This is a genomic window from Desulfosporosinus youngiae DSM 17734 (assembly GCF_000244895.1).
Classification (GTDB): Bacteria; Bacillota; Desulfitobacteriia; order Desulfitobacteriales; family Desulfitobacteriaceae; genus Desulfosporosinus; species Desulfosporosinus youngiae.
Genome location: NZ_CM001441.1, coordinates 5149629 through 5207299, shown reverse-complemented (window position 1 = coordinate 5207299; position 57671 = coordinate 5149629). Strand labels below are relative to the sequence as shown.

Here is a 57671-nt window from a genome sequence, read left to right as displayed (position 1 = left end):
GGTTGAAGGAATACGAGGAGAGGTTGAGAGAGGACTGCCCACGGTGTTCGATTTTTCGCTGGGGTTTTACAAAGAAAATCAAGGGTTAAGCCAAAATTCCAGGTTAATCCAAACCCTTCTCGCTATTATGCAGCATTGCGAGGATTCAACTATTCTGCATCGGCATTCCTTTGAGACATTAAAGGAAGTTCAGGATAAGGCCGGCTATATTCTTTCCATCGGGGGCGTAAAGACTCTTCAAGGGCTGAAAGGGATCGAAGCTATGAACGAGGATTTCTGCAAACGTAATATCAGTCCCGGAGGCAGTGCGGATTTATTAGGGGTAACGGTTTTTCTGTATTTATTAGAAGAATATATGGAAAGTAAGAATGTTTCCAAGATATAGAATTTCGAATGCCTTGTTCTGAGGTTGGCAGTGGAGTAAAATGAGAACAACCTGTAAGAATATTCGGAATACCTGCTCCGTGCAGAGTAAGGAGTTCAAAGGAATTAGAAAACAAACTTGGATAGGAGGCAGCCAATGAAAGAAATAATGGCGGAAGAAATTAGTTCAGCCGTTGAAAAGCTCTGTATTGACGCCAATTATAACTTGGGTTCGGATATCATGACAGGGTTTCACCAAGCTTTGAAGGATGAGCCTTCACCCTTAGGCCGGGAGGTGCTGGAACGGCTGATTGAGAATGCTGAAATAGCCCGGACGGAACAGGTTCCAATGTGTCAGGACACTGGAATGGCGGTCCTTTTTGTAAGTATCGGTCAGGACCTGCATGTCGTCGGCGGGAGTCTCACTGAGGCAATTAATGAGGGAGTACGCCGTGGTTATGATAAAGGATATTTGCGCAAATCCGTTGTGAAAGATCCCTTTGAGCGGGTCAATACGGGGGATAATACACCGGCGGTGATTCATTATGATATTGTCCCCGGAGACGCTCTGCATTTGGTTGTGGCACCCAAAGGTTTTGGCAGTGAGAATATGGGAGGCCTTAAAATGTGCAAACCATCTGAGGGCCTTGAGGGTGCCATGCAATTTGTCGTGGACACGGTTGACCGGGCGGGTGGAAACCCATGTCCTCCCATTATTGTCGGCGTTGGTATAGGCGGAACCATGGAAAAAGCGACGTTCTTGGCTAAAAAGGCCTTATTGCGGGAAGTGGGAAACCATAATCCTGAGGAGCGGCTGGCTAAAATTGAGGAAGAGTTATTAGACCGCATTAATCGGTTAGGAATTGGTCCTCAAGGTTTTGGAGGACTTACAACTGCCCTGGCGGTCAATTTGGAGGTATATCCCACCCATATTGCCGGAATGCCGGTTGCGGTGAACATTAATTGTCATGCAACACGTCACAAGGAAATCACGCTGCAAGGGAGGGAAGGCAAATGAGTGAGGTTATCCGCATAGAAACCCCGCTTACCCAAGAGAAGCTTAAAGCTCTGAAAGTCGGGGACAATGTTCTGATTAACGGCGTAATTTATACCGGGCGGGATGCTGCTCATAAGAAAATGCTTGAGGCTCTTGAGCGGGGGGAAGACCTTCCTTTTGAAATGAATGAACAAATCATCTATTTTGTCGGGCCGACACCAGCCAAGGAAGGGCAGGTGATCGGTTCAGCCGGGCCAACAACCAGCGGGCGAATGGATGCCTATTCCCCAAAGCTGATTGCCAAAGGATTAACAGGCATGATCGGCAAAGGACTTCGTGCTCCGGAGGTGATTGACGCCATGAAGACATACGGGGCCGTCTACTTTGGGGCAATCGGCGGAGCAGGCGCCCTCATTGCCAAACGGATTGTTTCAGCCGAAGTTATTGCTTATCCGGAGCTGGGACCGGAAGCGGTACGACGTTTGGTCGTCAAAGATTTCCCGGTGATGGTGATCATTGATCATGAAGGAAATAATCTTTATGAAATTGGTAAAGCCCAATACAGAAGAGCTTAGAAAAACATAGGAAAGGGTCTGCACCAAACTTATTTACAAGTTTGGTGCAGACCCTTTTGTTCTATTATCAGACTCCCATGCCGCTGTGCGGCACCACTGATGAATGAATATCCTCTAACTAAATAAGATCCTGTAATTCTTCAAGAATTTTTACGACTTCCTGGGATGCTTCAGACATCTCAGCCAAAAGACTGCTGGCCTGATGGATATTGCCTTGATTATAAGCAAAGGCGGCTTGGCGCGCGAGTTCGTGAACGCGTTCGTGAGGAGAGGCAAGTTTTGAGAAGGTTGGATTTTGATGCAGTGCTTTAGTTTCCGGTCCATCTGCCCATTTTCCTAAACGGCAGTCGTGGTGAGTTCCTACGCTGTTTGGATCAATATGTTCATATCCTAAGAGCATATTATAGATTCGCCAGGTCCAGAGGAGGTGGTCAGTCTTGGAAAGCTCTAAGGCCTGGTGAGTATTAATGGCTGGGACGCTCGAAATTTGTTTGGTCCGAAGTTCTCCCAGTTGTTGGCTGATCGCATAAATTCCTTCACCGGTTTGATGGGCGACGCGTTCGGTTTTATTGGCGGACTCGCTGATAGAACTGATAATTTGCGCGAACTCTTCGACAACGGCGCTCTGTTCCTGACTCCCGGAGGCAATACGCTGGATATCTTGTGAAATCGTAACTACATGTTGGAGGATTTGCTCAACTTCTTGCCCGGCTCCTTGCATGACCGACTTTCCCTGGCTCATCATATGGGAGAGAGAGAGAATATCTTCCGCCGTGCGCTTTGAATTATGGCTGAGATCGTCGATCTTTTGCCTGATATCTGTTACGGAAGTCTTGGTGTGCTCTGCTAACTTGCGTACCTCATCTGCAACAACTGAAAACCCTCTTCCTTGCTCCCCGGCCCGAGCGGCCTCGATGGCTGCATTTAAGGCTAAAAGGTTTGTCTGATCCGCAACTCCGGCAATAACACCGACAATTTGTTCAATTTCGCCCATAGAATCCAAAACATCCTGCACTTGTTTGCTTACTTGCTCAAATTGGGTAAAGGAGTTTTCCACAAAACCAACGGCTTGTTGAATCTTATCCGCCCCGGAGGTTGCCATACTTAAAGATTGTTCGACAAAGGATGCGGCATTGGAAGCGGAGGAGGCTGTTTCATTGGCGGCTGCGCCCATTTCTTCAGCCTGTGCAGACATATTGGCAATCTGAGGTGTCTGTTCCTGAATTCTTTGCAGCATTTCCCGGATGGAGGTCATACCTGTCATTTTCCCAACCGCTCCATTAATATCGAGCATAGTACGGGCGGCTGCATCTTGTCGAGCTTCGATGATTTCGTTAATAACCTTAACGACACCGGAAAGGGAGCTGGAGGGAGAAAGCCCTAGCTCAAATGGTTTGCTGAGATCACAGTTTTTCAGACATTCTGTTAATTTGTTTAGCTCGTCCAGATCAAGAGAAGTCTGAGTAGAGTTATTCTCAGAATTCCGTTTAAATGTAAACACTGATTCGCCGCCTTTCTTTTTATAAAAAATAATTAAAGTCAGAATAGTGTAAGGGTTTTGAAAAAAAGGATATACATTATACAATTTTCTTTTAAAAATCTTTAAATCCTGCCTATATCTGCCTTTAAGAAAAAATATTTTTTATTATTCATCAAGAATGGACAGGATTCTACTCGGCCTGAATGTCTGGAAAGTAATAAATATTAAGTGTAAATAGACACAAAAGCTTCACAATTTCTTAAGGAAAAACAACTGGATTGTGAGGTATAATAAGGATATCCTAAATATCCTTGATAGGAGTTGCTGTAAGATGAACTGCCCGCTGTGTGAAGCGCGTGATATTGGCCGCATTGGCCGTGAACGTTATTATTGCAGAGAGTGCTGCCATGAATGGACGAAAGGGGATGGGGTTGTAAAGATTTACGAGGTATTGTCGGATGGGACCGTGGTGCGATTAGAAACGAAATCCGAGTCTTTTCAACTTCCCTTATCCCGTCAAGTTACCAGACGTCGTGCAGGCTAGAGATCCATAGTAACTAGAGCGCATAAAAAGAGAGCCGCCGGCTCTCTTTTTATGCGCTCCAGTAATGGCCGGGACTCACGCATCATCTTACTAAAGCGGCAACAGAATGGTAAAGTTTTAATAATTTGTGCAGGATTTCATTGGCACATTATAGAACTATAGTATCGAACTATAGATTAAGAATTATTTCAAATAGGGCTGTATCTGTGATCATTGTGCCAAGGATGAGCATGACTTTTATTGTACGGTAAATGTGGTGCTTGCTGCCTTAGGAATTTTATCCGGAAGGAAAAGAGCGGGTTACAGATAACGACAGGGAAATTGGGTGTAGTGTGATAGGCAATGATGCTAATAAGAGAGGATGAAGGTTATTGATTCAACTGCATCAGTTTAGCTTAGATGAGGCTGTTAAATTACTGAGGATGGATGAGGGGCAGTTGGCCCTGCTTAAAGAGGTTCGACCAGTCATTGAGCGGGATGCTGAGGAAATCATCCGGAATTTTTATGCGCATGTAACTGCTTTTCCAGATCTTAAGGCAATCATTGATCGCTTTTCCTCAGTGGAAAAGCTGAAAGTTACTATGAAAAAGTACTTATTTTCACTCTTCCCGGATAAAATTGATGAAGAGTTTATCCAGTGGCGTGTTAAGATCGGGGAGGTTCATAAGAGGATTGACTTGCCGCCATTTTATTATCTGAGTGCTAACCAGTTCTTTTGCGATGAAATTATACCCAGGATTTTCAAACACTATCGCAGAAAGCCAGACCAGGCTGTTCGTGCCGGTTTGGCAGTTCAGAGGCTTTTAAGCCTGGACCAGCAAGTCGTCATGGCTAGTTATATTCAATCCTATATGACGGAAATCGATAAAAAAGCTGAATTAGAGAGGGCCTTAACTGAGATTGACAGCTTGCAGCGCAGGGTTAGTGAAGCCAGTCAGGCACTGGCTGCAACATCAGAAGAAACGGCAGCCTCTGCGGCAGAGATGAATGAGGCGACTGCTCAAATATCGGGCAATGCTTCTGAGGCCGCTGAATTCTCCCGGCAAGTAGATGCTTTAGCTCAAGAGGGTGCACGAAGGATTCAAATGATCTCAGAGACGATGCTGAACTTAGCCGGTATGACCTCGGAGATGCAAGGAAAAATGGCGGAGCTTGATAGAAGCTCCGGGCGTATAGCTTCGGTCACGGATGTGATCAAAGAAATTGCCGCCCAAACCAATCTCCTGGCCCTAAATGCGGCCATCGAAGCTGCCCGTGCCGGAGACAGCGGAAGAGGTTTCGGAGTGGTGGCAGAAGAAGTGAAGAAGCTGGCCAGCCATTCCGGGCAGTCGGTTAAAGAAATCAGCGAACTGATTACGATTACGAAGCAAAATACAGTTGCGGTGAACTACTCGATTGCCCAAACAACTGAGGCTATGCAGGGTGCGGCAGCGGAAGCCCGGGAAGTGGTGAACCGCTTTGGAGAGATTATGGCCGCAATAGATGCCAGTATCCAACAAGTTCGAGGAATTGCCCAACAGATTGATGCCTTATCCTTGACGGCCGGCCAAATAGGGTCAGCATCTGAGGATGTAGCCAATTCGGCTACATCTCTGGCCCAAATGGGATTGCGGGAGTAGGGGAGGAATAAACCTTGGCTGGAGATGCTTTTTATATTCGGCAGATGTGGAGTTTTTCCCGAGCCCTGGATTTGGGTTTAATTGATGAGGAAGTTGAAAGAGGTTTGCAGATTTCATTGGGAGAGCGGCATGGAGAACGTGTTGCTTATATTGCCATGCGTCTGGGACGGGCTCTCGGTCTGAGCAAGGAAACCCTGGTTCATGTCACGGTTGCCGGATTGCTGCATGACATTGGCGCGCTGGGTAATTTTACTGATTATAAAGGAGCTCCGCGTATTCTTGAAAAACATTGCACTACGGGAGCAACCATAGTCAAGCGTTTCCCTGATGGAGCAATTCTTGCCCCCGCAATTCAATATCACCATGAAACTCCTGATCCCAGCCGGAGTGCCTTGGGTGCCCCTGCCGAAGAAGTCCCATTAATAGCTCGTATTCTGTCCTTAGCCGATCAAATCGATCTTCGCTTGAAGCGGAGATTATCCAGCCGCCGGGAGAGGGAGGAGATTCTGGAATGGGTCACCATGGAAACCGGAACGCTGTTTTATCCGGAAGTTGCAGCAGCCTTTAAAGAAGCAGCTCAAAAAGAGGCGTTTTGGCTGGATATTGAACAGCCCGATTTGCTTCAGATTGCTTTAGGGCTTCTGTGCGGACAGTGGCAGCTCCCATCGGCGCGGGAGTTAGAAAGCGGATTTACCGACGATCTGGCGGCAACCTTCGCTGATTTAATTGACCAGAAAAGTAAATTTACGGCCCGTCACTCCCGGTCTGTGGCTGAAACCGTTGAACATCTGGCCCGGGGGCTTGGCTGGGAAGATGACCGGCTGCACGAAATTTATGTGGCAGGTTTGCTTCATGACTTGGGTAAACTCTCTGTGCCCAGGAAAATTCTGGATAAACCGGGACCCCTTAATTCTGCCGAGGTTGAAATAATCCGAACGCATACATACTACACACACCGCCTGTTGACAGAGGCCGGCTTTCCTACGCGCATGGTAGAATGGGCCGCTCATCATCATGAACGTCTTGACGGCAGAGGGTATCCTTTTGCCTTAGGAGATAAAGACCTTGATGAGGGCGCCCGATTGATGGCCATAGCCGATATTTTTGCTGCCTTAACCGAGGACCGTCCATATCGGGGAGCGATGAGTACCGGTGAGGCCCTGGCCCTAATCCAACGCGGGGCAGGAACCATGTTAGACCCGGGTTTAATTGATCTGGCAAAACGGACGCTGGTATAGGGGAATGGACAGGTTCCCTGTTCTAAAAGAAGTATATTTATTCAATTAACGGCAACAGGAACGGGAATCGTCCCTGCTGCCGTTTTTCCACACCTGCGAAGGCACTATATTCTCAGCAAAGGTTATAGATTTCATTGAAGTTGGAGGAATGGAAATTGTTTGAAGACGCTTTCTACATCCGGCAGATGTGGAGCTTTTCCCGTGCGCTCGATCTTGGTTTGGTTGACGAGGAAATCGAAAGAGGCTTGCAGTATTCATTAGGAGAGCGGCATGGAGAACGTGTCGCTTATATTGCCATGCGTGTGGGACGTTTACTGGGATTCAGAAAAGGAGCTTTAGTTCATATGACGGTTGCAGGGCTGCTGCATGATATCGGAGCGCTCGGCTGTTTCTGTGAATATCATGGTGATTCGCGTATCCGGGAGAAGCATTGTTATACGGGAGCCTCAATCGTCGAGCGATTTCCGGCCGGGGAAATTCTCGCCCCTGCGATTAAATATCACCATGAAACGCCTGATCCCCGGTACGCTGTCTTGGGTGCCCCTGCCGATGAAGTTCCGTTAATGGCCCGGATTTTGTCCCTAGCGGATCGAATTGATCTTAGGTTGAAGCGGAGGCTGTGCAGCCGGCGGGAGAGAGACGAGATTTTGGAGTGGGTCACGGCGGAAACCGGGAGATTATTTTACCCGGAAGTTGCTGCGGCGTTCAAACGAGTCGCTCAAAAAGAGGCATTTTGGCTGGATATTGAACAAAAGGATTTGCTTCAGATTGCTTTGGGGCTTTTGTTCGGACAATGGCAGCTCCCTGCGGCCCGTGAACTGGAAAAGGGATTTACGGATAATTTGGCGGCGACATTTGCCGATCTAATTGACCAAAAAAGTGAGTTTACGGCGCGTCATTCTCGTTTAGTGGCCGAGATCGCAGAAGGATTGGCCCGGGAGCTTGGCTGGGAAGATGACCGGCTACACGAAATCTATGTGGCAGGTTTGCTGCATGATTTAGGCAAGCTGGCTATACCGAAAAATATCTTAGACAAACAAAGCCCGCTCGAACCCGATGAAATCGAAATAATTCGAACCCATACCTACTATACTCACCGCTTACTGATAGAGGCTGGCTTTCCGACACGTTTGGTGGAATGGGCCGCTCATCATCATGAATTCTTAAATGGCGGAGGATATCCCTTTGCCTTGGCGGGGAAAGATCTGAATGAGGGCTCTCGTTTGATGGCGATCGCCGATGTTTATGCGGCCTTGATTGAAGACCGCCCCTATCGCCGGGCGATGAGTTCAGAGGCAGCATTGGCTCTAATTGAGAAAAGGGCCGGGACCGTGTTTGACCCGGGTTTGGTTGCCCTGGCCAAAGGGCTGCTTGCCTGAGATTTTATTGGCCTTGCCGTGTCCTGTGCCCTATTGTTTAGCATTCTAAAACTATTTGTGATAAAGTTAAAGGAAAACCAAACTATTGGGAATCAACTGGAAAGAAAGGGAGATTGACCTTGTTTTACCCCTTTGAAATGGAGCGCTATCTGGAAAGCTTATTGGGTGAACGGGATCCGCTGCTCAGTGAAATGGAAGAACAAGCTCTTAAAGAAACGATCCCAGTCGTGACGCCTATGGTTGGGAACTTTCTTAACTTGCTTGTCCAGACATCTAATGCGCAGGCTGTTCTGGAAATCGGGACGGCCATTGGATATTCGACGATCTGGCTGGCGCGTGCAGCGCAAGAGACCGGCGGGCACGTTACCACCATTGATATGAACAAAGATCGTTTGGCTCGGGCCCGGGAATATATAGAACGCGCTCAGTTAAGTGATCAAGTCACGGCGCTGGAAGGGGATGCCCGTAAAATCCTGACCACACTTGATTCATCCTTTGACTTTGTCTTTATCGACGCCGCAAAAGGAGAATACCTGGAGTATCTAAGTCTGATTTATCCCTTAATTGCACCGGGGGGCCTGTTGGTTGTAGATAATGTGCTCTTCCGCGGCTGGGTGGTTCCGGGAAGCACTTTTGCTCCTAAATATGACCGCATGGTGGGTGGTTTGCGCCAATTCCTTGAGGACCTTGCCCGGAATTCAAGCTTTTCTACGACGGTTTTGCCCTTCGGGGACGGAGTGTCGATTAGCCGGCGGATCGGCCTATGAGATCTGAAGGGCGTTACGGAGAAATTGATGTACTGAGGGCTATAGCGATTGTGCTGATGGTGCTTTTCCATCTGGTCTATGATTTAAGAGAATTTGCCGGAATCAATATCAACTATCAGGATCCTTTTTGGTTTGTGATAGGAAAGACTTCAGCTCTGCTCTTTATCTTCATTTCCGGGCTCGCCGGCGGCTTCAGCAGATCCCCGGTGAAACGGGGGGTAAAGGTATTGTCTTATGGAATGGTAATCACAGCAGTAACCTACCTAGCCATGAAAGACATGTATGTTCGTTTTGGAATTTTGCATTTCCTTGGTGTAACTATGATCTTATCGGCCTTCATATCCTCTTTATCTTCGCGAATGCTGTGGGCCCTTGCAGGCGCTTCCGCCTTGCTGGGGTTTTGGTTTAAAGGATTTGTGCTTGAAACAAGTTTATTGCTGCCCTTTGGCCTAATGTATAAAGAGTTTGGCTCCATGGATTATTATCCCCTTTTTCCGTACATAAGCGTGACCTTCCTGGGGATTCTGGCATATCGGTATTTTTACGCTCAGAGGTCGGAACCTTTGTTGGCATTTCGGCTGAACTTTAAGCCTGTCCTCTGGTTGAGCAGGAATTCGTTAGCGATTTATCTGGTTCATCAGCCCATCATACTTCTCATTATCTTTGGTATAAGATTTTCCTGACTTTTTCCGGCAGAAATATCATCTGGGTATTATTGTAAGGGTAAATGTGAGATAATACAGAGAGGTGGCTATAGCTTTGGCTATGTTTGTTCATGAACATTTAATGCAAGCGGTTTACTTTGCTCCCCGTGGGAAGAAGCGTCTTCTTTTTTTAGGAACCAATATTTCTCAGCGTTATTTGAGCCCGGAGGATAAGCTGATCGGGTTTGTGGGAGATGCGGGGGCCGGGAAGTCCTTGCTGATCCGGGGTATGTTTCCGGGGCTGGAACTCACCAATGATGATGATGGAATCAATATCCGGCCCTTGCCTTTAATGGAGGATGCAGACCGCGGGCATTTCCGCTATCATACTTATCATTTGGATGTCCGCTTCGAATCCGCTTTTACTCAACCGTGGAAAATCGCTGAAGCTATTAATAAAGCGATCAGCAAAGGACACCGGGTTGTTGTCGAGCACTTTGACCTGGTCTATCCTCAGCTTGGGGTCAATGCCGAAGTTTTGATCGGGGTAGGGGAAGAAGTGATTGTAACCCGGCCGACTGTATTCGGCCCGGAACCACAGAGTATTGCAGATATTGTTTTCGATTCAATAAAGTATCGGCGCATGGCCCACAGTGCCGAGGACATTACCTCCATGATTCTGGAGGAAATGGGTTTGGCAAGGCCTGAGGTGCATAGCGATATTAAGCATGGTTTCGTCTTGGAGTTTCCGGAAAAACCGGACATCGACTTGGATTTAGTGGAGCAGCGGGTTCTGGATTTAATCAGAGCGGATTTACCCATCTGTTTTGCCAGTGATGATCACATACGAGTGGGAGAAATCCTTTATCCATGCACAGGTCCTCGTATTCACATCCGGCGTTCAAGTGAGATTAAAGGGTTTCACTTGCTGAAGGAATTCCGCTTTGATCCTATCGCCCAGCTCTATACGATCGCCGGAATTGTCGGGGAGGAAATGACGCCGGCTCGTTCACTTGATTTATTCGGTGGGCGGAATGCTAATATTTAGCGGGTCATTGCCAGTCATTGGTGTTTCACTGTCGATTCTGGTAAACTAAATTTTGAAAAAGATGGTTATAAAAGAAAGGTAAGGTTATCAAGATGGAACGTTCAAATGGCCGGGCAACTAATGAATTACGTCCTGTAAAAATTTCACGGCAGTTTACAAACATACCGGAGGGCTCAGTTCTCATAGAGATCGGACAAACCAGGGTTTTGTGTACAGCCAGTGTGGAAGAAAAAGTACCTCCATTTCAGAAAGGGTCAGGCAAGGGATGGGTGACCGCCGAGTATGCTATGATTCCGCGGGCAACTCAAACCCGGACTCAGCGTGAGGCAAGTAAAGGCAAGCTTACTGGACGGACAATGGAAATTCAGCGTTTGATTGGCCGGGCCTTACGTTCAGTCGTTGATTTAAAAAAGCTTGGTGAGCGTACCATCTGGCTGGACTGCGATGTCCTCCAGGCGGACGGAGGAACCCGTACGGCAGCGATTACAGGTGCTTATGTAGCTATGATTGATGCAATTCAGTTCCTGATGGAGAAGAAACTTGTTCGAACAAACCCGGTTCAAGATACCCTGGCCGCAGTTTCTGTAGGCAAGGTCCGGGGAAATGTGGTTCTGGATTTAGAATATGAAGAAGACTCTCAAGCAGAAGTCGATATGAACGTTGTCATGACAGGTGCGGGTAAGTTTGTGGAAATTCAAGGAACGGCCGAAGATATTCCTTTCGATCGTACAGATTTAGATCGCTTCCTGGAACTTGCTGAGCAGGGAATTCGCTCCTTAATGGAAGTGCAGAAATCTTCCTTGGAGAGGACATCATGAAAATAATCCTTGCGACCCAAAACCAAGGGAAACTTCGGGAACTTCAGGACCTCCTGGCGGATGAAACTATTGAAGTTTTATCCCTGAATGATATCGAGGACTGGGAAGACGTCGAGGAGAATGGTGAAACCTTCGCGGAGAATGCTGCCCTTAAAGCTAGGGAAGCGGTTAAGAAAACAGGGTTAATTGCCCTGGCGGATGATTCCGGGTTAGAAGTTGATGCCTTAAATGGTGCGCCGGGGGTTTATTCTGCTCGTTTTGCAGGTGAGCCGAAAAATGATGAACGAAATAATGACAAGCTGCTGCAATTATTGGAAATCGTCCCGGAGGACAAAAGGCAGGCTCGTTTTCGTTGTGCCTTAGTTGTGGCAACCCCTGCGGGAGAAGAATATCTCACCGAGGGGACTGTCGAAGGACAAATCTTAACAGAACGGCGTGGATCGGCTGGATTCGGTTATGACCCGCTCTTTTTTGTGCCGGAGTATGCACGGACAATGGCCGAACTAACTCTGGCTGAGAAGAATAAGCTCAGTCATCGCGCGCAAGCCTTTCGCCAGGCGATTCCGATTCTTCAAGGCCTTAAACGTCAAAGCTAAGATACCTTAGAAGTAACCACATAAATGTGGTGAATTTTCCACTTAATTTTTTCTTTGCTTTCCCTTGACGAATAGGAAAAGATGAGCTATACTAATCAAGTCACCAAACGGACGGGGTATAGCGCAGCTTGGTAGCGCGCCTGCCTTGGGAGCAGGAGGCCGGGGGTTCGAATCCCTCTGCCCCGACCATTTAGATCCCAGCTTTCCTTGTAGTTGGTAACCTGGGTGAAAAAATCGTATCCTTGAAACTGCGCCTGTAGCTCAGTTGGATAGAGCATCTGCCTTCTAAGCAGGTTGTCGGGGGTTCGAGTCTCTCCAGGCGCACCAATATTACAAACCGTATGGTGGGTGTGGCGAAGTGGTTAACGCACCGGGTTGTGGTTCCGGCATTCGTGGGTTCAAACCCCATCACCCACCCCATAACGCAAACGATACACCGGGAATTTATTCCCGGTGTTTTTGTTTTACTATTTTAGAAAGTATAAACTTGCGTTATATACTGCATGAAGGTTTAACCCGTGCGAAGACAGTGTCTTGGGGTGCCAGCCAAGTTTTCTTTATATGAAACGAAATTATTTTGAATTGAATTGCTCAACTATTGGGATTTAATGAATCAGAGCTATAGATTCAGGATTAAACCATGTCTGAAGGGAGCGTGAAACCAGTGCCTTATGTCCTAGGCATTGATACCGGAGGTACATACACAGATGGAGTGCTCTTAGATTTCGAGGGCAGGACTGTCGTCAAAAAAGCGAAAGCTTTCACAACCCGGCAAGATCTGACGATTGGGATTCGGGAATGCATTGATAACTTAGGAATGAAGATGGGGCCATCGTCGCCGGCTGGAAAACTCATATTGATACTGCGGGGATCAGTACCTTTGGCCTTGGTGGAGATAGTTACATAACTATTCCGGCGAAAGGACAGCTGAAAATTGGCCCAACGCGTGTCATTCCCTTAAGTGTGGTTGGAACAACCTATCCGAAGTTAGTTGAGGAAATCAGCCAGATTCGGAGATCTGAAACACTCAGCACGGAGAGAATCTTTAAAAGTCAAACCTTAGATTGCTGGAAGATCATTAAGCCACCTCAGACGTTGGAGAGCTTAAGCCGTGATGAACAGTTAGTCCTCGAAGCCCTGGCAGACGGACCCCATAATGTTCTGATTATTAAACAACGACTTGGGAAATATGTAAGTCCTTTTGCCCTGAAATCTCTTGAGCAGGCGGGGATTATTGGACGAATATCCTTTACTCCAACCGATGCTCTTCATTGTCTTGGACGTCTGAAAAAATGGAATAGAGAAGCTGCCCGGGAAGGAGCCAGGGTCCTCGCCAATACGTATGGCTGCCCTCAGGAGACCTTTCTCACACTTTGCCTGGAGAATATGACTCAATCCTTGGCGCTGTCCATCTTACAAAGTGTCTCTGCCAAACAAGGCTATTTCCTCGATGTAAACGATCCCAACCTGAAGTTTTTCCTGGAGCCCTTTTTCAAACGGTCTAACCAAGATTCAGATATCCAGGTGCCAATCCGTTTAAATTACCCTATTGTGGCCATCGGCGCTCCTGTTGAAGGCTATTTGCCGGCAGTGGGCGACCTGCTGGGGACTCAGGTGATCATCCCTGAACACAGTGAAGTCGCTTGTGCTATCGGGGCTGCGATGGGAAAAGTGAGTGAAAAGGTCACGGCCCTGATCAAACCCGGCTTTACAGTTCATGCCCCTTGGGGATATGAAAAATTTATGGATTATGAAGAAGCTCTTAAAAAAGTCCTGGTAAAGGGAAAAGAAATCGTCTTGGAAAATGCCAGGCAAGCGGGTATCATGGCCCCTGAGGTCACGGTAAACCAAGATAAAGTGAAGAGCGAAACCGATTTCGGCACGGTATTCATTGAAGAGTTTATCGAAATAATTGCCTCGGGCTACTGTCAAGGCAACTGAGCTGAAAGGTCTCTTTGATGTGTTTCACCCAAATTTTGCATCGGGAATTTATTCCCGGTGTTTTTTGTTTTTTAGAATCACCTTTAATTTGTTTAACCCCTTTAATCTATAATTTAGCGAAATAACGAACCGGAATTATAAATGGCTTTAGTTTAATGTTCAACAATAGATCTATTAGTTTCTTTAGACCCCCCTCAAAAATTGTTTTGGGTTCGTAATGATACTGTGTAGGGCGTGTGGAGCCGGGCAAAGCGGGGAAAAAGACTGTCTAAGTTAAATCTAATTATTACTAAGCCAAACCTGTACTTAAGAAAGAGGGGTATTAATGACAAAAACATTAAAAAAGATTAAGAAACTATTAGCAGTTGCGGTAACAGCTGCACTATTAGCACTTCCGCTTGGAACAACACTGGCTCTTGCAGATACAAATGCACCGGTTGAAGTTACAACTGCTGCAAGCCCAGAAACTACGAGCTCTGACAACACAGGCACGGATACCGCGGGTACGGATACTGCCAGCAGTACGGATACCACAAGCATTGATACTGCTAACCCAGATACGACAAACACAGCGAATGAAGACGCAGACAATGAAAATACGGTTGTTGATGCTGATGGCAATAAAGTTGATCCGGGAACTTGGTTATCTGATTTAATCGTTAAACTCAAACTAGCCTTGTCCTTTGATCCGGTCCGAAAAAGTGAATTAAGTGAACAACTGGCCCTCGCCAAGTTAGCAAAAGCTCATAAACTGATGACCGAAGGAAAAACTGAAAAATGCCAGCTTGCTTTTAACGAATACTCCAATAAGATCACTAAGGCACAAGAATTTCTTGAGAAAGTTGAAGATGCTGAATCCGAAAAAGCTCAAAAGCTCACGGTTGCCCTCACAAATGTTAACCAGAATAACATTGAAGTTTTAGGCAATTTGTTGGATAAACTTCCGCCGCAGGCTGCCCAGAAATTAGCGGTTAATGTCGTTCGCTCCATGGAAAAGGCTGTCACTAAACTAGAAAAACAAGAAGCTAAGCTTGCTGAAGCAACGGTGCCGGAAACGACGACGCCTGTAAGTGACTCGAAAACAACTCCTGCAGATGAGAAAAAGGTTTTGAAGAAGCAAGCTAGAGAAGCTTTGAAAGAATTTAAAAACTCACTTAACCAAAAAGGGAAAATTCATCTGGACGGGGATGATAAAAAGGATCGCGACCAAGATAGAGATAGAGATAAAAAGAATGATGCGGTAGTTAAACAGAATCCAGCTATGACCATTGGTCAGCCAACGTCTGTTACTGTTGCTCCGGCAAAAGTTCAGTCTGAATTAAAGAAAACTCAAACCTATGAACAGGAGAAGAAAGCTTGGAATCAAAAGAATGAAAAAAGCGGAGATAGGTATAAAGATAAAAAACAGGATAACAAGTGGGATTCTAAATATGACCATCGTTAGAATGATTCACAGTGAACTTGCCCACTCCTCCTTAACATAAATGAGAGGGGGCTGTCTCAAAAATTGAGGCAGCCTCCTCTAATATTTTAGACTCATGCCGCTGTCACAGCGTCAGCAAAGGATGAAAACGGGAGTACTCCCGGGTCGGGCAGCTTCTCCCACATCCGTTAACTCAGCACTCCGAGGCTCGCCCACCCGCCGGTGCGGGACTACGCCAAACCTCCGGGTAGTACCTTGTGAACCTGTGGCTCCGTGTCCCCGCACCGGCTTGTGGGCTTTTATTGCCTCTCCATGCGATGAGTTTACTCCTGTGGGAGAAGCTGCCCTGCTTGCGGGTCTTTTTTCAGCGCAGCAAGTAAAAGGGTACCCTCTGGTGCCCTTTTACTTGCTGATCCAAGCAGGGAGGGTTTTGCTCCGGCAACTCGGATTTCCAATGCTGGCGGGATACCAACAATATCTTTCTTGGCTTTGCCAAGATTCCAGCGCGTAAAACACAAAAAAGGCAGTTCGCCCTCTTAGAGGTCGACTGCCTTTAACTTGCATAATTGGTGCGAGAGAAGGGACTCGAACCCCCACGGTTTCCCGCTGGAACCTAAATCCAGTGCGTCTGCCAGTTCCGCCACTCTCGCAAAAATTGCTGCTGCAACAGAGAGAATTCTATCATAATTTTCAAGATATGACAAGTACTATTGTTTTTGCAATTTTTACTAGGTAGATGTCAATGAATTAAGAGTGAAGTAACCTATAATATATTCTTTAGGTTGAATTTTTCTTTATCAAAAATGTTCTCAAATAAAAGTTTTAAGGCTGAAACTTCACTGAGAGAAAGCGTAACATCTTGGTTCTCGATGAGTCTTTCTAACCGCTTCATGCTGATATTAATCGTGTCTATTTCTTGGTGATCCAGGAGAATGCTCCACCAGGTATTGTTTTGATCCCAATTCTCTCGAACGGTGTTCAGCTCCTTTTGAGCTCCCTCCCATTTTTGGTTTGATATGGATTGTTGGACGATCTCCAGATGCTCCCCTGTAGTATGAGTCGTGGTTTCAATATACCGGTAGGAAGCAAAAGAACCTCCCATTAATAGGAAGACAATAATAATAATGGTTGAAAGGGCGCGCAACAGGATTCACCTCCTTGTTTTGGGCTGGACGTAAAGATTTCCAGAGGAATCAAGGCTTGCTAAGAGAACATCTTCAATTCGATCAATATCATATTTTTTCAGTTCACTTTTTAACCAGTTCAGATCTTTCTCACGTTGCTTCAAATAGTCCGTTTTAAGCTTGCCATCCATGATAATCGGGAGCGGCAGTCCTTCGTATGGGGGTGATATATTAAAATCCTCCGGGATAGCCGGCCGTTTATTTGATTTCGGAAAGACGCTGATTTGTCCGTTATTTTCCAGTATAGCAAATTCAACGTCGGCGATATTGGGAATGTTATTGAGACGAAGTTCTTCTAATAGATCGCTGATGTTATAGCAATTTTTCCTGAGTTCCTTTTCCAAAATCTTTCCCCGATCGATGAGGATACTTGGCCTGCCACAAATAATATCCCGGGCCTTTTCACTTTTTAAGGAAGCATAGGCAAAGGTCAGACTTGCGGCTAGGAGAACCAGAATGGGTATAATGCCACTGAGGAGCGGAACCCCGACGTTTTCACTTGGAACGGCCGCGAGTTCAGAAATCATGAGAATAACCACCAGCTCAAAAGGCTGCAATTGGCCGATTTCCCGTTTTCCCATGAGACGCAGGGCGATAATGACTACGACGTATAGAATGAGGGTTCTGACGACAACAACAAGCATGCTTAATCCCCTTTCTTATAAATACAGATTCTCCTTCGTAAACGCTAGTTTGCCCTTAAAGATAAGAGTTATCCGTGGCTTACTCCGAAGGGCTTCAGCTATTTGATTACGAGAAGTAAGTCTGTTATAATTGATTAGTAAATTTTTTGTACTTTAGAAAGCATAAGGGCAACTAAGGCCGCCGCCGCACCTGCGGTTTGGCGCCGGTCAAGTTTTCTTTAGATGTATTTGGCTTAAGCGGGGGTTTGTAGTCTTAAAAAAACGGTAAGACTAACGAAGTATCCAAGCTGCCTTGCACATATACTAACAAGTGTTTAAGGGGGAGAACATATGTCAGTCTCAGTAGAAAAATTAGAAAAAAATGTTGTAGCTTTGGAAGTTGCCGTTGAAGCCGATAAATTTGTTGATGCGGTCAATCAAGCTGCCAAGACCCTAGCTAAAAAAGTGAATGTTCCAGGATTCCGTAAAGGGAAAGCTCCACGTCGTATGGTTGAACAATATGTAGGAAAACAAGCTCTCTATGATGAAGCTTTGGATCGTTTGATCGGACCGGCCTACGCAGAAGCAGTTATCGAAAGTGGCATCGATCCCGTTGACCGGCCTGAAGTTGATCTTGTCCAAATCGAAGAAGGAAAAGATCTGATTTTTAAAGCGAAAGTCATGGTTAAACCGGAAGTTGAACTTGGAGAATATAAAGGACTTAAAATTGAACAAAGTGCGGCTATTATCACAGAAGAAGAAGTGGCGGAAGCACTGAAAAGCAAGCAGCAGCAGCACGCTCGTCTCATAACCTTTGAAGAGGGAAAAGTAGAAGACGACGATACCATCACCTTAGACTTTGAAGGATTTACCGACGGAGTTCCTTTTGTGGGCGGTAAAGCTGAGAACTATCAGTTGGTTATCGGATCGGGCACATTTATCCCGGGCTTTGAAGAAGGTTTAATTGGCGCTGAAATCGGACAACCTCTTGATGTCAACGTTACCTTCCCAGCTGAATATCATAGTGCAGAACTGGCTGGTAAAGACGCCGTCTTCAAAACCCTTGTCAAAAAAGTCCAGCGTAAAGAACTTTCTGCTTTAGATGATGAATTTGCAAAAGATGTCAGCGAATTTGAGACTCTGGATGAATTGAAAAATGATTTACGGAATAAATTAATGAAGACCACAGAAATGAGAGTTAAAGACGAACATCTCAAAGCGATCATCTCTAAAGTGGCCGATAATGCCAGTGTCGAAATCCCTGAAGTTATGATTAACGAAAGAATCGGCGCAATGATGGATGATTTAAGTCGTAATCTTTCCCAACAAGGCTTAACCCTTGAACAGTATTATCAGTTCACCAACACCACTAAGGAAGCTATGCAGGAGCAACTGCGCCCTCAAGCAGCCGAAGGCGTCAAAACAGATTTAGTTTTAGAAACTATTGCCAAGGTAGAAGGAATTGAGGTCACTGAAGACGAAGTAGATGAAGAAATTAAGAAAGCTAGTGAGCGTCATGGCCAAGACGCTGCATTACTAAAACAGACCCTTATTGCGCGTGGGGAACTCTCGTTCTACAAAGAAAGCATGGTCAATCAGAAAACGGTCAACTTTTTAGTAGAACAGAACACTTAAACCCGACGCCTTGGGGGAATTCTGAGGTATAGAGGTGAGAGGATGGCAAAGTACACCGAAGACAAAAATCAACTCAAGTGTTCGTTTTGCGGCAAGACCCAGGAGCAAGTCAAAAAGTTGGTGGCAGGTCCGGGCGTTTACATTTGTGATGAGTGCATTGAACTATGTAATGAGATCATTGAGGAAGAGCTTACCGATGACTTGGGGGTTGAGATCGGGGATATTCTAAAGCCTAAAGAAATCCGCGCAATCATTGATCAGTATGTTATAGGGCAGGAGCAAGCCAAAAAAGCACTTTCCGTAGCCGTTTACAACCACTACAAACGGATTAATTTGGGCATGAAAATTGATGATGTCGAATTGCAGAAATCGAACATCATTATGTTGGGACCCACGGGTTCAGGAAAAACTTTGTTGGCCTCAACGCTAGCCAAAGTCCTTAATGTTCCCTTTGCAATCGCAGATGCCACATCCCTGACAGAGGCAGGCTATGTGGGCGAGGATGTCGAGAATATCCTTTTAAAATTAATCCAGGCTGCTGACTACGATGTCGAGAAAGCGGAAAAAGGTATCGTGTATATCGATGAAATCGATAAGATTGCCCGCAAATCAGAAAATCCCTCTATTACAAGGGACGTCTCAGGAGAAGGAGTTCAACAGGCCCTGCTGAAGATTCTTGAAGGAACGGTTGCCAGCGTGCCCCCGCAGGGAGGCCGTAAACACCCTCACCAGGAATTTATTCAGTTGGATACGACAAATATCTTATTCATTGTCGGTGGGGCCTTTGATGGGATTGAAAAAATTATTCAAAACCGGGCAGGAGAAAAGACCATGGGTTTTGGGGCGTCCATTCCCAATAAGGTCAATTTGAATGTCGGTGAAGTTCTGAAGGATATCCTGCCCATTGACCTTCAAAAATTTGGCTTGATTCCGGAGTTTGTCGGACGTTTGCCCGTCATCGTAACTCTTGAGGCTCTGGATGAGGCTGCCTTAGTCCGCATTCTGACCGAGCCTAAGAATGCTCTCGTTAAGCAGTACCAGAAGCTGATGGAGCTTGACGGTGTCACGCTGGAGTTCAAAGATGCGGCCCTCACCTCCATCGCGGCTGAAGCCATTCGCAGAAATACCGGAGCACGGGGACTCAGATCAATTCTTGAGGATCTGATGATGAACGTCATGTACGATCTACCATCACGTAATGATGTTTCAAAATGTGTCGTGACGCCGGAAGTGGTCTTAAAGAAAGAAGAGCCTCTGCTTGTTATGGCGGAAAAGGCTAAGAAGGGTAAGAAGGAAGAATCGGCTTAAGCGAAGTGCGAAGCACGAGGTTCGAAGTTGGAACATAGTTCAAAGTTCGGACTAAGGTTTCCAGGCACGCTCAATAAAAGTAATAACTAAAAAACACCGGGAAGCACTGGAGCTTCACCGGTGTTTTTTGTTGATTATCAGCTCTTTCTCAGGGTTTTTTTCCCACTTTGTGGCAATACTAAAAGAAGAGATTGCTAGGAGGGAAATTATTGCATGAATGGACTCAGTGGAATAGTCATGATGGTTCAGTTAATCTTTGCCGTTGTAATCGGGCTTTACTTTTGGGGGATGCTCAAATCTCAACAAGGAAATAAAATTTCAGTCGAACGGGAATCACGTAAGGAACTGGAAAAACTGCAAACTATGCGGAAGATTGCTTTAACCACTCCTTTATCTGAAAAGACCCGGCCGGTACACTTTGAGGAGATTATCGGGCAAAAAGAGGGCATTAAGGCCTTGAGAGCTGCTTTATGCGGCCCAAATCCCCAGCATGTCTTAGTTTATGGCGCTCCAGGCGTTGGAAAAACGGCCGCAGCCCGCTTAATCCTGGAAGAGGCCAAGAAAAATCCCCTTTCACCCTTTAAAAGCAATGCCAATTTTACAGAAATCGATGGTGCAACCGCACGTTTTGATGAGCGGGGGATCGCAGATCCCTTAATCGGATCAGTTCATGATCCGATTTATCAAGGAGCCGGCGCCATGGGATTAGCGGGAATACCTCAGCCCAAGCAGGGGGCCGTCACCAAAGCACACGGCGGGATTCTGTTTATCGATGAAATAGGGGAGCTTCATCCCATTCAAATTAACAAGCTGCTTAAGGTTCTTGAGGATCGTAAGGTCACTTTAGAGAGTGCTTATTACAGTTCGGAAGATTTGAATATTCCCCAGCATATCCATGATATCTTTCAAAACGGTTTACCGGCGGATTTCCGCCTTGTCGGGGCGACCACACGAAGCCCGGAACAAATTCCGCCGGCAATCCGTTCACGCTGCATGGAGGTTTACTTCCGAAGCTTGCTGCCGGATGAGATCGCGGAAATTGCCCGTGTGGCTGCAGCAAAGATGGAAATTCCCATTACGGCCGGAGCCGTTAAGGTCATCAAACAGTTTGCCGGCAATGGACGTGAAGCTGTCAATATGGTCCAACTTGCTGCCGGAGTAGCTCTGACGGAGCAATTGCCGGAAATCAATGTGGAAATCGTCGAATGGGTTGTATCAACAGGGCAATATGCGCCCCGCCCGGATAAAAAGGTGCCCGCCGAACCGAGTGTCGGGGTGGTCAATGGTCTGGCTGTTTATGGACCGAATATGGGAAGACTCCTGGAGCTTGAAGTGACGGCTCTCCCCGTAGCTCCGGGTACAGGGGAATTACTGGTGACCGGGATCGTAGAGGAAGAAGAACAAGGGGGCGGGGGAACAAAATACCGGCGTAAAAGTATGGCCCGCAGTTCCGTGGAAAATGTGCTGACAGTTATAAGACGGCAACTGGGGATAGAACCCAAAAACTATGATATTCACGTCAACTTTCCAGGGGGCGGACCGGTTGATGGCCCTTCGGCCGGGATTGCCATTGCGACCGCTGCAATCTCGGCAATTCGTCAGCAAAAGATCGATCATCTTCTGGCCATGACCGGAGAACTCTCAATCCGAGGGCGGGTTAATCCGATTGGAGGGGTTGCAGCTAAAATTGAAGCGGCTAAGCAAGCCGGATGCAAGCGGGTTCTCATTCCTAAGGAGAACTGGCAGGAGCGTTTTGCCGAGTTAAAGGATGAGATTGAAATTATTGCTGTGGAAGAACTCTCCCAAGTTTTAGAAATGGCCTTAATTCCTGAGGTCAATCTTGAGAAAATCGAGACGCGCCCTCCACTTGAAGAAGTTTTGAGCCGCTTGGATTTTAAAGCCGTTAATAAAGCCTTAACGAATATCGCTGCTAATTTGCCTGAATAGGGCAAAACATGTTAGAATAGTTCATGGTAAGTTTGGCACACTAGCTGTAGTGTGTCTTTTTTTCACAGGATTTTTTTGCAAATGGGGGGATATTCATTGACAAAAGAACGTGAATTGCCATTACTCCCGTTACGTGGGATTCTTGTTTTTCCGTATATGGTTATTCATCTGGACGTAGGCAGAGAACGATCGATGGCTGCTATTGAGGAAGCCATGCTTGATGACCGAATCATTCTTTTAACATCCCAGAAAGAGACCGAGATTGATACGCCCAATCCCGATGACTTATATGAAATGGGTACAATCGCAGAAATCAAGCAGCTCTTAAAACTCCCGGGCGGTACGATGCGGGTCTTAGTCGAAGGGATTTCCCGGGGACGAATCCTTGAATACATTGAGGAAGACAATTATTTTCGAGTGCGCATTGAAGAAATCGCTGAAGACAAGAAAGCAATGACACCTGAGTTAGAAACCTTAGTACGGGGAATGACCCATCAATTTGAGGAATATGCCAAATTAGGCAAACGAATTCCCTTAGAAACCATCGGGACTGTCCTGGCTGTTGAAGAACCGGGTCAATTAGCCGATATCGCAGCGTCCCATCTCAGCCTTAAGGTACCGGACAAACAAACGATCTTAGAAGCCATATCCATCGAGTTGCGGGTAGAACGTTTAACTGAACTGATTATGCGGGAAATTGAACTCCTGGAATTAGAACGGCGTATCGGTCAGAGAGTGCGTAAGCAGATGGATAAAGCCCAAAAGGAATATTACCTGCGGGAACAAATGAAAGCCATTCAGAAGGAACTCGGAGATAAAGACGAGCGTCAAGCTGAAGCGGACGAATACCGGGAGAAAGTAGCCAAGGCTAAAATTCCCAAAGAGGTTGAAGAAAAAGCCTTTAAAGAAATTGACCGCTTAGAAAAAATGCCTCCCCATTCAGCGGAAGGCACCGTGGTTCGTACTTATCTGGACTGGTTATTAGTGCTCCCTTGGACGAAGACCTCCAGGGACAAAATTGATTTAGTACGGTCTGAAGAAATTTTAAATGAAGATCACTACGGACTTGAGAAAATTAAAGAGCGGATTTTGGAGTTTTTAGCAATCCGCAAGCTGACCCCAAAAATGAAAAGTCCGATTCTATGCCTTGTCGGCCCTCCGGGGGTTGGCAAAACCTCTTTAGCCAAATCAATCTCCAGATCCTTAAATCGCAAATTTGTGCGCATGTCCTTGGGGGGACTGCGTGATGAGGCTGAGATCAGAGGACACCGGCGCACCTATATCGGAGCCCTGCCTGGGCGGATCATTCAGGGAATGCGAACGGCCGGAACCCGTAATCCGGTATTTCTTCTCGATGAAATCGATAAAATGGCCTCGGATTTTCGCGGGGACCCTGCATCGGCGCTTTTAGAAGTGCTTGATCCCGAGCAAAACAATACATTCACGGATCACTATCTGGAGGTTCCCTTTGACCTGTCTCAATCCCTGTTTGTCCTGACAGCTAATACCCTGCACACGATTCCCCGTCCGCTCCTGGACCGGATGGAAGTTATTACTCTGAGCGGGTATACAGAAGATGAAAAGGTCAATATCGCCAGCCGTTATCTGGTGCCGAAGCAAATGGAAGCCCACGGGCTTAACAAGGATATCTTTACCCTGGAGGAGGACGTCCTGCTTAAACTGGTTCAAGGGTATACCAGGGAATCCGGCGTCCGGGGGCTTGAACGGCAGGTAGCAAACCTTTGCCGGAAAATAGCCGTTCGCTGGGTGAAGAAAGAATGGGAACCTCATACCGTAACGGTTGAAGATTTGCATTCTGCCTTAGGCGCTCCGCGTTATCATTTCCAAGGAGCAGCGAAGGCACCTGAAATCGGAGCAGTCACAGGCTTAGCCTATACGGAGGTTGGCGGGGTTGTGCTTACGGTTGAAGTAACCCCGCTGCCCGGAAAAGGCAGGTTAACCCTGACCGGGCAATTAGGGGACGTTATGAAAGAATCGGCCCAAGCCGCCTGGACCTTTATCCGGGCCTATGCCCGTCAGCTTGGCATCGAAGAAGATTTTTACGATCGGACCGACCTGCACATCCACGTGCCGGAAGGTGCAACGCCTAAAGACGGTCCTTCGGCCGGAGTCACGATGGCCACCGCAATGGCTTCAGCCATAGCCAAGCGTGCAGCCCGTTCGGATCTGGCTATGACCGGTGAAATAACCTTGCGCGGCAATGTATTACCCATCGGCGGTGTCAAAGAAAAGGTTCTGGCAGCCCACCGGGCAGGAATCAAAGTCGTACTCCTCCCCGAGGAAAACCGCAAGGACCTGGAAGACATCCCGGAAAATGTTCGCAAAGTCCTGGAATTCCACTTTGTCAGCCGAATTGAAGAAGTCCTGAAGCTTGCGCTCTTACCGCTGGCTCATTCCGATAAAGTCCATGAAGATGCTCCCATGAATTTGTACTCATCAAGCGGAATACCAACCGACGAACTAAGAAGAGAAGAACGACCGACGACCTGCTAAACCAGGACGGGAAACGGGAGAACTTCCCTGTGTCGGAGGCGTGTCAGGGGGACGGTCCTTCTGACACTCTTGAAGGGCAAAAGGATGGTTCTCTCGTTTCAAACTCATCAGCAAAGAAGCAAACAGTCCCCGAAAGGAAGAGGATACCTTGATAGTCATAAAAAAGGCAGAGTACGCAGCCTCTGCCGTAAAATATGAGCAATACCCAACCGACGGATTGCCGGAGATAGCGATGGCCGGGCGATCAAATGTGGGCAAGTCATCTCTGATTAACCGTTTCTTAGGGCGGCGCAACCTGGCCCGGACGGGAAACACACCAGGGAAGACCCAAACGTTGAATTTTTATCGTGTCAATGATGCCTGGTTCTTTGTTGACTTACCGGGTTATGGCTATGCCAAAGTCGCCAAGACCGTCAATGCACAATGGGGTCCTATGATGGAGAATTATCTCAAAAAGCGTGAACCGTTGCGCGCAGTCATTCAAATTGTCGACATCCGGCATGCACCGAGCGCGGAAGATATTGAAATGCAGCAATGGCTGCGCAGTATGCAGGTTCCCACCATGGTTGTGGCCACCAAAGTGGATAAGATTTCGCGGGGACAGTGGCAAAAACACTTGAACGTTATCGCCAGAGACCTGGAACTTCCGGATGTTTCGCTGATCCTTCCTTTTTCGGCTCAGACAGGCGTCGGGAACGAAGAGTTAAATGAGGCAATCGAGGAAATCTTAGGGTTGAATCAGGAGCTTAAGGATTTAACGGTCCAGTCATACTAGGAGGCCAATACCGAATCCAAACCTTTCCCTTTATGGTCTGCTCAGGTAAAAAGCCCCACATGTGGCTGTCATTGCTATGCCGGCGGTTATCGCCTAAGACAAAGTAAGCATCCTCCGGAACTGTGGCAGGACCGTACTGATAATCAGGTTTTTCAAGCAGATAATTCTCCTGGAGTATGTTCCCATTGACCAATACATTCCCATCCTTAACCTCAATTTGCTCTCCGGGTAATCCAATAACTCTCTTCACAAGGTCATCCTTCTCACCTGACTCCGGAGGAGCATGGAATACGATAATATCGCCGCGTTCAATAGGGCTGAATTTAAATATTAATTTATCAACAAGCAATCGGTCCTGCAGACGAATTGTCGGCAGCATGGAGCCTGTAGGGACAATCCTCGGATCTAAAAGGAATGTTCTGATGACAAATGATAAAATAAATCCCAGGGCTATGATCAGAGCCCATTCGAGCAGCTTTTTGACTGTTGCATTCAATACGTTAATCCCCCTCAAACTAATCTAGGTACAATGTCTTAATGTAATTATATATCAGCAGCTAAAGTGTGTCATGTTTCGCCTCAGACAGACAAGACACCTAAAAGGATCGGAATCCATTTAAATGGATTCCGATCCTTTTAGGTGTCTACAGCTATTTTTAGATGCAAAATCAGTATCACAAAACGTGTGACGAAAGGACCGTCTTCCCGTCATACTGTCATAAAAAAATCTCAGCCCCGTATAGTTATAGAGTGAGAACTATCTGCTTTAAACCTGTATGAGAGAAACCCTCGGGAATGAATAAGAGAAAAGGGGGGGAACGGTTGAGAGATATTGGCATGCTGATTATGAGTTTAGGGATTATCTTAATTGGGGCCGAAGCGTTCACGAACGGGATTGAGTGGCTGGGAAAACGGCTTAAACTTGGAGCGGGAGCTGTCGGGAGTATTTTCGCGGCAGTTGGGACGGCCTTGCCTGAAACCATGGTTCCGATTATGGCCATTGTCGGCGGAGTGGGCCCGGAAGGGGCGGAAATCGGCATAGGAGCTATCCTGGGTGCCCCCTTTATGTTAGCCACGGTAGCATTCTTTATAACGGGGGCTTCTGCACTGGTATTCAGACGGAAAAATGTCCCTTTGCGTCTGGATGCTAAGGTTGTGAACCATGACCTGAAGTTTTTCCTCATCGTTTATTCGCTGGCGATCTTAGCCTCCTTTTTGCCCACTGAAACTCTTAAAAATGGTGCGGCATTGACCCTGGTTGGAGCCTATGGGATTTATGTCTACCAGACAATCCGCGATTGTAAGGATGTTTGTACCCATGAAAAGTTAGCGCCGCTCTATATGGACCGGAGCAGCCCTAACCCTTCGCTGACGATGATTCTGCTGCAAATTACCTTGGCTTTGGTCGCTATTGTTTTTGGAGCGGATCGCTTCGTTAATGCAGTGCACCCCATCGCTGTAGCTATAGGAGTCCCGGTCTTTGTGCTTTCTTTAATTATAACTCCCATTGCCACAGAGTTACCGGAGAAATTCAACAGCGTTCTCTGGATTCGCAAGGGTAAAGACACCTTAGCTATGGGGAACCTGACCGGAGCAATGGTGTTTCAAAGTTCTGTCATTCCCGCGATCGGGATTGCGCTTACACCCTGGAAGCTGGATACTTTGGCTTTGCTGAGCGCACTTCTGGCTTTAGGAGCAGCGCTGTTTCCGTACCTTTCTCTGCGCCGCAAAGGAGTGATCCTTCCTACGACTCTTCTGGCGGGAGGGGCCTTTTACCTGCTCTTTATTGTGACGGTGATTCGTTTTTCGACCCAATAAACTCTGCAACAAGCATGCCCGTTAAGACGAGTACTGCGCCCAGATATCCTTTAGGAGTCAATAACTCGCCAACCAGTAAAAAGGCAGAGAGGGCTGCGAAGACGGGTTCCATGGAAAAAATAAGAGCGGTATGAGTAGAACTGGTGAATTGCTGCATTTTAGTCTGCACAAAGAAGGCCAGCGATGTTGCAGGAACGGCGGTAACCAGTAAACCAAACCAAGCGGTTGAGCTGAAGTTCAGAGTGGGCTGAGGTAGAAGCAGGGAGAAAAAACCGCTTAGGATGCTCACAGTAAGGATTTGGATACTGGCTAAGACTGTAGCGTTTGTTTGAGGTGCATATCGCCCGACCAAAAAAATATGTAAGGCAAAGCTTACGGCACAAAGAAGAATCATGAGGTCGCCATTATTCAGCTGCAGGTTATCACCTAAGGAGAGTAAAGCAAGACCGATTAAGGCACATAGAATGCCGAGGATCAGGCTGGGACTAGGGAGTTTCCGTGTCGTTATCCCGACTAATGCCGGGACAAAGACAATAGAGAGCCCTGTTATAAAGCCTGCGTTAGAAGCGGTTGTATATTGCAAGCCGATGGTCTGCCAGGCATAGCCTGAGAAAAGAAAGATCCCTGCACCTGCTCCGCGGAGTAAAGTTCCTAAGTTGATATGAGTCCTTTGGAACCAGAGAAATGGTAATAAACTCACAAATGCGATAGCAAAACGAATGGTTAAAAATGGGAACGGCGGAAGATCCTCGATAGCCCATTTGACGATGACAAAGGTCGAACCCCAAACAAAGGTAACCAAAAGCAACGAGAGATCAGCCCAGTGGCTTTTATTCAGCTTCAATCCGATAACTTCCTTTCAAAATAATACTTAAAAAAACGAGGTCGCTGCGTAAGGATACGCAACGACCTTTTCTGATACTTATACAAGGACAGAAAGCAGGGTTGTGGCACTGGATTACGATAGTACTAGTATAACGGATCAAATCCCGGCTGAAAAGAGAAAATTTTTAACCTTTTCCTCCTTCGTGAGGCCCCGGTAAAACAATGACCGGTTCCGGCTCATCCATGGGTGTATAGAGGGGCGGCGGAGAACAGGGCGGGGGAGGACAAGCCGATCCTTCACTGCAATATTGCTGCTTAGCTTGGCAGAACAGATGGTAATGCCGTTCTTCATCAGCAGCCATTTCTGTCAGGATGCATTGAATTTCCGGAATCGGTATTTTTTGAGCCAGCTCCAGATACTCCCGGTGGTCTCTGGCCTCGCCCTCCATGTTCGATTCCAGAAGTGAACATAGATCGCTCGTATAATTCACATAACGAGACCTCCAATCCACCCAATGTCCATTGCTTAAGGAACCGTATTTGGGGTCAACTCCCAGATGACGTAAAGCCAAGGCTAATTTTTCAAGGTGTTGCATTTCATCATAAGCAATCGGTCTCAACAAAGCATCGAATTCCGGGCGGTCCAAGAGTACCGCTTGATAAAGGTATGTGGTAATCGCCGTCAACTCCGAATCCTTTCCCGCATAGGCCTCGTAGAGCCACATGGCATATGTATAGGTGGGCTCGGGAATTTGAATAGGTGTTGGTCCGGCCGGAGGTCCGGAGGGCGGTTCACAGGATTCGGGGAAGGGAAGAAGCAGAACCTGACCCGCATAAATCCGGTCAGGATGCTTTAAATGATTTAATTGAATAATTTCGGCCATTTCCACATTATAGGCCTTGGCAATTTTAAAAATGGAATCTCCTGGATTTACGATATATCGTGCATGCTTCATCAGGATTCCTCCTTTTGATCTTAGACAGTGTCATAGCACACTATATTCGAAGGAGCGGAGACATGATAATGGATAATAATGGGGTGAAAGACTGGAATGTATTGGACGAGTACAACGTAGTTATTAATAAATCTATCAAGAGGAGGCTTATAAGAGTGGGCTCATATGTTTTAAAAGGAATCACAACCGCCTTGTTTGTTACAGTTTTGACCCTTTTTGCCGGAATCTTATGGAGTGCCCTGGAGCTTGGCGGTCCAAGTATTTCTCAACTGTTAGATATAGGGCTTCTGGCAAGCTGCCTGATCGGCGGATACCGTACTGCTAAGGAAAGCAAACTATGGTTTATGGGCGGAGCGGCCGGGGCCGGCTATGTCATCGTAGGAACGCTATTGCTGGCCTTATTTTTGCCGATCCGGGGCGTGGGTTTTATCCAGGTTCTTATTGAAGGTACACTGATCGGATTAGTGGCAGGGGTATTTGGAGCCGGGAAAAAGAGCGTTGTCTCTCAATCCCATTTTACTCCATCTTATGTAGGGTTTGATAAGAATGAACGCGATAGCGGTGCTTTCGAATGGGATACGGAAGAATTTGTACCTAAGACAAATGCCGCCAGGCAAAATTGGCTGGAGAGCTCTGAAGACGAGTTTGAGGAAAGCCGGGAGATAAAAAGGGATATGGCGGAAAACGATGTGGTAGAGTGGCCATGGGACAGAAAAACTAAGAACAAAATCATCACAAGGGAGCCTAAACAAGTGCAGAATGACTTAGTTGCCTGGGATAAACAGGAGGAACCCCCAAAGCCTTGGTGGGAAGAATAGCAGATTATAACAATTAATTAATTAGAAAATTTAGAAAGGGGAGGATTTAGGCTTTAGAGAGAGAATAGTTATTTATAAAAATGAATGAAGTTTCAAACAATCTGGGAATATTTGCCGAAATTAAGGATAGATTATAGAAAGAATTATTAAAGAAAATTTTCAAAATTAATATTAAGATATCAGAAAAAGGGAGGAACTAAAAATGACGTTTCTAGAATTAGCCCAGACCCGTCGGAGTTTACGTACTTATTTGGATAAGCCGGTTGAACCGGAGAAACTCGAGTATATTTTAGAATGCGCACGGCTGGCGCCATCCTGGAAGAACATGCAGTGCTGGCGCTTTATTGTGGTTGAAGATGCCGCAGGGCGAGCAGCCATAGCTGACAGCATGGGGGAAAGCAATCCCGGTCGCAAGGCCTTGACCTCGGCTCCAATCGTTATTGTGCTCTGTGCGGTGCCCAAGGAATCCGAAGTATGGGAAGGCAAAGACAATATGATGCTTGATGCCGGGCTTGCCATGGAACACTTGATTCTGGCCGCCACGGAACAAGGCTTGGGGACATGCTGGCAAGGCTTGTTTACAGAGGAAAAAGTCCGTACAGCTATCAATGCTCCGGATGATGTTCGGGTTGTGGCTATGACTCCCTTAGGGTATGCTGCCGAAGAACGGCGTCCGCGTCCGCGCAAGGCTATGTCGGAAATTGTTTTCAAAGGAAAATGGGGCCAAGCCTAAGGGTTTCAATATGACGGGAAAAGTCCATAGCTTTTAATGAAAAGGGCGGTTCTTTACTTGCTTGGCAAGAAAGAACCGCCTTTGATTACCTCAATTAGTCAGGCAATGACTATGCTTATTCAGCTTGGTCTTCATCTTCAGCGGAAGCCTCGTTTACGCTGGCAACCATAGCTTGAATTTCCTCAGTGGAGTCAAGGGCCTCGTCTTCTGCTGCGGAAATAGCGGTTTGATAAGCTTCCAGATTGGCTGCAAGAACGTCAGCTTCTGCTACACCGGCGTCAATCAGATCTTGAAGGGTCACGCCGGCAGCATCCCCATCTTTAGCGATACCGTCAATCTTCGCGATGGCTGCTGCTTTTGCCGCTGCAGCTTGTTCCTCGGCTGCAGCTGTGTTCACGGCAGTAACCATAGCCTGAATTTTCTCAGTGGAGTCAAGGGCTTCGTCTTCCGCTGCGGAAATAGCGGTTTGGTAAGCTTCCAGGTTGGCTTCAATAACATCGTCCGCGGCGACACCGGCATCAATAAGATCCTGAGCGGTTATTTCAGAGGCATCCCCATCAAGTTCAATACCGTCAATTTTTGCAATAGCAGCCTCGGCAGCCTTAGCGGCATTTACCGCGGTAACCATAGCCTGAATTTTTTCCGCGGAGTTAAGACCCTCGTCCGCTGCTGCGGAAATAGCCGTTTGGTAAGCTTCCAGGTTGGCTTCAATGACGTCGGCCTCAGCGACACCGGCAGCAATAAGATCCTGAGCAGTTATCTCAGAGGCATCTCCATCCAGTTCGATACCGTCAATCTTCTCGATCGCCGCTAATTTTGCGGCTGCTGCAGCTTGAGCTTCAATCAAGTCTTTAAGGGCGCTGTCCGGAACAACCGCCGTACCACCTAAAGCAGTTACCACACTGTCAGCCGACAATTTGCCGCTCACATAGGCTGTGCCTTCATTGGCAGAACCGTCTGTAAGAATGATGCCTGCGTTATATTGAGCGGCAAGAGGTGCCCCGGCTAAAGCATCAATGGCAGTTTCCCCATTAGCTACGAAAACATGATCATACTCTATAATATCCTCAAAAGCCTTAAGCACTTCAACATTGGTGTCATAAGCTGTCATGCCAAAGTGGCGGGTGGCGTCAGGAAACTCATCTGCGATATCGTCACTGATTACGGCGGTTCCGCCAATAATATCGGTTGAAACAATATCCTCATTCTCAGACAGGAACTCCTGGACACTTTCAGGAATTGACGCCGCCTCGGTCAGGAGAATCGGCTGAGTCTGAGCAGCAGCAATAGAGGCGATGGAGAGGGCGTCCTGGTTCTTCCAGCCGTAAGCAACAGCAACCTTGCTCACTGGAGCTTCCAGTTCGATCATTTGCTTAGCAATATTAACAGAGGTGTCGAATCGATCGTTTCCGCCAAGGGAAACCACTGTGATATCCATATCTTCAAGCTGATCCAGAACGGCCTGACTGATCACCGCAGTTCCGCTGGTAACATAAACCGTTTCAACTTCAAGTCGTTCAAGTTCAGCTTTAGTGTCTTTGTTCAGTTCATCTCCAGCCCCTTGCAGAAGAATAGGAGCCTCAAGGACGGAAGCGAGCGGGCCGGCAGTCAAAGCATCAACCATGCCATAAGAAGCGGAAGAAGCGAGAATAGCAGAGCCTGTCCAACCAGTACGTTCAGCAATTTTTACGGCAGTTTGTTCAGCTGTTACTCCTGCTAAGCGTTCAGGAACTGTAACCGCAGCAAAGGCATTGAAAGGAAGCATGCTTAAAGTCATACCTGCGATGGCTAAGGTTGCTAAGGCTTTTTTAGTCTTTCTCATTGAATGAAGTTCCTCCTCGTTTTTGAAATATTTTTTTTTTGAAAAGAGCTTTTGGAAACGAAACTCATGATTAAAGCTGAAGTATGAGTACACATAACAATCATTCGCTAAAAAAGGGAAAATCCTTTTTTTTACAAATGGTATTTAAATACATAAGAGTAATATTAGGGAAAAAACCCATCAAATCCGTCTGAGAATAATATCGGTTAACTCGCATAGACTACGTCTATTAAGATTGTCTTACCACATTGATCAGTGGTATATCGAACGTGAGTGAAAGATGGGGGATTGAACTTGTTGTTAAAAGAGGATGCCCTGCTCATTGTTGTGCTTTCAGTCGTAGGAACGATGATTGCCGCCGGAATCCTTTTTAATGTCGCTTACTTTGTTGGCAGACGCTCCTTCCGGACCACCGTCCAACGGATTTTTGGATTGGTTTTAGAAAGACTCCTGCGAGACAAATATCACGAAAATCTAATGGAGCTTTGGAGTGCGGTTCGCCGGACCTCCCTGCAAACTATCTTGGAAATCAGTTTGCGGGCAGAAGAAGGAAAGCTTATTCAGCGGCCCTTAGGCTCGGCAAAACCCCTGCCTCATTACGATACCCTGATGTTTGTACCCGGCCAAATGGCCCGTCTTCCTAAAGAGGCCCATTTTCCAGTCGATATGAAGGTAACCCTTGGCGCCAAAGCAGAGAAACCTCTTCAAATTGACATTCCATTGATGATTGGCGGCATGGGTTACGGAATAGGGCTTAGCGAAGAGGCTAAAAAGGCCTTAGCCAGAGCAGCAAAACAAATGGGGACTGTCACCAATTCAGGGGAGGGACCATTTTTACAAGAGGAGCGTGATGAGGCCGGCAAATTTGTCTGGCAAATCAGCCGGAGTCCCTGGGGGCACAGTCCCCAAGGAATTGCTGCTGCAGATATGATTGAAGTGCAGATGGGCCAAGGGGCCAGGATGGGGCCTTATACTATTGAACCTTATGCGGTGAAGGGCAAGGCACAAAAACTAATGGGCATATCCCCTGTGGAAACAGTCGTTACCCCGGCGGTAATCCCCGGAATTCAGACCCCTTGGGATTGGCCGAAGTATGTCTCGGATTTGCGTGAAGAAGCGGCGGGAAAACCCATTGCTATTAAGCTTATGGCGACGGGTGCCTTGGAAAGGGACTTGGCCGTCTGTTTAGAAGCGGATTTTGATGTCATCGTTCTCGGCGGAGCTCAAGGCGGGGCGTCCGGCGCATCCCCGCTGATTTGCGATGATTTGGGAATTCCAAGTTTGTTGGCCCTTGTTCGGGCGGAACGTTTTTTGCGCGAGCAGGGTGCTCGAAAAGAGGTCAGTCTGGTGGTCGGGGGAGGATATTCGACACCCGGAGAGTGCCTGAAAGCCATAGCGCTGGGGGCGGATGCCATTTGTATGGGAACCGTTCCTCTGTTTGCTTTAATTCATAACCAGATTCATAAAGTACTTCCCTGGGAGCCATTAACACAGTTGGTTTGGTATGATTCTCCTTATAAGCACCGGCTGGATATCCCTTTGGCAAGTAAAAGTGTAGCTAATGTCCTTAAATCAATGGTCATGGAAATGGAAGAGGGGGTACGGGCTCTTGGAAAAACATCCTTGTCAGAGCTTGGCCCCAACGATCTTGTTGCTTTAGACGAATGGACGGCCAAAATAACCGGAGTAAAGTGCGCCTGGTAAGAGGTATTTTGACAATACTTCTTATGCCGAGTATAATTAATGGATATAATAGTTAGATAAACCCAATGACTGTGAGGAATAGTGATCCTGCCGTCCAGAGAGAAAGGCCAGAGCTGAAAGGCCTTTTCGGGAAGCCACTAGAGGTCGCACAGGAGGGGCGGAGGGGAATGGAGTACTCTCTGACGGAGGAACCCGTTAGCGTTTGCCAAGTGCTGAGGAAACCAATGTTTCTCAGAATAAAGGTGGTACCACGGAAGCTTTTCGTCCTTTGATTGGATGAGGGGCTTTTTTTAATGAACGAAAGGAGTTCGTGAATATATGCCAGAGAACAAAAAAGCGGAAATGGCGACAGCGTACGATTCCAGCTCAGTTGAAGGAAAATGGTCGCAGTATTGGGAGGAAAATGGTTTTTTTCATGAAGAAGTGAACAAGGACAAGCCGGCGTTCAGTATTGTTATGCCTCCGCCGAATGTCACGGGCGCTCTGCACCTTGGACATGCCATGGATAGTACGATCCAGGATATTTTGACTCGCTTTAAGCGGATGCAGGGTTTTAATACCCTCTGGGTTCCGGGAACGGACCATGCCGGGATCGCTACTCAGGCTAAGGTTGAAGGGCAGTTAGCCAAGGAAGGCACCAATCGTCATGAACTGGGACGGGAGAAGTTTTTAGAACGGGTTTGGGAGTGGAAAACCCAGTATGGCGGGCGTATCACCCAGCAATTACGCAGGCTGGGATCGTCTTGTGACTGGGAACGTGAGCGGTTCACCATGGATGAAGGATGTTCGCGGGCGGTCAGGGAGGCATTTGTTGATTTATATGACAAAGGCCTCATTTATCGCGGAAATTATATCGTTAACTGGTGTCCTCATTGTCATACGACGATTTCGGATATTGAGGTGGAACATAATGACCGGGATGGGAACTTATATCATCTGCGTTACCCGGTTAAACATAGTAACGAGTCTTTAATCGTGGCGACCACCCGGCCGGAAACGATGCTTGGCGACACGGCAGTGGCAGTTCATCCGGAGGATGAGCGCTATCAGCATCTGATTGGAAAAACCTTAATCCTGCCGTTAATGAATCGGGAAATCCCGATTATTGCCGATGAATACGTGGATCGTGAGTTTGGGACGGGTGCGGTAAAAATCACCCCAGCCCATGACCCCAACGACTTTGAAATCGGACTTCGCCATAAATTGCCTCAGGTTATCGTCTTGGACAAACAAGCTAAAATGAATGAAAATGCCGGTAAATTTCAAGGGCTGGACCGTTTTGAGGCCCGTAAAGCGATTGTCGAAGAGCTTAAAACCTCTGGAGTCCTGGTTAAAATCGATGCTCATGCCCATGCAGTTGGAGAATGCTATCGCTGCTCTACGATCATTGAACCATTAGTCAGCAAGCAATGGTTTGTAAAGATGGAACCCTTAGCAGAGCCGGCCATTGATGTTGTGCGGGATGGACGATTAGAATTTGTTCCTGATCGCTTCGATAAAATCTATCTTGGCTGGATGGAGAATATCCGGGATTGGTGCATCTCCAGACAGTTGTGGTGGGGTCACCGCATTCCTGTTTGGTATTGCGGGAAATGCGGGGCTGAAATCTGCTCCAAGGAGGACCCTTCAAGTTGTCCGGCCTGTGGATCAGACCAGCTCAAACAAGATCCCGACGTTTTGGATACCTGGTTTTCCTCCGGACTATGGCCTTTTTCTACATTAGGCTGGCCGGAAAAAACGCCCGAACTAGAACAGTTTTACCCGACCTCTGTTTTAGTGACCGGGAGGGATATCATTTTCTTCTGGGTGGCCCGGATGATTTTCATGGCTATGGAGTTTAAGCGGGAAGTACCTTTCCGCAAGGTCATGATTCATGGACTGGTTCTGGATGCGCAAGGCCGGAAGATGAGTAAATCCTTAGGCAACGGTGTGGACCCCATTGAAGTGATTGAACAGTATGGAGCGGATACCTTGCGCTTCATGCTGATCACAGGAAATACACCTGGAAATGATCTGCGTTTCCACCCGGAACGGCTTGAAGCAACTCGCAATTTCTCCAACAAGATTTGGAATGCTTCCCGTTATGTCCTCTTAAATTTAGAAGACTACCAAGAAGGGCCAAGGGGAGAACTGGCCCTGGCGGACCGCTGGATACTAACCCGCTATGCCGCCACCATTGAGAACGTCACAAAGGCTCTGGACAATTTCGATCTTGGTGAAGCCGGACGCCTGCTCTATGAGTTTATTTGGAATGAGTTCTGTGATTGGTACATTGAGCTGACCAAGCCGCGCCTCTACAACAAGGAAAATGGTGCAGCCCGTCATACTGCCCAATCCGTACTTTTCGAAGTTCTCGAAGGAACCCTGCGCCTCTTGCATCCCTTTATGCCGTTCTTAACTGAAGAAATATGGCAGAATTTCCCTGTTCAGGGGAAAAGCCTCATGATACAGCCCTGGCCTGAACTGCCGGCCTGCAATGATGCAGCAGCCGAAAGGAATATGACCCTTCTCATGGATGCTATTAAAGCGATCCGTAATATCCGCGCGGAGATGAAGGTGTCACCCGGGCAGAAAGTCGAGATCATCATGCTCGCCCCGGATGAGAACCAGCGCGCCGTCCTGGAAAACGGCAAGGCTGATATTTTGAAATTAGCCGGAGGCGCCAGCGTCGAATTGTTTGAATCCCTGCCGGAAAAGCCCTCACAATCAGCCAGTGCCGTTTTAGAGGGCGTTGAAATCTACCTCCCTTTAAAAGGGCTGATGGATTTGGATAAAGAAGTTGCCCGTATTGAAAAGGAGATTGCCTTAGCGGTCCAGGATCAGAAGACCTTGGAAACAAAACTCAATAACCCTGGCTTTACAAACAAGGCACCGGCGGCTGTGGTAGCTAAAGAACGGGAACGCTTAGAAGGACTCTTAGCCCGCAAAGCAGCTTTAGAAGAACGCCTGAGCGAATTAAAACAAGTTTAGAGAGTTTGTTTTAGGTCTGAACAACAATGAGCATTGAAGCAGGAGGGGGCACATCAATGTCTGAGAAAATTCTTGAACAGGAATACCAAGAGAGCTTGCAATACCTCACGAACATGACAACCTTCGGTATTAATTTTGGGTTGGGTCGTATTAAAGAACTTCTGAAGCGGGTCGGAAATCCGGAAAGCAACCTGCGTGTCGTACATATCGGCGGCACAAACGGCAAAGGTTCGACAACCGTCATGATCGCCCGAATACTGCGGGAAGCCGGGTATAAAGTCGGGGTCTTTACCTCGCCCCATATGCATGATTATCGGGAGCGTATGGTCATTAATGGCCTCATGATTTCCAAAGAAGATGTGATTCAGATGATTGGCCGCGTGCGTCCCCATCTGGAGGATATGGTTGCCGAAGGCTTCGAGCATCCCACAGAGTTTGAAGTGAGCACGGCACTTGCGCTCCTTTATTTCGCTGAGAAAAATGTTGATTATGCCATGATTGAAGTAGGGTTAGGCGGAGCTATCGATTCCACCAATGTGGTGACCCCTTTAATCTCCGTCATTACCAATGTGGCTATGGATCACATGGATTATTTAGGTTCGGACGTAGTTTCCATAGCCAAAGTAAAAGCAGGTATCATTAAACCTGAATCCGTAGTGGTTACAGCCTCCGAAGATCCGGAGGTGATAAAGGTCCTGCGTGACCAGGCCAAGGCCATGGATGTCCCCCTTTATCTGGTCGGGGAAGATGTCCGCTGGGAAAGCAAGTGGAGCGGGGAATTGGAGCAGGAATTTGACCTGGTCGGTTTACATGCTAATTTTTCTAAATTGCGCCTGCGGCTGATGGGCTTACACCAACTGCGCAACGCTGCTACAGCAGTGACGGTTTGCGAAGTCCTGCAAAGCGACTATGGGGTAACCATCCCCAGAGAGGCTATATACAGCGGATTACGCGAGGTGGAATGGATCGGCCGCTTAGAACTGCTTTCCTTAAATCCCAAGATCCTCCTCGATGGGGCCCATAATGTGGATGGAGCAAAAGCCTTAGCGCAGGCGATCCCCAACTATACCCGCGACCGCCTCGTCCTATGTTTAGGGATGCTGGCAGACAAGGAGCGGGAAAAAGTCGTGCAAATGCTGGTGCCTCTGGCGGATGAAATCGTCATCACCCGTCCCAATTCTCCCCGGGCCGGGGACTGGAAAGCCCTGGGGATGTTAGCTGAACAATACGGCAGGCCCGTAACCTGCATTGAAGACCCTAAGGAAGCCGTCCTTTTTGCACTCACTCGTTTGGGGGAAAAGGACATGCTTTGTGTAACAGGTTCAATCTATATGTTGGCAGATGCCCGCCAAGCCCTGATCGAACAGGTTAAATTAAAGTAAAATCCATCCCCCGGGTTTAGCCAATCTTTTAAGAATCCCGCTGCTGATTTCAGCTGAACCTGTTCACTTAAAGCTGCCGGGTATAAGCACCATTTGTTAAATTAATATTAATACCCTGTTAACTGTGTTAACAAACTTAACATAAACTTAACACAAAGATTTTCATATTTGATATAATACTCGTTGGGGTTAACCACCTTGACCAACGGATACCCATAGTATTTGTTGAAAGAATAGAGAGTTCGACGTTTTAAAACTGCTCAGTTCCATGTAACTGAGAATTTTTCGCTGGGGGTATTATATGTTCAAGATGTCACCTAAAGAAGATAAGTTTTTTCAACTCTTTACAGAAAATACCGAAATTATCACAAAATCTCTGAAAAGACTCCATGGGATTATGCAGCAGGATTCCGTATCAGCAGAAGACGCTGCCCAAATGCATCGTTTTGAAAACGAAGCAGACACGATCACGACTCAAATCCTGGATCGCTTGAATTGCACCTTCATAACTCCGCTGGACCGGGAAGATATCTATGAGCTGGCCCAAGTTCTTGATGATATCGTTGATTTTGCCGAGGGTACGGTGGAACGGATGCTCATCTATCGTACCGGCAAACCCTCACTGGGAGCCCAGGAACTTGTTCATTTGGTGGAATTGTCTGCTGAGCAGATCCATATGGCGTTCTCCTTCTTAGGGAACCTTCACTCCAAAAAGTCGAATATACTGGCGGCGGCTGAAGAAATTTACCATTTAGAAAGTGCCGGGGACAAGCTCTATCGTGAAGAAGTAGCCCGTTTGTTCCAGCATGAGAAAGATCCTATTGAGATTATCAAATGGAAAGAGATTCTGGAGCATATTGAAGCAACCTTGGATCACTGTGAATCCATAGCGGATCTTCTCAAAAGTGTGGTCTTAAAATATGACTAGTGTAAGCGTAATGCTGGTTCTTGTCGTATTTTTAGCCTTGGCTTTCGACTATATCAACGGATTTCATGATACGGCCAATGCCATTGCTACAAGTGTTTCGACAAGGGCTTTGACACCCAAGCGGGCAGTCATGATGGCTGCAGTCTTAAATCTGATCGGGGCGCTCTATAGTACGGGAGTCGCCCAAACCATTGCCAAAGACATTGTTTCTCCAACCTTTGTAACACAAGAGGTTGTGGTTGCGGCTTTACTCAGCGCTACCGCCTGGAATCTGCTTACCTGGTATTTTGGAATTCCCAGCAGCTCTTCCCATGCTTTGATTGGCGGAATGGCCGGAGCTGCCGTCGCTAAGGCAGGATTCAGCGTGTTACACTGGCAGGGCATCGGCAAGATAATAGCCGCACTGGTTTTTTCACCGATTATAGGGATGGCCCTCGGATTTATCGTTATGAAGACCTTAGCCTTTATTTTCGGAAATTTTACCCCATCCCGTCTCAATCAAGGCTTTAAAAAGATGCAAGTCATTTCGGCAGGGCTGCTGGCCTTTAACCATGGCTCTAATGACGCTCAAAAGTCAATGGGGATTATCACTATGGCACTTATCGCGGCGGGGTTACAATCTCAAACAGATCTTAATCCCCATATTTGGGTTAAAGTTTCCTGTGCCTTGGCAATGGCTGCAGGAACAGCCGCGGGTGGCTGGAAGATCATTCGTACTATGGGCGGGAAGATCTTCAAACTCGAGCCCATCAATGGGTTTGCGGCAGATTTGACATCTTCGGCGGTTATCTGGTCGGCGACAGTTTTACCGGGGCTCCATCTCCCTGTTTCCACGACCCATGTTGTCTCCGGCTCGATCATGGGGGTAGGAAGCGCCAAACGGGTTTCGGCAGTGCGCTGGGGCGTGGCTCAACAAATGCTGGTAGCCTGGCTTGTGACGATCCCCTCAACTTCGCTTTTTGCGGCACTTGTCTACTTTGGACTTTCAAAACTTCTTCTTTAGCAGATTGATTTAATCAGGAACAGGACGGTTAATGTGATAAGGATCAGCAATTATACTAACTATAATAAATTCAGAGTTAGGGGTCTTGGTCAGCGAACCAAGGCCTTTTGATGTTTACCATAGTGATACCTGATCTTGATTATCCATAATTGGGTCGGGTTTTCTATATATTGTTCGGTCTATTTCCGGCATCCCCAACATATCTTCCCCTAGGAAGCTGTCCGAGCGATCTGGGAGGGGAATGGACATGAAGACAAAGTTTCAAGTGGTGCTCGTCTTGATTTCAGGAATCATAGCTTTGGCTTTATTAACTTGGGGAATCGGCAAAATTTATTTGGAGCTCTTAGGCCAGCCCGGTAGGGAGCAGGTTGTCGGTGTTCTGGCCCAAAACCACGAAAAAACAGGCCGGGACACCATATTGGTCCTGCCTAAAACAACCTTTTGGACCTGTCAGGTTGGGGTTTTCCAAAAAGAAGGAAATGCCCGGTCGGTCAGAGAACAACTTAATGCCAAAGGGTTAAAGGCAGAAGTGATAAGTGCCGATCCCTGGATTGTTGCTATTGGTATAGGGCATTCTGCCGATGAGCTTAAACCTTTGCGATTGCGTTTAGAGGAAGAAGGTCTCCCGACGATTCCCAAACAAATTTCGCTTCCGGAACGATCCTTTCGGGTCGCAGGAAACGGTGCTCAGCTGACCACAGAACTATTGACGAATGTCAACGATATACTTCAAAAGGGGTTTACTGAGGAAGCTCTTGCTAAGGAAGAGCAGCTCTGGACGACCCAGGCCGGTGATCATTCTCCCGCAGATCTGGAAGCACTTCATGAAAACTATTGCCGGATACGCTCAAAAACTACGCCGGAAGAGCGAAAAGCTATCGGATTATCATTATTTTTTGAGTTCCAGAGGGTTATTAATAAGTTTTCTGGTAAATAATAGGTAGTAGGATATCCATAAATTAAACTATCCGGGAATTAGAGCGAAGATTTAAAATTGCGTTTTTTCCCGATAGTGCTATAATTAACATATGACAATTATGGCGAAATTCCAGCAAAGAAATGGGGGAAATTATTGAAAACGCTAAAAATTCCTGAGGCAACAATTATTCGGCTCTCAGTTTACTCACGTCATTTGACTGACGTCGATCGGAAAGGAATTATCACCACTTCTTCGGGGGAAATTGCTGATGGAGTCGGCGTTAGTCCTGCACAGGTGCGGAAAGACTTAGCTTATTTTGGGGAGTTTGGGACGAGAGGCGTCGGTTATAATGTCAAAGATCTTCGCCAGCACATAATGAGAATTCTTGGCTTAAGTGAGGACTGGAGTGTGGCCTTAGTCGGAGTAGGTAACTTAGGCTTAGCTTTGAGTACTTATAAAGGATTCAGAGAACGAGGATTTATCATTACCAGCATTTTTGATTCAGATCCCACTAAGATTGGAACAAAGATTCAAGACGTTGAAGTTCAGCCGATTGATCGAATAGAGGAAGTCGTAAGACAAAACCGTACCCAAATAGGCATTGTCGCAGTACCTGCCGCAGCAGCGCAAGAAACCGTAGATCATTTGCTTAAAGCTGGAGTGGCGGCCATTCTGAATTTTGCTCCGATCGTTGTGAACGTTCCTCCGGAGATTGAGCTTCGCAATGTTGACCTGGCTGTAAACCTTGAAGTACTGACCTTTAATGTCTGCGGACAAAGGTGTTATTAAGTATTGTACTGTTGTATATCAATAGGCACCTGTCGTATAATAGCACAATAAGAAGTGTATCTAGGGTTCCGCTGAAAAAGGTCTGGACCGAGCGATACAGGTTGGAAAAGTGCCAGCTACACCGTGTGGGAAAAAAGCCCCGTGGCAAGTTCTTAGGAACTCGTTATGGGGCTTTTGAGTATTGTTAATAACAGAGGTGTGCCAAAAATTTGAGGAGGAGAGCAATGAGTCAAAACCAAGAGAAGAAAAAGGTGACAGTTTACGATACGACCTTGAGAGATGGAGCACAGGGAGAAGGAATCCATTTTTCAACCGAAGATAAGCTTAGTTATGTGAAACGAATTGGAGATATGGGGGAGCTCTATGTAGAAGCGGGTTGGCCGGGTGCAAATCCGCGGGATGAGGAGTTCTTCCAGCAATTTCGCGGGCTGCAGACTTCCCGGATTCGTATCGCTGCTTTTGGGAGCACCTGCAAGGTTATGGAATCCCCTGAAAAGAGCGAAATTTTATTGAAGCTGGTTGCCTCCGGGGCAAAAACAATCACGATCTTCGGTAAGTCATGGGATCTGCATGTCCGGGACGTTTTACGGACAACCTTAGAAGAAAATCTGCGCATCATTCAAGAATCTGTTTCCTTTTTGCATCAACAAGGGCGGGAAGTCTTCTTTGACGCTGAACACTTCTTTGACGGCTTTAAAGAAAATCCGGAGTATGCCTTGAAATGTGTTTCGGCCGCGCTCAAAGGCGGTGCTGATGCGATTATTTTATGTGATACCAACGGAGGCAGCCTGCCGGGAGAAATCGATCCGGGCGTTAGAGCTGTCGTGCAGAAATTTTCACCCCCAATCCTGGGTATTCATGTTCATAATGATCGGGGGCTGGCGGTTGCCAATTCTCTGATTGCGGTAGAAGCCGGAGTTAATCAGGTTCAAGGGACCTGGAACGGATTTGGGGAGCGCTGTGGCAATGCCAATTTAAGCACGCTTATCCCCTTGTTGCAGCTCAAAGGAGACTATGATGTGGTTTCTGATGCCGCTCTTCTCAAGCTTACTTCCTTTTCCCGCTATGTTGCCGAACTGACCAATGCGCCCTTTGATGAGAAACAGCCGTTTGTAGGCCGCAGTGCCTTTGCCCATAAAGCCGGAATGCACGTTGATGCCATTCTCAAAAATCAACGAACCTTTGAACACATAGATCCGGCGGAAGTTGGCAACGAACGACGCATTTTGATTTCGGATCAGGCAGGGAAAGCGAATATCCTGGAACGCTTACGCCGCTTCGAGCCCATGATTCGCAAAGACGATCCGCGAGTTGAGATGGCAATGACTGAAATCAAAGAGTTAGAGCATGCCGGATTTCAATTTGAAGCAGCAGAAGGCAGTCTGGACTTATTACTGCTGCGAACCCTCGGAAAGCTAAGCACTCCCTTGTTTGAAGTCCTGGATTATCATGTCTGGAGTGATCCTTTGCGGGGAGAACTTGATTCTGTCGCCGTAGTCAAGGTCAAAGTCGGTGAGGAAACCGTTCAAATTGCCTCAGAAGGAAACGGCCCGGTCAATGCTTTAGATACAGCCCTGAGGCAAGCCCTGGCTAAGTTCTTCCCGGTCTTAGATGAAAGCGAACTGGTCAACTATAAAGTTAGAGTCCTGGACGGAGCGCATGGAACCGAAGCCATCGTTCGCGTTATCATCGATACCCGCCTTGGCAATGAGGTCTGGGGCACCATTGGAGTATCCAAGAACATTCTCAGAGCAAGTGCTCAGGCCTTGCTTGACGCTATCAACTGGACCATATGGAGAGGAAAGGAGCAGAGTGCCCTGTAGTTGAGGGCACAGGGGATTGCCCTTGCCTTCCTCTTCGCACAAGCAAGGGCACGATTTTCTGCACTATGCTCAGCCATGCGCTCGTCATGCCTTAACATTGATAGGGGTGACAGGGTGAAACACCTATGTTTTGGCCAAAGCGACATCCGTCGAACCGTCCCCAAACTTGCACAGTCACAAACCCTACGTTCCCAGCCCAAGCAGACCAGAAATTAAGGGGCCATTGCTAAGTGAACACTTTAGTGGAGTTCACGATAAAGCGAGTGCCGATGCTGAAGGGTTATTACGCTCGGGTTCACATGCAGACCAACCCAGAGGTTAGCGTAATTCCTTCAGCATCCAACGAGCCAGTGAACGGGAACGTGTGTGAACGTGCAATGACCCCTTACTTTCACACGACCCAAGGTAATACTTTCAAAGGACCCAAACCCCCCCGAACATCTTAGGCCTGTGACAAATATCGCCTTAAATGTTATATTGTACATATAACATTTAAGGCGATAACTATAAGGTGGGAAGACAAATGCGGCAAGAAAAAGATTTAATCGGAGTTCATCTAGTCCCGGACGACGTGTATTATGGTATTCAAACCCTCCGCGCCACGGAGAACTTTCCTATAACAGGGTACCACCCCCATCGAGAATTAATCCGTGCCTTGGGCATGGTTAAAGGAGCGGCGGCCGAAGCCAATATGCATATCGGTGCTTTAAGCCCGAAGATCGGCAAGGCTATTGTACAAGCTTCTAAGGAACTGACTGAAGGGCAGCTTCATGATCAATTTGTGGTTGATGTGATCCAGGGCGGAGCAGGAACATCCATGAATATGAATGCCAATGAGGTTATTGCTAATCGGGCCATAGAGATTCTAGGCGGCAGTAAAGGGGAGTATTTCAAAGTTCATCCCAATACCCATGTGAACATGGCCCAGAGTACCAACGATGTTTTTCCCACAGCAATCCGCATTGCTTGTCTGAATGTTGCCGGCGATTTGCTTGAAGCATTAGACAGTCTGCGCCAAGCCTTTGAGGATAAGGCTCAAGAGTTTGACGGTGTCATTAAAATGGGGCGGACTCACCTGCAAGAAGCTGTGCCCATTCGCTTAGGCCAGGAGTTTGCAGCGTATGCCCAGATGCTGGGACGGGATGTTAAGAGAATCAAAGAGGCCATTCGTTCTCTTGAAGTTATAAATATGGGAGCGACGGCAGTTGGAACAGGCTTAAACGCAGATCCCCGCTATATTGAAAAAGTTACCGGGCTGATGAGCGAATGGACAGGTTTGCCGCTCCGTCTTGCTGAAGATCTGGTGGATGCTACACAGAACACCGATGTCTTCATGGAAGTTTCCGGATCATTAAGGACGCTGGCCGTCAATCTTTCCAAAATAGCAAACGATCTGCGCCTGATGGCCTCCGGTCCAAGGACCGGATTAAGTGAAATAAATTTGCCGCCGATGCAGCCGGGTTCCTCCATTATGCCCGGAAAAGTTAATCCCGTCATTGCGGAAGTGGTCAATCAAGTAGCCTTTCAGGTTCAAGGAAATGACTTCACTATTGGCTTAGCCTGCGGAGCCGGCCAGCTTGAACTCAATGTAATGGAGCCTGTTGTGGTCTTTAATCTGCTCCAATCCCTGGATATTCTGCGTAATGTGACCCGTGTCTTCCGGGACCGCTGCGTCGTCGGCATCACTGCCAATATAGACCGCTGCCGGGTCATGGTAGAAAACAGCGTCGGTCTTGTAACAGCCATTAACCCCCATGTAGGATATGAAGTAGCCTCAACCATAGCCAAAGAGGCCATTCTCTATGGACGGCCAGTCAGCGAAATTGTCTTAGAAAAAGGGATTCTAACGAAGGAAGAACTCGATCTGATCTTAAACCCTTATGAAATGACCCGGCCCGGAATCGCTGGGGCAGAGCTGCTGAAATAAGGCGGACAGGCTATGGGAACGACAATAAATGAGCGGGTGTTAGTAGAAAAGAAAGACCGGGTCCCGGTCTTTCTTTTCTACTAAACATCTTTTTTATTTCACGGACCTTTCACACTCTCCAAACTTGCTTACTCAAAGGTAAGATGCTACACTTATATGAGGCTTAGTAAGAGATAATTAGATTTAATGCAGACTAGAGTTGCTATGGACGGAAGGAGAAAGAATAATGGCGGTTGGACGAAATTCCTCGGGTACAGGAAGAACGGTCTTGCTTATTATGATCGGTGCTGCCCTTGGAACTTTAGTTGGATTTGGCTTGGAAAAATACGGTATATTTAGACCGTTTTTGAAGTCGGCCGTCATAGATATTCCTTCTCATACCTACGTAGATTTCTTTTTTCTTTCGCTCTCCTTTGGTTGCCGCATAAGCATTACGATTGCAACAATTTTAGGAGCGCTGGGAGGATATTTGCTCTCAAGGAAGGTGTAATATGCTCGTACTTGCTTCCACCTCTCCCCGACGGGCAGCATTGCTTCGCGAGGGAGGATACGTTTTTGAAACAGTCAGGACTTCTGTCTCGGAAGAATTGGCGGAAGGAGTCCCTCCGGAGATCGGGGTTAAACAGTTAGCCGAGCGTAAGGCAAAAGCTGGTTTGACTCAATGGTTAGAATCCGGAGGGAACTTGGAGGACGTAGTTTTAGGGGCAGACACCATGGTTGTCCTTGACTCCTATAGTTTAGGGAAACCGGCTTCGGTAATAGAAGCGGAAGAAATACTTCAGAAGCTGAGCGGCCGAACTCACTCTGTTTTTACGGGTGTGGCTTTAATCTCCGGATCGGGGAAACTCGTTGCAGATGTGGTAGAAACTGTCGTTCATTTTCGTCAGCTTGGATCAGATGAAATAAAGGCATACGTGGCTGGCGGAGAACCGATGGACAAGGCGGGGGCTTATGGGATTCAAGGAGAAGCCCGGCGATTTGTCACATCCATTGAAGGATCTTTGACAAACGTCATCGGCTTACCCATGGAATACCTTTCAGAACAGCTTGGAACGTGGGGGATTAAGCAGAGAAATATCGCCCCGCGTGAGGTGGATAATGGATTACCGACGTTTGAAGGATTTGCCGGAGGAACTTTTACCCCGTGAGCGGCTTTGCCAATTAGGTCCTGAGGCATTATCAAATCACGAAATTCTGGCCATACTTTTACGGACCGGAATCAAAGGAGAAAACGTTTTGACTCTGGCTGAACGTATCCTGGCAAGTGTTGGAGGGCTTTCGGGTTTGGCGAAGCTGACCGTTCATGAGTTAGCTCAGATACATGGCTTAGGAAAGGCAAAATCTGCTGAGGTGAAGGCTGCCTTGGAATTAGGGCGGCGTTCAGTTTCCGTGGATCCCATGTCCAGACCTGTGGTCAACTCTCCTCAGGATGTGGCGCACATAGTTATGGAAGAAATGCGGTTTCTTGATCGTGAGCATTTCCGTGTTGTTTCCCTATCGACTAAGAACCACGTCTTAGGAATCAGCCCGGTCTCGATAGGTTCACTCAATTCATCCTTAGTACACCCCCGGGAGTGTTTCAAAGAGGCAATACGGCGCAACTCCAACGCCATTATTTTATTGCACAATCATCCAAGCGGGGATCCCAACCCCAGCCAGGAAGACATTGAAGTAACACGACGTCTGGCAGATGGGGGCAAGATTCTCGGGATTGAAGTCTTAGATCACGTGATTATCGGAGATAATCGCTTTATCAGCCTAAAAGAACGGGGCGTCATATGACGCGAGGCACGATATTCGAGGTGTGAACCTAGCCCAAAATGGAAGGAGCATTTAATGACTATGTTTTTTAATTTTTTCAGTAAAGATTTAGGAATAGATTTAGGAACAGCGAATACGGTAGTTCATGCGAAGGGAAAAGGAATTGTTGTACGGGAACCCTCCGTGGTGGCGATGGATATTACCAATAAGAATCCTGTGGCGGTGGGTGACAAAGCCAAAGAAATGATCGGGCGGACTCCCGGCAACATAGTGGCTATCCGGCCTTTAAAGGATGGAGTTATTTCGGATTTTAATGTCACGCAAAAAATGCTGAAATACTTTATTAGCCGGGCGCTAGGGACCGACCATCCTTATATCCGGCCGCGCGTCGTTATTTGCGTGCCTTCAGGGGTGACCCCTGTCGAAGAACGCGCCGTTAAAGAAGCGGCCATGGCAGCGGGTGCCAAAGATCCGATTATTCTGGAAGAGCCTATGGCGGCAGCAATCGGTGCAGGACTTCCGGTCAGTGAACCGACAGGAAACATGATTGTCGACATTGGCGGAGGAACAACGGAAGTGGCGGTCATTTCTTTAGGCGGAATCGTGACCAGCCGTTCAATCCGCGTGGCCGGAGATGAAATGGACGATGCGATCATCGCCCATATTAAGCGGCGCTATAATTTAATGATTGGATATCGTACGGCCGAAACTCTTAAGTTCGAAATCGGCTATGCCTACAAAGCAGAACCGGGCTTTTATACTGTACGCGGACGGGATTTATTAACCGGACTGCCTAAAACCATCGAAGTCACCTCTGAAGAAATTCAAGAAGCTTTACAAGAGCCGGTGATGGCGATTGTGGATGCGGTTAAATCATGTTTAGAAAAGACTCCGCCGGAATTATCATCCGATATTATGGACCGCGGCATTATGATGGCCGGCGGCGGCTCATTACTGCGCAATCTGGACCGGCTGCTCTCAGAGGAAACAGGTATTGCGGTGCACATAGCGGAGGACCCCTTGTCCTGTGTCGCTATAGGAACAGGAAATGTTTTAGAACATGCAGAAATCCTTCGTAGAATTGCCGCCTCGCAAAAGAATTAAAAAAGGCGGGGAGGAATTGTGGTGGGGAAAAGAAATGTAACGGGAATCGTGGTTCTCGTTTTCTTTCTCTTATTAGGAGTCCTGATAACCATGCGGTATACAGGAATAGGAAGTAGTTTTCCGAATCCTATTGGAGGAGTCATGAGGCGTGTTCTAAGCCCAATAGAAGGACCTATTCTCAAAGCAGGGAATTCAATCAAAGAAAATACGCGGGCCTTATGGGACTTCACGGAAGTAGCGCGCCAAAACGAGGAACTGCTGAAGAAAGTTGACCAACTTACAGGGGATAACTTAAAACTCAAATCGGAAATTTTGGCAGGCATGCGCTACAACGAGCTTGATCAGGGGCTGTTTCGCAGTCCCACTCTTGAAAAGTATGAAAAAGTCGGAGCCAGCGTGGTTAATCGCAACCCAACCACTTGGTACCGAACCTTAACCTTAAATCGCGGCAGCCAGGATGGGGTATCAGCGAATGACCCGGTCATCGGGGATTTAGGGCTTGTGGGGAAAATTGTGTCTGTCACACCGACCACCTCAGAAGTCTTGTTAATCCTTGACGGAGAAGGGCAAGTAAGTGCGCTGGTGCGCGGCAGCACAGGTGACGGCATCTTTGGTATCGTGCAGGGCGACTATAAACGCGGTTCCCGTTTAAGCTCAGAAGGGAATTTACAAATGCTTTTCCGCAGAGAAGATGGTATCAATGTCGGTGATCTGGCATTAACCTCAGGTTTTGGAGGGGTTTACCCCAAAGGCGTGCCGATCGGGCAAGTCAAGGAAATTCAGCTGGACCCTTCCGGTTTGCTCAAAACCGCTTACATTCAGCCACTCGTCGATTTTGATTCTTTAGAAGAAGCCTATATCGTTAAAATGGCGGGTGGTAAATAGTGCGTTATGTATTGATAGCCGTTATGTTTCTTTTAAGTCTGATCTTGCCGGGAACACTCTTTCATTTCTGGTCCTGGTCAGGGATTAAACCGGATCTGCTTATGCTGTTAACGATTTATATAGCCATGCATCACAGACTCCCTTCAGGCTTATTATGGGGACTGGGCGCGGGCTTATTGGAAGATCTGTATCTAGGCCGCTATATTGGCATGTATACGCTCACACTCGCCGTTGTCGCAGCTTTGAGCTACTGGCTGGCAGAGCGTTGGTATCGGGAAAACTTTCTTATAACCACCTTCATAGTTCTGATTGCCACCTCAGCGGGACAAATTTTAGTCGCCTTCTTAAGTTTAGGCGCAGGCCTTCACTGGTCTCTGACCGATATCAGCCGTCTGGTAATCGGGGTCTCCCTGTATAATGCCATCCTGGTCCCGCTGACCTATCCCTGGATTCACCAATCCTTCGTCCGCGGCTGGCTGCGGTATCGGCCGAGATATGAACGCTAACATCGAGCCTCGAACCTTATAAAAAAACGTGCAGAGGAGTTTTTTTGAATGGATGACAAAGAAAGAAAACCTTACATCTATCGACTCTGGGGTTTAACTGCCGTTGTGGTTCTTGTTTTTTTGATTTTAGGCTTTAACCTCTGGCGCCTGCAGATTGCCCAAGGCTCCTATTACTCTGCCCTGGCTCAGGGAAACGTCATGAAGCTGGTCAAGGTGCCTCCTACACGGGGAGATATAGTGGACAGAAACGGTAAACTTCTTGTCACAAGTATTCCGGAGTTCGTTCTTCATTTAGACTGGATGGATTTGCAGCAATCAAAAGGAAACAGCTGGAAAGAAGTCGTCATGCTCTTAGCAGGATACATCCAGCCCTATTGGCCCAATGCCAATCAGACGGTGAATTCAATCGCCGAAGATATCTTTGCCAATATCCAAAATCACCAGTGGGAGCGTTATCGCCCGGTCATTATCCTGGATGAGATCCCTCCCGAGCTCCAGGCGGTTATAGCGGAACATCAGGAGGAGCTTCCCGGGGTCAGTGTTGATGCGATTCCTGTTCGTTCTTATCCGCAAGAAACCCTTCTTGGGCAGGTCTTAGGCTATGTTCAGGAGATTTCAGCTGCGGAAATTACCCAGTTGAACAAAAACCCGGATGCCCAAGAGGCGGATTTTGTCTATGCTCAAGGGGATCTGGTCGGTAAAATGGGAGTCGAAAAATCCTACGATTTTTGGCTGAGGGGCAGGGAAGGGGTTCAACAAGTTGAAGTCGATAACAACGCCCGGCCTGTTTCCAAACAGATTATCCAACCGGCGGAAGCAGGAAAGACGGTTCAACTAACCATTGACGCCGACTTGCAAAAGATTGTGGATGATACCCTTGATCAAGTTATCGTGGATATTCAAAAGAAAAACCCGACGGCTCATGCGGGAGCGGCGGTTGTCATGGATGTCAACACCGGGAAAATCCTGGCTATGACCTCCCGGCCGGCAATGAACCCCAACGAGTTGATCGGCATTATCTCTGAGCAAATAGCCGATAAATATTGGCCTCAAGACCCCAAACGTGCCTCAGAAGCAGCTTCCCTGAATCGAGCTTTGACCGGCCTGTATCCGCCGGGATCGGTTTTTAAAATGGTGACAGCAATGTCGGCCTTGCAACTGGGACTAACGACACCCTATGAACAGATCGATGATAAACTAACCTCCTTAGGAGGCCTTGCTTCTCAACAACAAGGGGTCGCAGAATGGGGTTACAATTACTTTGGTCATGTCAATCTTTACCGGGCGCTGGCCAAATCCTCGAATATCTATTTTGAGGTCATGGGCCGGCGAGTCTTCGACTCCAATCCCGAGATGATGGGTAAGGTCGCCCGCGAATTTGGTCTTGGCATCGAAAGCGGAGTCGATCTGCCCGGAGAAGCTAAAGGGATCGCTCCCTCAGCAGAATGGAAGAAAAGCTATTTTGGTCCCACCTATGAGAAGTCCCGCGCCAAAAAACTGGAAGAAATTGAGGCTAATTACGCGCCCAAGCTGGAGCAGGCCGCTGATGCCAAGGCTAAAGAGAAACTACAATCCCAGAAAGACGGGGAGATTAAGCAGGTTGAAGTTTGGTATAAGCAACAGATCAGTGAACATGTTGACTGGAGAGTCTACGACAGTTACAACAATTCCATCGGACAAGGATATAACGCCTATACCCCCTTGCAGTTGGCTAACTATGTTGCAACCTTGGTCAATGGCGGAAAACACTATCGTCCCTTTGTAGTCGATAAACTCTTGGATCCAATTACTGGGGAAACCGTTAAACAATACGAACCTGAAGTTCTGAATACGGTTTCGATTTCTCCGGAGGTTTTGGACCAAGTCAAACAGGGGATGCGCGCTGTAACGACTGGGGAAGGAACCGCCAACTGGCTTTTCTCGGATGTACCCCAATTCTCCGGCGGAGGAAAGACGGGAACCGCTCAGATCGGGTCAAAAGATACGATTTCGGGAGAAATATTCAACGGGGTCTTTGTGGCCTTTGCTCCCTATGACCATCCCCAGATTGCCTTCGCCGGGGTGGTTGAATTTGGAGGACACGGTGGGGAAACAGCAGGTTTGGTCGCCAAGGCGGCTTTTATGGAATATTTTGATTGGAAGAACACGAATGAAGGCTGAAAAACGAGGAAATTTGTCCTCGTTTTTTTTATTTGGATAAAGGGAATTTGGACAGGCTTGTAGAATTTATAGAAAAGCATTTAGAGAAAACTTATGCCAACCGAAATTATACTTACTGACCGGTAGATTATGACAAGCGATGGGGGATTGTGCAGGTTGACACGGACAGAACATGTGGCACTTAAGGGCACCCGCGATGGATTGGTGTTATACCTTGATCCAGCCGCGGACTTTGGATTGCTGATTAATGAACTCAATAACCTTATGAAGAACTCTGATCAATTTCTCCAGGGAGCAAGCGTCCGATGCTATGCTGGAAAACGAGAATTCACAGAGGAAGAACATGCCGGTTTAGCAACAGCCCTAAACCAACATCGGTTGGAACTTGCGGGATGGTTAAGATCAGAAGAAGTCTACCTTCCAAGTAAGGCAAAGTCTTATGGAACTGAGGAAAAAGACGCGCGCCTCCGGGAGGAGGGAATGCTGGAAGGACACTGTCTCTTCATAGAACGTACACTTCGTTCTGGCAAGAGTGTACAATTTGAAGGGCATGTTGTCGTGCAGGGTGACGTAAACCCGGGTGCAGAAATAATAGCGACCGGTAATATTGTCGTTCTGGGATCCCTTCGAGGGGTTGCCCATGCCGGAGCGACAGGTGACCGGAAGGCCTCAGTGAGCGCCTATCATTTGGCACCTACCCAATTGAGAATCGCGGATTTAGTGACGAGGGCGCCGGATGATGGAACCGATGGACGCGGTCCGGAGATTGCCAGGATTAAAGATGACCAATTGCAGGTAGAAGCGGCCGGTATGAATGGCTGGCGAAGCAAGGCCCGTTAATGAAATAACTCTATATGGAAAGGCAGGTCTAACTATGGGTGAGATAATCGTAGTAACTTCTGGAAAAGGGGGCGTAGGCAAGACGACGACATCGGCTAATATTGGCACAGGCTTAGCAAATAATGGACACAAAGTCGTTCTTGTCGATACAGATATCGGTTTGCGTAACCTTGATGTGGTCTTAGGCTTGGAAAACCGTATCGTTTACGACCTGGTTGATGTAACCAGTGGAAACTGCCGCTTAAAGCAAGCTCTCATTAAAGATAAACGTTTTACAAATCTCTTTTTGCTCCCCGCAGCCCAAACGAAGGATAAAACAGCCGTTAATCCGGAACAGATGAAAGCATTATGCAACGAACTCAAAGCAGAATTTGATTATGCGATCATTGACTGTCCGGCCGGCATCGAACAAGGATTCCGCAATGCGATTGCCGGTGCGGACCGGGCGGTTGTCGTTTGTACCCCCGAAGTGAGCGCCGTTCGTGACGCGGACCGTATTATCGGGTTACTGGAAGCCTCGGAGCTGAGAAATCCAAAACTGATTATTAACCGTCTTCGCCCGGATATGGTGAAACGCGGGGACATGATGGATATCTCAGATATCCTGGATATTTTGGCAATCGAACTGATTGGTGTGGTTCCCGAAGACGAGAGTATCGTGGTTTCTACAAACAAGGGAGAACCCGCAGTGATGGACCAAGGATCAAAGGCGGGAGAGGCTTACCGGCGAATTACAAAACGAATTCAAGGGGAAGACGTCCCCCTGATGAACCTTGAAGTACCTACAGGAATTATGGATAGACTCAAGCGACTCATTGGTATGCGTTGACCGATCGGTACTGAGAGGAGGAATTGTCCTTGTTAGAATTTATTAACCGAATGCTTGGCAGGGAAAGTGCCTCGAGCAAGACGGTGGCAAAAGAACGTCTAAGGCTCGTCTTAGTGCATGACCGCGCCAGCATTTCACCCGCCATGCTCAACCAATTAAGGGAAGACTTAGTCAGAGTGATCTCCAACTACATGGAGATCGATGAAAATGCACTCGAGTGTAATCTCTGCCAGGATGATCGGGAAGTGGCCTTAGTTGCTAACATTCCGGTCGTGAAAATGAAGCGGGATTATGCCGCCAAAGGGTAGTTCGAATAACAAAAAAGATTAAGCCAGGGGGGAAACCTCCCTGGTTTTTTTATGGGCTGTGCGAAACCGTAATTCTTAAAATTCTCTCACGCAGCTCCACACTGACACTTCTTACAGACTCAAATTAAGTGCTCGAACTTCGAACCTTGAGCCGGATGTGTTATAATGATCAGGCGAGTATTCATAAAATAACCTAAGGGGAATTTAACTTGGATAAACGAGCATTAAGGAACCTCGACTTACTATTTATCCTGTTTACCATACTGTTATTAGCGGCCAGCCTTTTGATCCTGAGCACGGCTTCAATTAATGTCATTAAATCCGTTCCTCTGCATTATGTTCGGACTCAAACAATCTGGATCTTGACGGGGACTGTGATTGCAATAACCATAGCAGCCATCGATTATCGAAAATGGCGGCATTTCCGATGGTGGATTTATGGCTTTAATTTGCTCTTACTCCTGATTGTCATCTTTTTTGGAGACACAGCCAAAGGCGCTACCCGCTGGATTTATATAACTGAAAGTATAGGAATCCAGCCCTCCGAGTTTGCCAAGATCTTTATCATTCTTACCCTGGGAGACTTTTTAGCGGAACGAAAAGGAAAACTCAATAATTTCAAGGATTTCATACCGCCCTTTTTGTTTGTCTTGGTGCCTATGCTCCTCATCTTTAAACAACCGGACCTTGGGACAACCTTAGTTTTTGTGGCCATATTTATAGGGATGATGTTCGTTGCGGGAGCAAACCCTTATAAATTCGGGGGCCTGTTATTGGGAGGAGCCGTTATCGTAGGAATCGCACTTTGGCTGCACTTTGCCGATGACTTACCCGGGTGGCTGCAATGGGCTCAAGGACTCCCTCTTCCCTTGCAGGAATATCAGTTAAACCGCCTGATTATCTTCATGGATCCGGCGGCCGATAAGACAGGAGACGGATGGCATATTCTGCAATCTCTTTGGGCGATCGGATCAGGTGGTTTATGGGGAAAAGGCTATCGCATGGGAACACAGGGTCAGCTGAACTTCCTGCCGGAACACCACACTGACTTTGTTTTTTCAGTCGTGGGAGAAGAGTTCGGCTTTATCGGTACTATCACCTTACTTTTTCTCTTCCTGATTTTTCTTTTGCGCGGCATCAGTATCGCTGTGAAAGCGCAGGATTCGTATGGAATGTTGATTGCTGCCGGGATTGTTTCCATGTTCACCTTTCATATTCTTGTCAATGTCGGAATGACCTCCGGGATCATGCCCGTCACAGGAATTCCACTCCCCCTCATTAGTGCCGGGGGCAGTGCCATGTGGGCCAACATGGCCTCGATTGGACTCTTGTTAAGTGTCAATTTAAGGCATCGAAGGATGATGTTCTAGCGTGGTTCGAAGTTGCCCTAAACCAAAATCATATTGACCTCGAAATAGGACTGCTTCGCAGTTCTATTTTTTTTGCTTGCGCGTAGAATAGTTTAACAGGATGTACGAGCTATCATCGTGGTTCGTAGTTCGCAGTTCGTGCCTGAAGCGAACTTCGGGCCTCGAACCTCGAACTTCGCAAAAGGGGTTGAGTGGATGAATCCTTTTGAACGCTGGGATGATTGGGAATGGGAACGGGCAATCCATGAAGTAGGAAAAGAACAGGGGCGGGGCAAATCGAGCCCGCGCGATACCCGGTACGGACGTCACCGGACTCCGGCCAAGAGGGGATGGGAGGATTTCTTTAATCATTGGAATGGCGTACAGAAGCGGACCATTCTAGCCGCGCTGTTATTCCTGATGGTGTTCTTCAGTGCCAATGGTTCGGATCGTGTTTCTTTAGCCGTTCATTCCGTATATCGGGGAGCAATGGATTCCGGAAACTATTACACGGCCCTTAACAATATGGCTAAAGAAGCCTTATCCTTAGGCGGGATTCCTAACGAAAGTGTTCCAGTCGATCTTAAAATGAAAGGAAAATTCTTACCGCCCATTTCCGGGCCGGTTATGGCCGGGTTTGGAGAGGTAGGAAGCGATGATTCAGTCCATCAAGGGCTGGATGTGGGAAGTTCTTTAGGGGTTCCCGTCTTTGCGCCTGCCGGTGGGGTTGTAACCCTGGTCGGGGAAGATCCCCGGTTGGGTAAATTGGTGAAAATCGATTTTGGTGACGGCTGGACCACAGTGCTTGGAAATCTCGGCGAAATTTTGGTGCAAAAAGGTCAGCGGGTTGAGAAAGGACAGACCGTCGGGACCGTCGGACTTTCCGCCCCTCTCAAAAAGCCCTGGCTGCATTTTGAACTAAGAAAAAATGACCAACCCCTCAATCCGATCCCCTATCTTATTCCGCCGGAGGCCAAGAACTGATGATTTTCCATTGTGTGGGTGTCAGACTTCCACATAATTAAGGGTTTGAAAAAGGCGTTATCTTTCTAGGGGGAGTGCAGAAATGGAGCTTTTTAAACTATCCGGGGTGAGCATCCGAATCCATCCCTCATTTCTTGTCGTTTTGCTGCTCTATGGAGTCCTGGGTTTAGCCGCCCAGGCTCTTCTGGTCTTTACCTTGGTACTAGGGCACGAATTAGCGCATCTTTTAGTGGCTAAAGCCTATGGCTTTAAAGTCGAAGGCTTAGAACTGTTTCCCTTTGGAGGAGCTGCTTATTGTGACGGCCTCTTTGAAGGAAGGAAACTTGAGGAGAGCATTATGGCCCTGGCAGGTCCGGCCTTTAACGTTATCTTGCTTTTTATCGCTCAAACTTTGCGCTGGAATGGGTTGTGGGCGGGTGAATTCGCTGACAACTTTGTGCGGTATAACCTTTGGCTGGCAGCCTTTAACTTAATTCCCGTTTTGCCCTTAGATGGCGGGCGGGTCGTGAGGGCTCTTTGCTCGGAAGGGTTTGGATTCGTGCGAACCACCAAGTTTTTAGCCGGGGCCGGCAAATGGCTGGGGGTGATCTTTGCCCTTTATGGCATCGTTTTAGGAGTTAGGGGTAAGTTCTCAGATGGCCCGCTTTTCTTTCTGATTTTAGGGGGATTCTTCTGGTTCGCCGGCACAAAGGAAATATCTGCAGCTCATATCACCTTTCTTCGGCACTTAACTCGTAAGAAAGAGGATCTAATGAAACGAGGATTAATGCGCAGTATTTGGCTGACCGTTCAGAAAAATACTCCCCTCGTGCGAATCGTCGAGGAATTCACCCCGGACCGCTACGCCATGGTCAACCTTGCCAATGACAAAATGGGGATGGAGAAGATTCTTACCGAGACGGATATTGTGGAAGGAATGCTGCGGGAGGGAATCCGCTTCCCGGTCGGCAAACTATAAAGCCCTGCCGTTTAACAAGTTGGGAATTTAAGTTATATGTGATATAATTTATGCTCACAATATAGTTAACAAAGGGAGGCCAACTTGACACCATGAGTAATACTACCGCGGCGGGTATACGCCGGCAGGTCGAACGCTTTTTGCCTAAAGTC

At 47.4% G+C, this 57671-nt stretch carries 53 protein-coding genes, 4 tRNA genes and 1 other annotated feature (2 of these 58 cut by a window edge); of the genes, 49 read left to right on the top strand and 8 right to left on the bottom strand.

All coding sequences use genetic code 11. The annotated features are described in order from the left end of the window. The 3 genes from citX to DESYODRAFT_RS24170 all read left to right on the top strand — a co-directional run. On the top strand, positions 1-385 hold the final stretch of the coding sequence (citX, locus tag DESYODRAFT_RS24180; RefSeq protein ID WP_007787083.1) for a citrate lyase holo-[acyl-carrier protein] synthase. It extends 1004 nt beyond the left edge of the window; 385 of the gene's 1389 nt are visible here — the last part of the coding sequence; its start codon lies beyond the left edge, outside the window; it ends in the stop codon at positions 383-385. Between the two features lie 135 nt (positions 386-520). Further along, entirely contained in the window at positions 521-1381 is an 861-nt protein-coding gene (locus tag DESYODRAFT_RS24175; protein ID WP_007787082.1) for a fumarate hydratase, read from the top strand. Beyond that, positions 1378-1935, top strand: a complete 558-nt coding sequence (locus tag DESYODRAFT_RS24170; protein WP_007787081.1) for a Fe-S-containing hydro-lyase — start codon at positions 1378-1380, stop codon at positions 1933-1935. The genes DESYODRAFT_RS24175 and DESYODRAFT_RS24170 overlap by 4 nt, the downstream gene beginning before the upstream one ends. Before the next feature lie 118 nt (positions 1936-2053). Here DESYODRAFT_RS24170 and DESYODRAFT_RS24165 read toward each other — a convergent pair whose 3' ends face one another. After that, positions 2054-3436: a methyl-accepting chemotaxis protein gene (locus tag DESYODRAFT_RS24165; protein WP_007787080.1), complete on the bottom strand. Its 1383-nt coding sequence runs from the start codon at positions 3434-3436 to the stop codon at positions 2054-2056. 310 nt (positions 3437-3746) lie between these two features. Here DESYODRAFT_RS24165 and DESYODRAFT_RS24160 point away from each other — a divergent pair, with 310 nt between their 5' ends. The 15 genes from DESYODRAFT_RS24160 to DESYODRAFT_RS24090 all read left to right on the top strand — a co-directional run bounded on the left by DESYODRAFT_RS24160 (position 3747) and on the right by DESYODRAFT_RS24090 (position 15453). Further along, entirely contained in the window at positions 3747-3959 is a 213-nt protein-coding gene (locus tag DESYODRAFT_RS24160; RefSeq protein ID WP_007787079.1) for a hypothetical protein, read from the top strand. A 371-nt stretch (positions 3960-4330) separates the two neighbouring features. After that, a complete protein-coding gene (locus tag DESYODRAFT_RS24155) occupies positions 4331-5578 on the top strand; it encodes a globin-coupled sensor protein (protein ID WP_007787077.1) in 1248 nt (415 codons plus the stop codon). 14 nt (positions 5579-5592) lie between these two features. Then, entirely contained in the window at positions 5593-6816 is a 1224-nt protein-coding gene (locus tag DESYODRAFT_RS24150) for an HD-GYP domain-containing protein (protein WP_007787076.1), read from the top strand. A 155-nt stretch (positions 6817-6971) separates the two neighbouring features. After that, positions 6972-8195 carry an HD domain-containing phosphohydrolase gene (locus DESYODRAFT_RS24145; protein ID WP_007787075.1) on the top strand — a complete coding sequence of 408 codons (1224 nt, stop codon included), beginning with the start codon at positions 6972-6974 and terminating at the stop codon, positions 8193-8195. 119 nt (positions 8196-8314) lie between these two features. Then, positions 8315-8962, top strand: a complete 648-nt coding sequence (locus tag DESYODRAFT_RS24140) for an O-methyltransferase (protein WP_007787074.1) — start codon at positions 8315-8317, stop codon at positions 8960-8962. Beyond that, entirely contained in the window at positions 8959-9645 is a 687-nt protein-coding gene (locus DESYODRAFT_RS24135; RefSeq protein ID WP_007787073.1) for a heparan-alpha-glucosaminide N-acetyltransferase, read from the top strand. Before DESYODRAFT_RS24140 ends, DESYODRAFT_RS24135 begins: the two co-directional genes overlap by 4 nt. Positions 9646-9727: 82 nt before the next feature. Next, entirely contained in the window at positions 9728-10654 is a 927-nt protein-coding gene (locus DESYODRAFT_RS24130) for a hypothetical protein (protein ID WP_042340079.1), read from the top strand. A gap of 92 nt (positions 10655-10746) precedes the next feature. Further along, positions 10747-11472: a ribonuclease PH gene (rph, locus tag DESYODRAFT_RS24125; RefSeq protein ID WP_007787070.1), complete on the top strand. Its 726-nt coding sequence runs from the start codon at positions 10747-10749 to the stop codon at positions 11470-11472. Then, positions 11469-12068 carry an XTP/dITP diphosphatase gene (locus DESYODRAFT_RS24120; RefSeq protein ID WP_007787069.1) on the top strand — a complete coding sequence of 200 codons (600 nt, stop codon included), beginning with the start codon at positions 11469-11471 and terminating at the stop codon, positions 12066-12068. The genes rph and DESYODRAFT_RS24120 overlap by 4 nt, the downstream gene beginning before the upstream one ends. 112 nt (positions 12069-12180) lie before the next feature. Next, a tRNA-Pro gene (locus DESYODRAFT_RS24115) sits at positions 12181-12257 on the top strand. A gap of 61 nt (positions 12258-12318) precedes the next feature. Then, a tRNA-Arg gene (locus DESYODRAFT_RS24110) sits at positions 12319-12395 on the top strand. Positions 12396-12412: 17 nt separating this feature from the next. Next, positions 12413-12488: transfer RNA gene (locus tag DESYODRAFT_RS24105), tRNA-His, on the top strand. 244 nt (positions 12489-12732) lie between these two features. Next, positions 12733-12975, top strand: a complete 243-nt coding sequence (locus DESYODRAFT_RS24100) for a hydantoinase/oxoprolinase N-terminal domain-containing protein (protein WP_042339100.1) — start codon at positions 12733-12735, stop codon at positions 12973-12975. Between the two features lie 56 nt (positions 12976-13031). Next, positions 13032-14009 carry a hydantoinase/oxoprolinase family protein gene (locus DESYODRAFT_RS24095; RefSeq protein ID WP_042339098.1) on the top strand — a complete coding sequence of 326 codons (978 nt, stop codon included), beginning with the start codon at positions 13032-13034 and terminating at the stop codon, positions 14007-14009. Positions 14010-14334: 325 nt separating this feature from the next. Beyond that, complete coding sequence (locus DESYODRAFT_RS24090) at positions 14335-15453, top strand: DUF5667 domain-containing protein (RefSeq protein ID WP_007787068.1); 1119 nt, start codon at positions 14335-14337, stop codon at positions 15451-15453. A 546-nt stretch (positions 15454-15999) separates the two neighbouring features. Here the strand turns inward: DESYODRAFT_RS24090 and DESYODRAFT_RS24080 are convergent. The 3 genes from DESYODRAFT_RS24080 to DESYODRAFT_RS24070 form a co-directional block, all read right to left on the bottom strand. Next, positions 16000-16082: transfer RNA gene (locus DESYODRAFT_RS24080), tRNA-Leu, on the bottom strand. A 113-nt stretch (positions 16083-16195) separates the two neighbouring features. Further along, positions 16196-16576 carry a DUF4363 family protein gene (locus DESYODRAFT_RS24075; RefSeq protein ID WP_007787067.1) on the bottom strand — a complete coding sequence of 127 codons (381 nt, stop codon included), beginning with the start codon at positions 16574-16576 and terminating at the stop codon, positions 16196-16198. Positions 16577-16582: 6 nt separating this feature from the next. Next, a complete protein-coding gene (locus tag DESYODRAFT_RS24070) occupies positions 16583-17260 on the bottom strand; it encodes a DUF421 domain-containing protein (protein WP_007787065.1) in 678 nt (225 codons plus the stop codon). A 330-nt stretch (positions 17261-17590) separates the two neighbouring features. Between DESYODRAFT_RS24070 and tig the strand changes: the two genes are divergently transcribed. From tig to yihA, 5 genes are all read left to right on the top strand, one after another. After that, positions 17591-18874: a trigger factor gene (gene tig / locus DESYODRAFT_RS24065; RefSeq protein ID WP_007787064.1), complete on the top strand. Its 1284-nt coding sequence runs from the start codon at positions 17591-17593 to the stop codon at positions 18872-18874. 42 nt (positions 18875-18916) lie between these two features. Then, positions 18917-20182, top strand: coding sequence for an ATP-dependent Clp protease ATP-binding subunit ClpX (gene clpX / locus DESYODRAFT_RS24060; RefSeq protein ID WP_007787063.1), 1266 nt, complete (start codon positions 18917-18919; stop codon positions 20180-20182). A 213-nt stretch (positions 20183-20395) separates the two neighbouring features. After that, positions 20396-22129 (top strand): ATP-dependent protease LonB, encoded by a 1734-nt coding sequence (lonB, locus tag DESYODRAFT_RS24055; protein WP_007787062.1) that lies wholly within the window; start codon positions 20396-20398, stop codon positions 22127-22129. A gap of 96 nt (positions 22130-22225) precedes the next feature. Further along, on the top strand, positions 22226-24643 hold the full coding sequence (gene lon, locus DESYODRAFT_RS24050) for an endopeptidase La (RefSeq protein ID WP_042339094.1): 2418 nt from the start codon (positions 22226-22228) through the stop codon (positions 24641-24643). A gap of 148 nt (positions 24644-24791) precedes the next feature. Continuing rightward, positions 24792-25418 carry a ribosome biogenesis GTP-binding protein YihA/YsxC gene (yihA, locus tag DESYODRAFT_RS24045; protein ID WP_007787059.1) on the top strand — a complete coding sequence of 209 codons (627 nt, stop codon included), beginning with the start codon at positions 24792-24794 and terminating at the stop codon, positions 25416-25418. On the opposite strand, the gene lepB is transcribed toward yihA, so the two are convergent. Continuing rightward, entirely contained in the window at positions 25390-25914 is a 525-nt protein-coding gene (gene lepB / locus DESYODRAFT_RS24040; protein ID WP_007787057.1) for a signal peptidase I, read from the bottom strand. The genes yihA and lepB overlap by 29 nt on opposite strands. Before the next feature lie 326 nt (positions 25915-26240). On the opposite strand from lepB, the gene DESYODRAFT_RS24035 reads away from it, so the two are divergent. Beyond that, positions 26241-27236, top strand: coding sequence for a sodium:calcium antiporter (locus DESYODRAFT_RS24035; RefSeq protein WP_007787056.1), 996 nt, complete (start codon positions 26241-26243; stop codon positions 27234-27236). Here DESYODRAFT_RS24035 and DESYODRAFT_RS24030 read toward each other — a convergent pair. Together DESYODRAFT_RS24030 and DESYODRAFT_RS24025 are read right to left on the bottom strand one after the other, a co-directional pair. Next, a complete protein-coding gene (locus DESYODRAFT_RS24030) occupies positions 27202-28080 on the bottom strand; it encodes a DMT family transporter (RefSeq protein ID WP_007787055.1) in 879 nt (292 codons plus the stop codon). The genes DESYODRAFT_RS24035 and DESYODRAFT_RS24030 overlap by 35 nt on opposite strands. Positions 28081-28246: 166 nt before the next feature. Continuing rightward, positions 28247-29017 (bottom strand): LysM peptidoglycan-binding domain-containing protein, encoded by a 771-nt coding sequence (locus tag DESYODRAFT_RS24025; protein WP_007787054.1) that lies wholly within the window; start codon positions 29015-29017, stop codon positions 28247-28249. 155 nt (positions 29018-29172) lie between these two features. Here DESYODRAFT_RS24025 and DESYODRAFT_RS24020 point away from each other — a divergent pair, with 155 nt between their 5' ends. Next, positions 29173-29835, top strand: coding sequence for an ABC transporter permease (locus tag DESYODRAFT_RS24020; RefSeq protein ID WP_042339091.1), 663 nt, complete (start codon positions 29173-29175; stop codon positions 29833-29835). Positions 29836-30037: 202 nt separating this feature from the next. Then, positions 30038-30568, top strand: coding sequence for a nitroreductase family protein (locus DESYODRAFT_RS24015; protein WP_007787052.1), 531 nt, complete (start codon positions 30038-30040; stop codon positions 30566-30568). 115 nt (positions 30569-30683) lie between these two features. Here DESYODRAFT_RS24015 and DESYODRAFT_RS24010 read toward each other — a convergent pair whose 3' ends face one another. Then, entirely contained in the window at positions 30684-32390 is a 1707-nt protein-coding gene (locus DESYODRAFT_RS24010) for a cell wall-binding repeat-containing protein (RefSeq protein ID WP_007787050.1), read from the bottom strand. A gap of 348 nt (positions 32391-32738) precedes the next feature. Here DESYODRAFT_RS24010 and DESYODRAFT_RS24005 point away from each other — a divergent pair, with 348 nt between their 5' ends. The 23 genes from DESYODRAFT_RS24005 to DESYODRAFT_RS23895 form a co-directional block, all read left to right on the top strand. Beyond that, positions 32739-34094 carry an FMN-binding glutamate synthase family protein gene (locus DESYODRAFT_RS24005; RefSeq protein ID WP_042340073.1) on the top strand — a complete coding sequence of 452 codons (1356 nt, stop codon included), beginning with the start codon at positions 32739-32741 and terminating at the stop codon, positions 34092-34094. Between the two features lie 56 nt (positions 34095-34150). After that, positions 34151-34366: a binding site (T-box leader), on the top strand. Positions 34367-34412: 46 nt separating this feature from the next. Further along, on the top strand, positions 34413-37064 hold the full coding sequence (locus DESYODRAFT_RS24000) for a valine--tRNA ligase (RefSeq protein ID WP_007787047.1): 2652 nt from the start codon (positions 34413-34415) through the stop codon (positions 37062-37064). Positions 37065-37120: 56 nt separating this feature from the next. Then, entirely contained in the window at positions 37121-38446 is a 1326-nt protein-coding gene (locus DESYODRAFT_RS23995) for a bifunctional folylpolyglutamate synthase/dihydrofolate synthase (RefSeq protein ID WP_007787046.1), read from the top strand. A 301-nt stretch (positions 38447-38747) separates the two neighbouring features. Beyond that, entirely contained in the window at positions 38748-39374 is a 627-nt protein-coding gene (locus DESYODRAFT_RS23990) for a DUF47 domain-containing protein (protein ID WP_007787044.1), read from the top strand. Next, positions 39367-40377 (top strand): inorganic phosphate transporter, encoded by a 1011-nt coding sequence (locus tag DESYODRAFT_RS23985; RefSeq protein ID WP_007787043.1) that lies wholly within the window; start codon positions 39367-39369, stop codon positions 40375-40377. The genes DESYODRAFT_RS23990 and DESYODRAFT_RS23985 overlap by 8 nt, the downstream gene beginning before the upstream one ends. Positions 40378-40624: 247 nt before the next feature. Next, positions 40625-41314, top strand: coding sequence for an SPOR domain-containing protein (locus DESYODRAFT_RS23980; protein WP_007787042.1), 690 nt, complete (start codon positions 40625-40627; stop codon positions 41312-41314). Between the two features lie 135 nt (positions 41315-41449). Then, on the top strand, positions 41450-42085 hold the full coding sequence (locus tag DESYODRAFT_RS23975) for a redox-sensing transcriptional repressor Rex (RefSeq protein ID WP_007787041.1): 636 nt from the start codon (positions 41450-41452) through the stop codon (positions 42083-42085). A 224-nt stretch (positions 42086-42309) separates the two neighbouring features. Continuing rightward, positions 42310-43908, top strand: coding sequence for a citramalate synthase (gene cimA / locus DESYODRAFT_RS23970; RefSeq protein ID WP_007787040.1), 1599 nt, complete (start codon positions 42310-42312; stop codon positions 43906-43908). Positions 43909-44431: 523 nt separating this feature from the next. Beyond that, a complete protein-coding gene (gene aspA / locus DESYODRAFT_RS23965) occupies positions 44432-45835 on the top strand; it encodes an aspartate ammonia-lyase (protein WP_007787039.1) in 1404 nt (467 codons plus the stop codon). A 226-nt stretch (positions 45836-46061) separates the two neighbouring features. After that, positions 46062-46325, top strand: a complete 264-nt coding sequence (locus DESYODRAFT_RS23960) for a DUF4321 domain-containing protein (RefSeq protein ID WP_007787038.1) — start codon at positions 46062-46064, stop codon at positions 46323-46325. A gap of 1 nt (position 46326) precedes the next feature. Next, complete coding sequence (locus DESYODRAFT_RS23955; RefSeq protein ID WP_007787037.1) at positions 46327-46983, top strand: Maf family protein; 657 nt, start codon at positions 46327-46329, stop codon at positions 46981-46983. After that, on the top strand, positions 46934-47617 hold the full coding sequence (gene radC / locus DESYODRAFT_RS23950; RefSeq protein WP_007787036.1) for a RadC family protein: 684 nt from the start codon (positions 46934-46936) through the stop codon (positions 47615-47617). The genes DESYODRAFT_RS23955 and radC overlap by 50 nt, the downstream gene beginning before the upstream one ends. A gap of 54 nt (positions 47618-47671) precedes the next feature. Beyond that, positions 47672-48700: a rod shape-determining protein gene (locus tag DESYODRAFT_RS23945; RefSeq protein ID WP_007787035.1), complete on the top strand. Its 1029-nt coding sequence runs from the start codon at positions 47672-47674 to the stop codon at positions 48698-48700. An 18-nt stretch (positions 48701-48718) separates the two neighbouring features. Then, on the top strand, positions 48719-49585 hold the full coding sequence (gene mreC / locus DESYODRAFT_RS23940; protein ID WP_085938783.1) for a rod shape-determining protein MreC: 867 nt from the start codon (positions 48719-48721) through the stop codon (positions 49583-49585). Next, a complete protein-coding gene (mreD, locus tag DESYODRAFT_RS23935; RefSeq protein ID WP_007787033.1) occupies positions 49585-50091 on the top strand; it encodes a rod shape-determining protein MreD in 507 nt (168 codons plus the stop codon). Before mreC ends, mreD begins: the two co-directional genes overlap by 1 nt. Positions 50092-50139: 48 nt before the next feature. Then, positions 50140-52251, top strand: a complete 2112-nt coding sequence (mrdA, locus tag DESYODRAFT_RS23930; RefSeq protein ID WP_007787032.1) for a penicillin-binding protein 2 — start codon at positions 50140-50142, stop codon at positions 52249-52251. 156 nt (positions 52252-52407) lie between these two features. Next, positions 52408-53091, top strand: a complete 684-nt coding sequence (gene minC, locus DESYODRAFT_RS23925; protein ID WP_007787031.1) for a septum site-determining protein MinC — start codon at positions 52408-52410, stop codon at positions 53089-53091. Between the two features lie 34 nt (positions 53092-53125). Next, positions 53126-53920, top strand: a complete 795-nt coding sequence (minD, locus tag DESYODRAFT_RS23920) for a septum site-determining protein MinD (RefSeq protein WP_042339082.1) — start codon at positions 53126-53128, stop codon at positions 53918-53920. A gap of 29 nt (positions 53921-53949) precedes the next feature. Beyond that, a complete protein-coding gene (gene minE, locus DESYODRAFT_RS23915) occupies positions 53950-54228 on the top strand; it encodes a cell division topological specificity factor MinE (protein WP_007787029.1) in 279 nt (92 codons plus the stop codon). A 209-nt stretch (positions 54229-54437) separates the two neighbouring features. Further along, complete coding sequence (rodA, locus tag DESYODRAFT_RS23910; protein ID WP_007787027.1) at positions 54438-55598, top strand: rod shape-determining protein RodA; 1161 nt, start codon at positions 54438-54440, stop codon at positions 55596-55598. Between the two features lie 195 nt (positions 55599-55793). After that, positions 55794-56561, top strand: a complete 768-nt coding sequence (locus DESYODRAFT_RS23905; RefSeq protein WP_042339081.1) for a murein hydrolase activator EnvC family protein — start codon at positions 55794-55796, stop codon at positions 56559-56561. An 82-nt stretch (positions 56562-56643) separates the two neighbouring features. After that, on the top strand, positions 56644-57519 hold the full coding sequence (locus DESYODRAFT_RS23900) for a M50 family metallopeptidase (protein WP_007787024.1): 876 nt from the start codon (positions 56644-56646) through the stop codon (positions 57517-57519). 92 nt (positions 57520-57611) lie between these two features. After that, a protein-coding gene (locus tag DESYODRAFT_RS23895; RefSeq protein ID WP_007787022.1) for a TIGR03960 family B12-binding radical SAM protein crosses the window boundary here: on the top strand, positions 57612-57671 show its 5' portion. It continues 1797 nt past the right edge of the window; 60 of the gene's 1857 nt are visible here — the first part of the coding sequence; it begins with the start codon at positions 57612-57614; the stop codon falls past the right edge of the window.

Coding starts and splice junctions, on each gene's coding strand:
- DESYODRAFT_RS24120 (WP_007787069.1), top strand. CDS start 11,469: ATGAAAATAATCCTTGCGACCCAAAACCAAGGGAAACTTCGGGAACTT.
- DESYODRAFT_RS24135 (WP_007787073.1), top strand. CDS start 8,959: ATGAGATCTGAAGGGCGTTACGGAGAAATTGATGTACTGAGGGCTATA.
- DESYODRAFT_RS24070 (WP_007787065.1), bottom strand. CDS start 17,260: ATGCTTGTTGTTGTCGTCAGAACCCTCATTCTATACGTCGTAGTCATT.
- DESYODRAFT_RS23945 (WP_007787035.1), top strand. CDS start 47,672: ATGACTATGTTTTTTAATTTTTTCAGTAAAGATTTAGGAATAGATTTA.
- DESYODRAFT_RS23990 (WP_007787044.1), top strand. CDS start 38,748: ATGTTCAAGATGTCACCTAAAGAAGATAAGTTTTTTCAACTCTTTACA.
- DESYODRAFT_RS23955 (WP_007787037.1), top strand. CDS start 46,327: ATGCTCGTACTTGCTTCCACCTCTCCCCGACGGGCAGCATTGCTTCGC.
- DESYODRAFT_RS24130 (WP_042340079.1), top strand. CDS start 9,728: ATGTTTGTTCATGAACATTTAATGCAAGCGGTTTACTTTGCTCCCCGT.
- DESYODRAFT_RS24170 (WP_007787081.1), top strand. CDS start 1,378: ATGAGTGAGGTTATCCGCATAGAAACCCCGCTTACCCAAGAGAAGCTT.
- DESYODRAFT_RS23980 (WP_007787042.1), top strand. CDS start 40,625: ATGAAGACAAAGTTTCAAGTGGTGCTCGTCTTGATTTCAGGAATCATA.
- cimA (WP_007787040.1), top strand. CDS start 42,310: ATGAGTCAAAACCAAGAGAAGAAAAAGGTGACAGTTTACGATACGACC.
- DESYODRAFT_RS24025 (WP_007787054.1), bottom strand. CDS start 29,017: ATGAAGCATGCACGATATATCGTAAATCCAGGAGATTCCATTTTTAAA.
- DESYODRAFT_RS24015 (WP_007787052.1), top strand. CDS start 30,038: ATGACGTTTCTAGAATTAGCCCAGACCCGTCGGAGTTTACGTACTTAT.
- DESYODRAFT_RS23985 (WP_007787043.1), top strand. CDS start 39,367: ATGACTAGTGTAAGCGTAATGCTGGTTCTTGTCGTATTTTTAGCCTTG.
- DESYODRAFT_RS24005 (WP_042340073.1), top strand. CDS start 32,739: ATGATTGCCGCCGGAATCCTTTTTAATGTCGCTTACTTTGTTGGCAGA.
- DESYODRAFT_RS24000 (WP_007787047.1), top strand. CDS start 34,413: ATGCCAGAGAACAAAAAAGCGGAAATGGCGACAGCGTACGATTCCAGC.
- DESYODRAFT_RS24090 (WP_007787068.1), top strand. CDS start 14,335: ATGACAAAAACATTAAAAAAGATTAAGAAACTATTAGCAGTTGCGGTA.
- DESYODRAFT_RS23960 (WP_007787038.1), top strand. CDS start 46,062: ATGGCGGTTGGACGAAATTCCTCGGGTACAGGAAGAACGGTCTTGCTT.
- DESYODRAFT_RS24010 (WP_007787050.1), bottom strand. CDS start 32,390: ATGAGAAAGACTAAAAAAGCCTTAGCAACCTTAGCCATCGCAGGTATG.
- clpX (WP_007787063.1), top strand. CDS start 18,917: ATGGCAAAGTACACCGAAGACAAAAATCAACTCAAGTGTTCGTTTTGC.
- DESYODRAFT_RS24175 (WP_007787082.1), top strand. CDS start 521: ATGAAAGAAATAATGGCGGAAGAAATTAGTTCAGCCGTTGAAAAGCTC.
- radC (WP_007787036.1), top strand. CDS start 46,934: ATGGATTACCGACGTTTGAAGGATTTGCCGGAGGAACTTTTACCCCGT.
- DESYODRAFT_RS23900 (WP_007787024.1), top strand. CDS start 56,644: ATGGAGCTTTTTAAACTATCCGGGGTGAGCATCCGAATCCATCCCTCA.
- minD (WP_042339082.1), top strand. CDS start 53,126: ATGGGTGAGATAATCGTAGTAACTTCTGGAAAAGGGGGCGTAGGCAAG.
- DESYODRAFT_RS23905 (WP_042339081.1), top strand. CDS start 55,794: ATGAATCCTTTTGAACGCTGGGATGATTGGGAATGGGAACGGGCAATC.
- aspA (WP_007787039.1), top strand. CDS start 44,432: ATGCGGCAAGAAAAAGATTTAATCGGAGTTCATCTAGTCCCGGACGAC.
- tig (WP_007787064.1), top strand. CDS start 17,591: ATGTCAGTCTCAGTAGAAAAATTAGAAAAAAATGTTGTAGCTTTGGAA.
- lonB (WP_007787062.1), top strand. CDS start 20,396: ATGAATGGACTCAGTGGAATAGTCATGATGGTTCAGTTAATCTTTGCC.
- DESYODRAFT_RS24160 (WP_007787079.1), top strand. CDS start 3,747: ATGAACTGCCCGCTGTGTGAAGCGCGTGATATTGGCCGCATTGGCCGT.
- DESYODRAFT_RS23995 (WP_007787046.1), top strand. CDS start 37,121: ATGTCTGAGAAAATTCTTGAACAGGAATACCAAGAGAGCTTGCAATAC.
- mrdA (WP_007787032.1), top strand. CDS start 50,140: ATGGATGACAAAGAAAGAAAACCTTACATCTATCGACTCTGGGGTTTA.
- rph (WP_007787070.1), top strand. CDS start 10,747: ATGGAACGTTCAAATGGCCGGGCAACTAATGAATTACGTCCTGTAAAA.